41 protein-coding genes (1 of these 41 running past the window's edge) are annotated in these 57,671 nt (G+C 51.7%); 6 read left to right on the top strand and 35 right to left on the bottom strand.

Annotated features, from left to right (window positions below):
• The 3 genes in view from phnE to QWY20_RS03630 are tightly spaced (at most 11 nt apart) and all read right to left on the bottom strand, a layout consistent with a single transcriptional unit that may run on beyond the window.
• Positions 1-251 carry the 5' portion of a phosphonate ABC transporter, permease protein PhnE gene (gene phnE / locus QWY20_RS03640; RefSeq protein WP_245785775.1) on the bottom strand. It extends 811 nt beyond the left edge of the window, so 251 of the gene's 1,062 nt are visible here — the first part of the coding sequence; its start codon is at positions 249-251; the stop codon falls past the left edge of the window.
• Between the two features lie 11 nt (positions 252-262).
• Positions 263-1,027 carry a phosphonate ABC transporter ATP-binding protein gene (gene phnC, locus QWY20_RS03635; protein WP_330127679.1) on the bottom strand — a complete coding sequence of 255 codons (765 nt, stop codon included), beginning with the start codon at positions 1,025-1,027 and terminating at the stop codon, positions 263-265.
• Between the two features lie 9 nt (positions 1,028-1,036).
• A complete protein-coding gene (locus tag QWY20_RS03630; RefSeq protein WP_330127678.1) occupies positions 1,037-1,960 on the bottom strand; it encodes a phosphate/phosphite/phosphonate ABC transporter substrate-binding protein in 924 nt (307 codons plus the stop codon).
• A gap of 172 nt (positions 1,961-2,132) precedes the next feature.
• Between QWY20_RS03630 and QWY20_RS03625 the strand changes: the two genes are divergently transcribed.
• Both QWY20_RS03625 and QWY20_RS03620 read left to right on the top strand, forming a co-directional pair.
• The gene (locus QWY20_RS03625; RefSeq protein ID WP_330127677.1) at positions 2,133-3,422 is read left to right on the top strand and encodes an anti-phage deoxyguanosine triphosphatase; all 1,290 of its coding nucleotides are present in this window, start codon (positions 2,133-2,135) and stop codon (positions 3,420-3,422) included.
• A complete protein-coding gene (locus tag QWY20_RS03620) occupies positions 3,419-4,456 on the top strand; it encodes a patatin-like phospholipase family protein (protein ID WP_330127676.1) in 1,038 nt (345 codons plus the stop codon). Before QWY20_RS03625 ends, QWY20_RS03620 begins: the two co-directional genes overlap by 4 nt.
• A 72-nt stretch (positions 4,457-4,528) precedes the next feature.
• On the opposite strand, the gene QWY20_RS03615 is transcribed toward QWY20_RS03620, so the two are convergent.
• The 7 genes from QWY20_RS03615 to QWY20_RS03585 all read right to left on the bottom strand — a co-directional run bounded on the left by QWY20_RS03615 (position 4,529) and on the right by QWY20_RS03585 (position 11,157).
• Positions 4,529-5,821 carry a cyanophycinase gene (locus tag QWY20_RS03615; protein WP_330127675.1) on the bottom strand — a complete coding sequence of 431 codons (1,293 nt, stop codon included), beginning with the start codon at positions 5,819-5,821 and terminating at the stop codon, positions 4,529-4,531.
• A gap of 115 nt (positions 5,822-5,936) precedes the next feature.
• Positions 5,937-6,767 (bottom strand): cobalamin-binding protein, encoded by an 831-nt coding sequence (locus QWY20_RS03610; protein ID WP_330127674.1) that lies wholly within the window; start codon positions 6,765-6,767, stop codon positions 5,937-5,939.
• Entirely contained in the window at positions 6,764-7,366 is a 603-nt protein-coding gene (gene cobO, locus QWY20_RS03605) for a cob(I)yrinic acid a,c-diamide adenosyltransferase (RefSeq protein ID WP_330127673.1), read from the bottom strand. Before cobO ends, QWY20_RS03610 begins: the two co-directional genes overlap by 4 nt.
• Before the next feature lie 3 nt (positions 7,367-7,369).
• A complete protein-coding gene (locus QWY20_RS03600) occupies positions 7,370-8,359 on the bottom strand; it encodes a FecCD family ABC transporter permease (RefSeq protein ID WP_330127672.1) in 990 nt (329 codons plus the stop codon).
• Entirely contained in the window at positions 8,352-9,143 is a 792-nt protein-coding gene (locus tag QWY20_RS03595; RefSeq protein WP_330127671.1) for an ABC transporter ATP-binding protein, read from the bottom strand. Before QWY20_RS03595 ends, QWY20_RS03600 begins: the two co-directional genes overlap by 8 nt.
• Positions 9,144-9,265: 122 nt before the next feature.
• Positions 9,266-9,664: a hypothetical protein gene (locus QWY20_RS03590; protein WP_330127670.1), complete on the bottom strand. Its 399-nt coding sequence runs from the start codon at positions 9,662-9,664 to the stop codon at positions 9,266-9,268.
• A 110-nt stretch (positions 9,665-9,774) separates the two neighbouring features.
• Positions 9,775-11,157 carry an anti-phage deoxyguanosine triphosphatase gene (locus tag QWY20_RS03585; protein WP_330127669.1) on the bottom strand — a complete coding sequence of 461 codons (1,383 nt, stop codon included), beginning with the start codon at positions 11,155-11,157 and terminating at the stop codon, positions 9,775-9,777.
• Positions 11,158-11,274: 117 nt separating this feature from the next.
• On the opposite strand from QWY20_RS03585, the gene QWY20_RS03580 reads away from it, so the two are divergent.
• A complete protein-coding gene (locus QWY20_RS03580) occupies positions 11,275-13,419 on the top strand; it encodes a prolyl oligopeptidase family serine peptidase (protein WP_330127668.1) in 2,145 nt (714 codons plus the stop codon).
• Positions 13,420-13,464: 45 nt separating this feature from the next.
• Here the strand turns inward: QWY20_RS03580 and QWY20_RS03575 are convergent, their stop codons facing one another.
• Positions 13,465-14,247, bottom strand: coding sequence for a PhzF family phenazine biosynthesis protein (locus QWY20_RS03575; protein ID WP_330127667.1), 783 nt, complete (start codon positions 14,245-14,247; stop codon positions 13,465-13,467).
• 172 nt (positions 14,248-14,419) lie between these two features.
• Here QWY20_RS03575 and QWY20_RS03570 point away from each other — a divergent pair, with 172 nt between their 5' ends.
• Complete coding sequence (locus tag QWY20_RS03570) at positions 14,420-15,283, top strand: EamA family transporter (RefSeq protein ID WP_330127666.1); 864 nt, start codon at positions 14,420-14,422, stop codon at positions 15,281-15,283.
• Between the two features lie 176 nt (positions 15,284-15,459).
• Here QWY20_RS03570 and QWY20_RS03565 read toward each other — a convergent pair whose 3' ends face one another.
• Positions 15,460-18,645, bottom strand: coding sequence for a TonB-dependent receptor (locus tag QWY20_RS03565; protein WP_330127665.1), 3,186 nt, complete (start codon positions 18,643-18,645; stop codon positions 15,460-15,462).
• Positions 18,646-19,018: 373 nt separating this feature from the next.
• Here QWY20_RS03565 and QWY20_RS03560 point away from each other — a divergent pair, with 373 nt between their 5' ends.
• Complete coding sequence (locus tag QWY20_RS03560) at positions 19,019-22,090, top strand: family 20 glycosylhydrolase (protein WP_330127664.1); 3,072 nt, start codon at positions 19,019-19,021, stop codon at positions 22,088-22,090.
• Here QWY20_RS03560 and QWY20_RS03555 read toward each other — a convergent pair.
• Genes QWY20_RS03555 through QWY20_RS03540 form a run of 4 tightly spaced genes read right to left on the bottom strand, consistent with a single transcriptional unit; the run spans position 22,084 to position 26,417 of the window.
• Positions 22,084-23,571 carry a M81 family metallopeptidase gene (locus QWY20_RS03555; RefSeq protein WP_330127848.1) on the bottom strand — a complete coding sequence of 496 codons (1,488 nt, stop codon included), beginning with the start codon at positions 23,569-23,571 and terminating at the stop codon, positions 22,084-22,086. The genes QWY20_RS03560 and QWY20_RS03555 overlap by 7 nt on opposite strands.
• Entirely contained in the window at positions 23,571-25,106 is a 1,536-nt protein-coding gene (locus QWY20_RS03550; protein WP_330127663.1) for a sodium:solute symporter family protein, read from the bottom strand. The genes QWY20_RS03555 and QWY20_RS03550 overlap by 1 nt, the downstream gene beginning before the upstream one ends.
• A 33-nt stretch (positions 25,107-25,139) precedes the next feature.
• The gene (locus QWY20_RS03545) at positions 25,140-25,541 is read right to left on the bottom strand and encodes a RidA family protein (RefSeq protein WP_330127662.1); all 402 of its coding nucleotides are present in this window, start codon (positions 25,539-25,541) and stop codon (positions 25,140-25,142) included.
• Between the two features lie 12 nt (positions 25,542-25,553).
• Complete coding sequence (locus QWY20_RS03540; protein WP_330127661.1) at positions 25,554-26,417, bottom strand: SIS domain-containing protein; 864 nt, start codon at positions 26,415-26,417, stop codon at positions 25,554-25,556.
• 152 nt (positions 26,418-26,569) lie between these two features.
• On the opposite strand from QWY20_RS03540, the gene QWY20_RS03535 reads away from it, so the two are divergent.
• The gene (locus QWY20_RS03535; protein WP_330127660.1) at positions 26,570-27,766 is read left to right on the top strand and encodes an alanine racemase; all 1,197 of its coding nucleotides are present in this window, start codon (positions 26,570-26,572) and stop codon (positions 27,764-27,766) included.
• Between the two features lie 15 nt (positions 27,767-27,781).
• Here QWY20_RS03535 and cls read toward each other — a convergent pair whose 3' ends face one another.
• The 19 genes from cls to QWY20_RS03440 all read right to left on the bottom strand — a co-directional run bounded on the left by cls (position 27,782) and on the right by QWY20_RS03440 (position 57,573).
• Positions 27,782-29,173 (bottom strand): cardiolipin synthase, encoded by a 1,392-nt coding sequence (cls, locus tag QWY20_RS03530; protein ID WP_407935395.1) that lies wholly within the window; start codon positions 29,171-29,173, stop codon positions 27,782-27,784.
• Between the two features lie 200 nt (positions 29,174-29,373).
• Positions 29,374-29,892 carry a cell division protein ZapC domain-containing protein gene (locus QWY20_RS03525; protein WP_330127658.1) on the bottom strand — a complete coding sequence of 173 codons (519 nt, stop codon included), beginning with the start codon at positions 29,890-29,892 and terminating at the stop codon, positions 29,374-29,376.
• Between the two features lie 131 nt (positions 29,893-30,023).
• Positions 30,024-31,034 carry a quinone-dependent dihydroorotate dehydrogenase gene (gene pyrD / locus QWY20_RS03520; protein WP_330127657.1) on the bottom strand — a complete coding sequence of 337 codons (1,011 nt, stop codon included), beginning with the start codon at positions 31,032-31,034 and terminating at the stop codon, positions 30,024-30,026.
• Positions 31,035-31,146: 112 nt separating this feature from the next.
• Entirely contained in the window at positions 31,147-35,991 is a 4,845-nt protein-coding gene (locus QWY20_RS03515) for an NAD-glutamate dehydrogenase (RefSeq protein ID WP_330127656.1), read from the bottom strand.
• A gap of 234 nt (positions 35,992-36,225) precedes the next feature.
• On the bottom strand, positions 36,226-38,544 hold the full coding sequence (locus tag QWY20_RS03510; protein ID WP_330127655.1) for an efflux RND transporter permease subunit: 2,319 nt from the start codon (positions 38,542-38,544) through the stop codon (positions 36,226-36,228).
• 3 nt (positions 38,545-38,547) lie between these two features.
• Positions 38,548-39,579 (bottom strand): WD40/YVTN/BNR-like repeat-containing protein, encoded by a 1,032-nt coding sequence (locus tag QWY20_RS03505; RefSeq protein ID WP_330127654.1) that lies wholly within the window; start codon positions 39,577-39,579, stop codon positions 38,548-38,550.
• Positions 39,580-39,648: 69 nt separating this feature from the next.
• Positions 39,649-41,010: a DUF1329 domain-containing protein gene (locus QWY20_RS03500; RefSeq protein ID WP_330127653.1), complete on the bottom strand. Its 1,362-nt coding sequence runs from the start codon at positions 41,008-41,010 to the stop codon at positions 39,649-39,651.
• Positions 41,011-41,029: 19 nt separating this feature from the next.
• Positions 41,030-43,114: a DUF1302 domain-containing protein gene (locus QWY20_RS03495; RefSeq protein WP_330127652.1), complete on the bottom strand. Its 2,085-nt coding sequence runs from the start codon at positions 43,112-43,114 to the stop codon at positions 41,030-41,032.
• Between the two features lie 314 nt (positions 43,115-43,428).
• Positions 43,429-43,650: a DUF2835 family protein gene (locus tag QWY20_RS03490; RefSeq protein ID WP_330127651.1), complete on the bottom strand. Its 222-nt coding sequence runs from the start codon at positions 43,648-43,650 to the stop codon at positions 43,429-43,431.
• Between the two features lie 10 nt (positions 43,651-43,660).
• Positions 43,661-46,252, bottom strand: a complete 2,592-nt coding sequence (pepN, locus tag QWY20_RS03485) for an aminopeptidase N (RefSeq protein ID WP_407935393.1) — start codon at positions 46,250-46,252, stop codon at positions 43,661-43,663.
• Between the two features lie 76 nt (positions 46,253-46,328).
• Positions 46,329-47,804, bottom strand: coding sequence for a Na+/H+ antiporter NhaC (gene nhaC / locus QWY20_RS03480; RefSeq protein ID WP_330127650.1), 1,476 nt, complete (start codon positions 47,802-47,804; stop codon positions 46,329-46,331).
• An 8-nt stretch (positions 47,805-47,812) separates the two neighbouring features.
• On the bottom strand, positions 47,813-49,219 hold the full coding sequence (locus tag QWY20_RS03475; RefSeq protein WP_330127649.1) for a sodium-dependent transporter: 1,407 nt from the start codon (positions 49,217-49,219) through the stop codon (positions 47,813-47,815).
• 81 nt (positions 49,220-49,300) lie between these two features.
• Positions 49,301-51,328 (bottom strand): carboxy terminal-processing peptidase, encoded by a 2,028-nt coding sequence (gene prc / locus QWY20_RS03470; protein WP_330127648.1) that lies wholly within the window; start codon positions 51,326-51,328, stop codon positions 49,301-49,303.
• Between the two features lie 70 nt (positions 51,329-51,398).
• Positions 51,399-52,214, bottom strand: coding sequence for an RNA chaperone ProQ (gene proQ / locus QWY20_RS03465; protein ID WP_330127647.1), 816 nt, complete (start codon positions 52,212-52,214; stop codon positions 51,399-51,401).
• A 6-nt stretch (positions 52,215-52,220) separates the two neighbouring features.
• Positions 52,221-52,535 (bottom strand): hypothetical protein, encoded by a 315-nt coding sequence (locus QWY20_RS03460; RefSeq protein ID WP_330127646.1) that lies wholly within the window; start codon positions 52,533-52,535, stop codon positions 52,221-52,223.
• Positions 52,532-52,996, bottom strand: a complete 465-nt coding sequence (locus tag QWY20_RS03455) for a GAF domain-containing protein (RefSeq protein WP_330127645.1) — start codon at positions 52,994-52,996, stop codon at positions 52,532-52,534. The genes QWY20_RS03460 and QWY20_RS03455 overlap by 4 nt, the downstream gene beginning before the upstream one ends.
• 131 nt (positions 52,997-53,127) lie before the next feature.
• Entirely contained in the window at positions 53,128-54,960 is a 1,833-nt protein-coding gene (locus QWY20_RS03450; protein ID WP_330127846.1) for a protein kinase domain-containing protein, read from the bottom strand.
• 5 nt (positions 54,961-54,965) lie between these two features.
• Positions 54,966-56,426 carry an AAA family ATPase gene (locus QWY20_RS03445; protein ID WP_330127644.1) on the bottom strand — a complete coding sequence of 487 codons (1,461 nt, stop codon included), beginning with the start codon at positions 56,424-56,426 and terminating at the stop codon, positions 54,966-54,968.
• Between the two features lie 127 nt (positions 56,427-56,553).
• The gene (locus QWY20_RS03440) at positions 56,554-57,573 is read right to left on the bottom strand and encodes a DUF2804 domain-containing protein (protein ID WP_330127643.1); all 1,020 of its coding nucleotides are present in this window, start codon (positions 57,571-57,573) and stop codon (positions 56,554-56,556) included.
• Between the last annotated feature and the right edge of the window lie 98 nt (positions 57,574-57,671).

Here is a 57,671-nt window from a genome sequence, read left to right as displayed (position 1 = left end):
CAAGCCTTGCCGACAGAGGCTTTGGTATAGCTCAACACGCTGGCTATCAGACCACCCAATAAGAGTGAATACAGTGGCTCAGACCAGGAAAAGTCGATATGGCGCAAGTCAAGCCACCAACTTTGATAACCTAGTTTGTAAAGCACCAGGAAGCTGTAGCTCCATAACAGCACATCAATGCACCAGGCTTTAATGCTGGCCTGGTAACGTTTGACCGGCATGGTCTGGGCCAATTGTTGTTCAGTGCTCATTGTATTATCCATCAGTTGATACTCACTTCGACGGCTTCTTCGCCATAAATGGTTTTAAACCATTGCTCATCGATATCTTCCGGCGCGCCCTGATACACTATCTTGCCATCTTTGAGCGCCAGCACCCGGCTGGCATAGGTGCGAACCAGGGATAAAAAATGCAGATTGCAAATCACCGTGACACCAAGCTCTCGATTGATTTTTTGCAGGTACTTCATTACCGAGTGGGAGGTAGACGGATCCAGACTAGCCACCGGCTCATCGGCCAACAGAATTTTCGGATTCTGCATCAATGCTCTGGCGATAGCGACGCGCTGCTGCTGCCCACCCGATAAATTGTCTGCCCGCACATAGGCTTTATGCTCCAACCCGACAATACGTAAATAAGCCAGGGCTTGCTGCTGTTGCTTTTTGCTGTACAGCCCCAATAAGGACTTCCAAATGGGGGTGGAAGCCAGGGCTCCGGCCAACACATTGGTCAGTACGCTTTTACGAGGGATTAAATTAAACTGCTGAAAGATCATGCCTATGCGACTTCGCTGCTGACGTAAAGCCCGGCCATGCAACTGATCCAGGCGTTGTTGTTCGAAGTGAATGGCACCACTACTGATCGGATGCAGTTGATTAATGCAGCGCAGCAAGGTGGATTTTCCAGAGCCGGATAAGCCAATCACCACCAGAAACTCCCCTTCTTCGACACTGAAATTAATCTGACTCAGGGCCTGCGTGCCATTCGGATAGGTTTTGCAAAGATTTTCGCCACGAAGTAATGTCATGCCTGGCTCCTAAAGCAGTAGTCGGTTGGTATCAAGCTCAATGGCTCGGATCATCTCTCTGAGCGGATCGTAATCGGCATCCGAGGCATCCACTAAGCCCTCGACACTGTAGATATTGCGAAAGATGTCCTGCCCCTCGTCGCTGGCCAGAAACTTCTTAACTGCCGAAATAAAACGATCGCGGATCTCATCCGGTAAGTCTTTGCGAAAGACAAAGGGATCATTGGGGATTTTTTCAGTGACCGCTAAAATCCGTACCTGCTGCTCGACATCGGGAAATTGTGTCAGTACCCGCTGGCGTGCATCACGGATACTGCCATCAGCAGCCGGTGCCGAGTAATAGGCTGAGCCAGCATCTACCTGGCCCTGGTACACCATGGTAATTACGTTGTCGTGCTTCATGGCAAAAGTTTCATTGCCCAAACGGATGCCGGCATCACGCAGCATTTTTAATGGGAAGAAGTAGCCGGAGGTGGAAGCCGGGTCGGTGAAAGCAAAGCGTCTGCCCTCCAAATCGGCCAGCGTCTCAATGCCACTGTCGGCCCGCACCACAATTTGCCCCTGATAATAATCAACCCCATGGCGGATCATTTTCAAATGCGCTCTGGCACCATAGCGCTCATTAGCCATCAGGTAACCAAAGGAATTCATGGCACCGATATCAGCCCGGCCAGATCCAAATGCTTCCACCACAGCAATGTAGCTGGTTGGAATGCCTGTGACATAATAATCACCGGTTTCTTGCTCCAGAAAGCGGATAAACTCCCGTGAATTGCTGGCAATCGTATCCGCATCGACCGATGGGGTGAAATACAACCGAACCGGGTTATCCCGGCTGCCCAGCTCTCCCTTCGGCTGGCAGCCTGCCAGCAGCAGCATGGTACTTAACCAGAACAATGAAGATACCATCCTGACTTTGAGCCCAGATCTCATTCAATTCATCCCTTATTTATCCGTTTCGGGCACTGTTGTAACAAGCGAATATGACCTGAAGATGACAATACCGTCATCCTTTTGTCTTAATTGGCGTGAAAAATGGCCATAGCTTGCTCGATCCAAAGTAGGCTTTGACGTAAGATAATCGCCTCAACATAAGGAAGATGGCATGAGTACATCCTGGCTGGAGCGGCGCTCCGACCGCTCGCTGAACCGGCAAGACGATCAACGAACCCCCTGGCAGCGCGATCGCGCCCGTATTCTGCACTCAGCAGCTTTTCGCCGCTTGCAGGCCAAAACCCAGATCATGGGGGTGGGCCAGAATGACTTTTACCGTACCCGTTTAACCCATTCGCTGGAAGCGGCCCAGATTGGCACCGGCTTGGTGAATCAGCTGAAACGCCGCTATCAGCAACAGCCTGAACTGGCCAATCAGCTGCCGGAAGAAAGCCTGATGGAAGCTTTGTGCCTGGCTCACGATATCGGCCACCCGCCGTTTGGCCATGGCGGCGAAACAGCGCTGAACTACAAAATGCTGCATGCCGGGGGGTTTGAAGGCAATGGCCAGACCTTTCGTATTGTCAGCAAACTTGAGCCCTACACCGAACACCATGGCATGGATCTAACCCGACGTACTCTGTTGGGTTTACTGAAATACCCGGTACTGCCGCCTGAGCAGCTGGGGGATAACAGCGAACCGTCACCGCTGAGCCTGACCCCATGGAAAGCGGTGAAATCGGTATTCCATGAAGATGCCGATGTGCTGGATTGGGTGCTGGCTCCGCTGAGTGCCACCGATCGCGCTTTGTTTCAGCAGCTGGAACGGCTTGGGCAAAGCCCCTGGCAAAAGTCGTGCTATAAATCGCTGGATGCCTCCATTATGGAGCTGGCCGATGACATTGCCTACGGTGTGCATGATTTGGAAGATGCCATCGTCACCGGCTATGCCACTGAAGAGCAATGGCGCGCTCAGATCCCGGCCGCGGTTGCTGCCTTACCACAAGCCATGCAGCAACTGATGCAACCGGTCACGGATGCGCTGTTTCGGCCTGAGCATCATCTGCGTAAAAATGCCATCGGCGCTTTGGTCAATGCCTTTATTACCTCGGCAGAGTTGTATGAATGCCTTCCGGATGCGAGCGAACCCCTGATCCGTTTTAATGCCAGGCTGCCAGCACCACAGCAACAACTGCTGGAACTGCTGAAAGGTTTCGTGTTTCGCAATGTCATCAGCCAACCCGATATTCAACAAGCCCGCTTTCGTTGCCAGAACATGCTGCTAAAGATGTTTGACGCCTTTGCCTCGGATCCGAGCCGTTTGCTGCCACAAAATACCCAGCAACGCTGGCAACAGGCACAAAAGGATGGCCTTGGTTTGCGGGTGATCTGCGATTATTTGTCGGGTATGACCGATGAATACGCCGAAACCATGTACCAGAAGTTGTTTGGCGCTTTATGAGGTTACGTGTTTTAGCCGGGCCCACTGCTCTGGCCCATATTCAGCAGCATGGCTTGAATGCCAACGACATCACAACCTTGGTTGGTGCCAGTGGCGGCCCCAAATGGTTTAGTTTATTTGGGCTGGATCAGTATCTGACCGGTGAGTTTTTCAAAGGCCGCCAGCAACCACTGCAGCTGCTGGGCAGTTCGGCCGGTGCCTGGCGCTTTGCTTGTTATGCTCAACAAGACCCGGTGGCAGCCAGCCAACGCTTTTGCGATGCCTACTCTACCTTGTGTTACCCGGCCAAAGCCAGCAGCAAGGAAATTACCGATATTTCGATGACGGTGATTGATCGGGTGTTTCCGGATGCCGGCAGCATCCAACAGGTGATCAGCAATCCCATCTTTAAATTGAACTTTACCGTTGCCAGGGCCCGGGCTCTGACCCGCTCGCGCCATAAAATCGGTCAGCTTGCAGGTTTAAGTCTGACAGCCGCTGCGAACCTGGCCAACCGTCGCCATCTGCGGTTTTTCTTTGAGCGCTGTGTGTTTCATGCACCCGACAGTCAGCTGGTTCACACTCCCTTAGCCGATCTGCCAAGTCGCTGCATTGAACTGACCGAAGCTAACCTGCGTCCAGCCTTGCAAGCCAGTGGTTCGATCCCACTGGTCCTGGATGCGGTGCAGGACATTCCCGGTGCTGGTAAAGGGGTGTTTTACGATGGCGGTGTCACCGATTATCACTTTGACTGGCCATTTAGTCAGCAAGGCCTGGTGTTGTACCCGCATTTCTATCCGTACATTGCCCCTGGCTGGTTCGATAAATCACTGCCATGGCGGCGCAAATTTTCCAGGCATTACCACAATGTAGTGCTGCTGTGCCCGTCGCAAAGTTGGATCCATTCACTGCCACAACACAAGATCCCGGATAGGAGAGACTTCAAACAACCGGATGCAATTCGCATTCGCCACTGGCAGGAGGTCATTGGCCGCTCTGTCGAGCTGGCTGATGATTTTAAAGCTGGTCATTATCAGTTGGAGCCACTGTACTGATGCTTTCACCGCTGTTGCAGCGGAACTTGCACGGTGGCTCCAAGCCGTTGTATTGATGAGATTGCTGAGCGGTTAAGGGCTATCCGGACTCAGCTCGGTTATGCTAAAGCGGCTTGGTACCACATCCAGCAACACAAAAGCCGCGCTGCTGTTGTCTTTCATGCCATCGAGGTACTGCCAATAGCCCTGGGTTTTGTCATCCTGGCGAAAGCGTAAGGTAAAACCCAACCCTTCGCCCTGATGAAAGTAGCTGACTACTTCACTGGCCGCTTTGTTATCCACCAGATCAAAGCCTATCAAGTCTTTCAACCGGCTGTTGCGGCTAAACACGCCCGATACCACTACGGGCTCAGCAATGTTCAGATACTCCTGACCAATGGTGGCCGATTTTGCCGGATGGGGTGTAAAACGATGCTCAGTCACATGGTACCGATCACCGCCCTGAATAAAGCTGATACGGACATTTTCAATGTGAAAGCCATGTGGATTGGCGATTTTACGGGCATCGCGCACATCCAGAATGGTCACGCCACCATAGCCCAGCGCTTCGATTTCCTGACGCTGTGGGTAAAATACCAGCGCGGCGTCTTCATCAATGCCATAACCTACCGGGAATTGCTGGCGATTCAGTTGCAGCGCCACCAACAAGCGACCGAAGCGTGATTTACGGTCAAAGTGTTGATCAATAATGCCGAACTGAAAGAAACCAAGACCTGGTCGTACAATTAACGGACCGGCCTCCTGATCCTGCATGCCATCGTAACGATCACTGGGAGCGGACGTCAGCGCATGCCAGGAGTCGCCACCGGCAATCATCAGCTCGCTCATCATGGCCGCGCCAGCGCTGGTACCGGCGACCACCCCGCCCCGCTGATACAAAGCACGGACTGCGGTTAACACCGGGGTCGGCTTATTATCGGGCAACAGGGTTTTGGTGATGTTGGTCTGATCGCCGCCCAAAAACCAAACCGCGGTGTATTGATCCAATGTCTGAGCCAATTGCTCATCATGGCCGCCCATGGCCCAGGTGCTTTCATCCACGTCCGGGGTGCTGCGGTCGTCTTTGACGGCAATCGGCAACAAGGTAACCTGATCTTTGGTCAGACCATAGTGCACCATGTCGTCGCGAAACTGCTCAAAGTAACGCACCGGCTGACCACTGGCAGCTGGGATCACAGCGATGCGCGCCTGGATAGGCCCACCGGCCAGCTCAATAAAGCGTTGGTACACTGCTGCGTTGGAGGTACTAAGCGAACCACCGACCATCACCAGAGCCCCTTTCTCATTGCTGCGGGGTTCGGGATCTTTTTTAGAACAACCAGCCACTGCCAGACAAGCAGCCAGTATCAGGATTGAATACTTCACGTTTTTTGCTCCATTGTTATCTTTATCATGAACTACCCTATTGCTTTTATTGGTAGGTAGCAGGCGATTAGCCAGCGAAAATCTTAGCAAAAAAACCGTGCTACTTGCAGCAAAATCAGCGCTCTGTTTGTTGACGGATCTGATCAATGCCTTCGCACAGTGCTCTGGCGCCCAGCAAACTGCGCCGGCTAAAGCGGTACATGAAATCGGCATCGACTGCCAGAAACTGCTGTTTACGCACCGCATCAAGGCTGGAAAACTGCTGCCATTGTTCACGGCGAATGGGTTGAGCTCCTTTGCTGGGTTGAATAATTAGCTCCGGATTGGCCAATAGCAATTGTTCAGGTCCAAGCTGCGGATAATCATTGCGGTTATTAGCAAATGGATTCTCTGCGCCACAAAGCTCCAGCATCAACTGAGGCCAGGCCTGATTGGCGATGGTTGAAAGTGGCTGCTGCGACATGGCAAAAAATACCCGGACCGGCGCTTTGTGCTGATACTGCTTACGAAGTGCTGCCAGCTCTTGCTCGTAAGCCTGTGCCCGCTGTTCGGCTTGCTCTGCATGGCCGGTTAAAGCCCCCAGCATGCGCAGCTCTGTCGCAATATCCTCTAATTGCAACGGATCCGAGTACGCCACCTGAATGCCCAACTGCTCTAAACGCTGCAGATCCGGCTGCGGGTTGCCGGTACGCCAGGCTACTACCAGATCGGGTTGTAACGCCAGAACGGCTTCCAGTTGAATATGGGCATAATTGGCGACACTGGGCAGTGCACGGGCGCCTTCGGGGTAATCACTGAAATCACTCACCGCCACCAGTTGCTCACCAGCCCCGATATCAAACAACAACTCGGTAATGTGGGGTGCCAGTGCAATGACTCGTTCCGGTTTGGCCTGTGCCGTTGTTGCCAGCAGTACGAACAACAAAGTGAAAACAAAGCGTATCACCAATCAATCCCCTGCTGTGCCCGAATGCCGGCTTCAAAGGCATGTTTGACCACCTGAATGTCACTGACGGTATCGGCCATCTCCAGCAAACGGCGATGGCAATTGCGGCCAGTCACCACCACATGCTGCCCTGCGGGCCGCTGACGGATGCACGCAAGCACCTCGTCCAGATCTAAATAATGATAACTGAGCATGTAGGTCAACTCATCGAGCAATACCAGATCAATGCGCTCATCGGCCAAAAAAACCTTCGCCTGTTGCCAGACGCTTTGTGCTGCCGCCATATCGGCAGCTTTATCCTGGGTATCCCAGGTGAAACCGGTCGCCATCACCACAAAAGGCACCCCATGCTGCTGCAGTAAGTTGCGCTCACCACAGGCCCAATCCCCTTTGATAAACTGTACCACAGCAGCCTGATAGCCATGCCCGACGGCACGGGTCACCGTACCAAAGCCAGCAGTAGATTTTCCTTTACCATTGCCGGTCAGTATCAGCAACAAGCCTTTATCCTGATCAGCTTTGGCCACCGCCTGATCGACCTGCTGTTTTAATTGCTGTTGGCGCTGTTGATGGCGCTTTGCTTTGTAATCGTCTGTCATGATTTACCCTGGTTGTTGGCGTTTAAGCAACAATAAGAAAAACACACTGCCCAGCATGGAGGTGATCACACCCAGCGGAATTTCCTGTTGCATCAGCAAACTACGGGCGAAGTTATCCACCCAGATTAAAAAGATGCCACCAACCAACGCCGAACCCAGCAACAAAGGCAGCATGGTCACGCCAAACCATTGCCGCACCAGGTGTGGGATCATCAGGCCGACAAAAGCAATGCCGCCACACTGCGCGACAATAAACGCCGTCACTGCCGAGGTGCAGAGCAAAAACAGCAACCGGATGCGGTCCACTGACACGCCTAAAGTGCGGGCGCTTTCATCATGCAGCAGCATGGCATCCAACTGACGACGGAATGCCAATGCCAGCAGCAGCAAAGCCAGCACTGCCGGAGCCACGATGGCAACCCCTTGCCAATCGCTGCGACTTAAGCTGCCCATCAACCAGAAAATGACCCGGTTGGCGGCAAAAGGCTCGGCAAAATACAAAATAAAACTGCTGATGGCGCTCAGCATAAAAGACACGGCCACCCCGGCCAGCAACATCACCTGCAACTGCTGCCAGCCATGCCGGATACACACCAGCACCACCAGCGTAACCGCCAGGCTGGCACCGGCAAAGGCCGACAAGGCAAGCGGCAACTGCTGCTCGGGAAAAACAATCATGGCCAAACTGGCCCCCAGGCCGGCACCGGCGGTCAGCCCGAATAAGTAAGGATCAGCCAGCGGATTGCGGCTCAGGTTTTGCAGCAAGGCACCACAAACTGCCAGGCCCGCTCCGGCAAAAAAGGCCATGGCGATGCGTGGTAAGCGGATTTGCCAGACAATCGCATCAAACGTAGGATTAGCAGCAGGCCCGGTCAGCAGCTGCCACAGTTGACTATAAGAAATAGCGGCACTCCCCAGCCGAATACTCATAACGAGCGTCACCAACAAGAGCAGCAAGGCCAGCAACCAGCGCCAGGGACCATGCTTACTCATGCCGGGCTTCCCGTTGCTGTTGGTAGAAATGAATGACCGGCCGCGCTAATTTTGCATGGGGTACCATCAAACAAGGCTGTTGAAAAACCTGAGCCAGGCGCTCTGCAGTCAGTACCTGTTCAGCCGGGCCAAAGGCCTGCACCCGGCCCTGATCCAGCAGCAAAATATCATCGCAATAGCTGGCCGCCAGGTTGAGATCGTGCAAGCAACAGACAATGGTCAGATTAAGCTGGCGGATCAGTTGCAAAATCTGGTGCTGATAATGCACATCCAAATGATTGGTGGGTTCATCCAACAGCAGCACCTTGGCGTTTTGCACCAAAGCCCGGGCAATAAAAGCCCGCTGCAGCTCCCCGCCCGACAGCTCAGCCAGTGGTTTGCTGCGCAGCTCCAGCAGACCGGTTTTCTCCAATGCCAGTTGCAACTGCTGCTGATCTTCACTGGTGGTTGGGTCAAACCAGCGTTTGTGCGGTACCAGCCCAAGCAACACCATCTGCTCGGTGGTTAAGCTAAACACCGGCACCGGGCTTTGCATCACCACGGCCATCTGACGTGCCAGCTCGGCGCGCCGATAACTGCTGATGCTTTTGTTGTGAAACAGCACCTGACCCTGACTGGCCGCAAGCTCACCGTACAGTAAGCGCAATAACGAGCTTTTGCCTGCCCCATTAGGGCCGACCACCCCCAGTACCCTACCGGCAGTGACACGGCAAGTCACCTGGTCGAGCACAGTACGCTGCCCCAGCTGCAAGGATACATTGTGCAATTGCAATACTGCCGCCACATCGGGTTCCATCATTGTGTTAAGTTGAAGGATTGTAACAGAAATAAGCCTCTACTGGGCCTGGTTTTCTGGTACAAAAAAACCAGCCGCAGCTGGTTTTTGGTGTAGAACAAAGACTGCAGTTAATTCAATACCGACAACAGGGTTTCATCCAACCCTTCGGTACTGAGAATCTGCACAATCGCCTGGCAATGATCGATGGTAAAATCATTGTCTTCGATTTGCTCATTCAACATGGCACGGCGGCGCAGCACGATACCGGCCAACATGGCTGAGTCAAAATCATTGGATGCATCAATACGGGTCTGGAGTTTATCCAGCCAGGGGTAAAGCTGTGCTTCAGCCTGGTAAGCCGATTGCCGCACGGCCGGGTGAAAGTCCTGGCAAGCATTTAAATTCAACAAATAAAAATTAAGATACCCAGCCACTGTGAGCAACCGGTAATCCTTTGTCGAAGCCTGAAGCTGCCAGCTGCTTGCCGCCATGGTGCCAAACAGGATTGCTATCAACCATTTTTTCATCGTACGTCATCCCTTGCTTAGTGCTGTAGATTCAATCTAAACAGAAATCCGCACTTTTTCAATGTTGCTGACTAAATAAGCGCGATTTTTTAAGTCAGAATGCTTCGTCATTACAACCGGTCAAACACCGAACCCATATCCGGGCTAAATACCTTGTGGTAGAGCTTAATGGCATAGCTATCGGTCATGCCGGAAACGTAATCACAAATTACCCGCTCTTTGTTCTCAGACTGCTGATAGCGCTTGAGCACCGCCGGGGGCAATAAACGCTCCGGATTATCCCGCAGCACCGCAAAGAGCTTTAGCACCAGTTGCTGCCCTTTGTACTCCAGGGTCTGCACTTCTGGCCGTCGGATCACATGCTTGTACACAAAGTCTTTTAGAATTTGCAGGGTGCTTTGCGCTTCTGCAGATAATTGCACCTGCAAGTCTAGCAACGGGGTTTCAAACCGCTGCTGCGTGACAATGGAGATTTGCGGCAGGAAATAGCGAATGAGCTTGCTGATGGCATGTTTGCGTTCGGTACTGGACTCAGAAAACAAGGTTCGGTTGTAAAAATCAAGTTCACGGGAAATCACATCATCGCCACTGAGCTGGCTCACTACATCGTCTTGCCAGGCCCGCTCTGTCACCAACCGTAGTGCCAGCACATCTTCTAAGTCATGCACCCCATACGAGATATCATCAGCCAGTTCCATAATGGCGGTGTCAAAGCCTTTAAAGGCGGCCTTGCGTTTATCGCCTTGCTGCCGGGTGCTGCGGAACAAGCGAATATCATCGGCCGGCAAGCCCTCCAGGATCCAGGCCAGCACTGTTTCATCCTCGTCATGAATGCACTTAGGTGGTTTGTAACTATCGATATTGCTGGTCGTTTCCGCCAGCTCAACCGGATAACTGGCTACTTCCCGGTGCAACACCGGATATTTCAGTACCCCCAGCATGGTACGCCGGGTTAGATCCAGCCCATGCCGGGGCGAGTACTCACCCAAATGTGCCATAATACGCAAGGTCTGGCCATTACCTTCAAAGCCACCTTGCGACTGCATGTAGTAATTCAGTGCCACTTCGCCGCCGTGGCCAAAAGGTGGATGGCCAATATCGTGCGCCAGACAAATTGCTTCAATCTGGCTCATGCTGGGCAGCCAGTGCAGATAGTCGCTGTTGTCGGCATGGCGTTCTCGCAACTGTTCACAAATGCCGGAGCCGATTTGCGCCACTTCCAGCGAATGCGTTAAGCGGGTACGGTAGAAGTCGTGCTCACCAATCCCAAGTACCTGAGTTTTTGCCTGCAGGCGGCGAAAAGCCTCACAATGAATAATACGGGCCCTGTCACGCTGCGCTGCGCTGTCACTGGCACCGGACTGAAACTGACTGAGCTCATTGCCGTCGGGCTGACTTCGTCTGGCCGTCCACATAGTATCTCCATCCTGTTTTTTTAAGCCATTTCCAGCCTGACACAGCCGCCCCCCTTTGGCAACAGCGGTCCTTTTCATCAAAGCCACCAGCCGCTGTTTTTTTGCGGCCAGTAGCTGCTTGAAGCGTAGGCTTTACCTGGCCAGTTTGTTAACCTAACAAAAACAATGACAACATCCACTGGAGTCCATTCCCTCATGAAGTATGCCGTGCCGTTTATAACCGTTGCATTACTCACCGCATGCGGTGGCCAACCCAGCCCTACCGAGCAAGCCAAACAAACACACAACTTGATTTACCCGGAGACCGTTCGTGGCTCGGTGGTAGATACTTACTTTGGCCGGCAAATTGCTGACCCGTACCGCTGGCTGGAAGATGATCGCAGCAGCGAAACCGAAGCCTGGGTCAAAGCACAAAATGAACTGACCTTCTCGTATCTGGAGCAAATCCCCTATCGCAGCACTATCCGGCAACGCCTGCAGGACTCCTGGAATTTCGAGCGGCTGGGTGCTCCTTTTCAAGAAGGTGAGTACACCTACTTTTACCGCAACGATGGCTTGCAAAACCAGTTTGTGCTGTACCGGCAAAAAGATGGCGGCGAACCGGAGGTGTTTCTCGACCCCAACACCTTCAGTGCCGACGGCACCACCTCGATGGCGACCATCCGATTCTCACGCGATGGTAGCTTAGCAGCCTACGCTATCTCCGAAGGTGGCAGCGACTGGCGCAAAATCATTGTGATCGATACTAACACTGGCGAGCAAATCGGTGATGTACTGGTCGATATCAAGTTTAGTGGCATCAGTTGGTTCGGCAATGAAGGCTTCTACTACTCCAGTTACGACAAGCCGGATGGCAGTGAGTTGTCGGCCATGACCGATCAGCACAAGCTGTATTACCACAAGCTCGGCACACCGCAATCGGAAGACCAGGTGATTTTCGGTGCAGCTGAGGGTGAACAACACCGCTACGTTGGAGCCACCGTCACTGAAGACGACCGTTACCTGCTGGTCTCGGCCGCGGTATCTACCTCAGGCAATAAACTGTTTATCAAAGATCTGACCAAACCGGACGCTGGTTTCACCACCATCGTGGATACCACCGCAAACGATGTGAACTTCCTGACCTCCAAAGGTGATCAACTGTTTCTGCTCACCAACCGCGATGCCCCCAATCGTCGGGTAGTGGTGGCCAATGCCGCCCAGCCACAGCCGGAGCACTGGCAGGAGCTGATCCCACAAACCGAGCATGTACTGCGTGCCAGTACCGGGGCTGGCTTTATCTTTGCCAATTACATTGTCGATGCGGTTGCCAAAGTAAAGCAGTTTGATTACCAGGGTAAGCTGGTGCGTCAAATCGATTTACCAGGGGTTGGCAGTGCCGGTGGTTTTGGCGGCAAAACCGATGCCGACACCTTGTATTTTAGTTTCACCAACTACATCAGCCCGGGCAGCATTTTTCAGCTGGATCCGCACAGCGGTGAGAGCGAGTTGTACAATCGTCCTGAAACCGGTTTTGATCCGGCCAACTACACCTCAGAGCAAGTGTTCTACACCTCGAAAGATGGTACCCGCATTCCGATGATCATCAGCTACCGCAGCGATCTTAAGCGTGATGGCAGCAATCCAACCATTCTGTACGGCTACGGTGGTTTTAATGTCAGCCTGACGCCATCGTTCAGCGTTTCCAATGCGGTCTGGATGGATATGGGCGGCATTTATGCTGTGGCCAATATCCGTGGTGGCGGTGAGTACGGCAAAGCCTGGCACGATGCCGGCCGCCAGATGAACCGGCAAAATGTGTTCGACGACTTTATTGCTGCCGCCGAGTACCTGATTGACAGCAACTACACCAGTGCCGAAAAGCTGGCCATTCGTGGCGGCTCCAACGGTGGCTTGCTGGTGGCGGCTGCCTCTACCCAGCGCCCTGAGCTGTTCCAGGTTGCCATTCCGGCGGTAGGGGTGTTGGATATGCTGCGCTATCACACCTTCACCGCCGGCGCGGGCTGGGCTTACGATTACGGTACCGCTGATCAGAGCGAAGCCATGTTTGAGTACCTGCTTGGTTACTCGCCGGTACACAATGTGCGTGAAGGGGTGAATCACCCGGCCACCATGGTCACCACAGCCGATCACGATGATCGGGTGGTACCGGCTCACTCCTTTAAGTACGTAGCCGAACTGCAAGCCAAAGATGGTGGCAAGCATCCTCAACTGATTCGGGTGGATGTCAATGCCGGCCATGGTGCCGGCATGCCGGTATCGATGATCATCGATCAGGCAGCCGATGTGTTTTCTTTTATTCTGTACAACATGGGTTACGATGAGCTGCCAAGGCAGTAACAACCACCCCCTCCACTCAACAACGGCGCCAAATGGCGCCGTTTTTTATGTCAGCAACAATTGCCCCTGCAAATAAGTCCGTGCCTGACCGGATAACAGTACCCGCGGCCCTTGCAGCGAGCAACGCACCTCACCCCCTCGCTTAGAGAGCTGCCTTGCTATTAATTGCTGCTTTTGCAATCGCTCAGCCCAGTAAGGGGCCAGTTGACAGTGGGCCGAGCCGGTGACCGGATCTTCGTTCACGCCAAGCTTCGGCACAAAAAAGCGGCTGACAAAATCCACACCATCACTACCTGGTGCCGTTACGATCACACCACGCTTCTGCAAACGGGCCAGCAGCGCATAATCCGGTGTCAATGCCATCAGAGCAGCCGCATCCGGGTACAGCACCAGATAATCCTCTGCGGCCAGCACCGCTTCAGGCGCTTTGCCCAAGGCTTCGGCCAGGTTCGGCGGCAGGTCGCACGGCTGTGGCATGCTGGCGGGAAAATCCATCTGCAACCAGTCGCCATCCTTTTGCACCCGAAGCTCACCACTGCGGGTATGAAAAACAATCTGTGCACCGGGGTAACCAAGGTGACTAAATAACACATGCGCACTGGCCAAGGTGGCATGGCCGCACAAGTCGACTTCTGCGGTCGGAGTAAACCAGCGCAGCTGATAGCCATGCGGCCCTGCGACGAAGAAGGCGGTTTCCGATAAATTATTTTGGGCCGCTATCTGTTGCAGCAACGCATCGTCCAGCCAGTGCTTGAGCGGACAGACTGCCGCCGGATTGCCCGTAAAAAGTCCGGTGGCAAACGCATCGACGATAAATTGAGGTTGCATCTGATGTCCTGATTGGTTTTACCTGAAGCTACCATACGAAGCCTGACGCAACAGCGCAAGCCCGGAACGCCAGCCTGCCGGCAATGGCAGTTTAACGGCGGTTGCAGTGGATCTCCAACTGGCTTTACGGCATGCTAGCGGCCGTGAACAATCAGGATAACGGAACACCTGCATGCTGTACTTATGGGCCATCACTTTACTTTGGGCTTTTTCTTTTTCGCTGATTGGTGTCTACCTGGCTGGTCAGGTGGACACTTATTTTGCGGTGCTAAGCCGGGTGGTGCTGGCCACGGTGGTGTTTTTGCCCTGGTTGCTGCGGCATCAAGTCGCCCCCAAGATAGCCGCTCAACTGATGGGCATAGGTGCCATTCAGCTCGGGCTGATGTATTTGTTCTACTATCAGTCGTTCTTGCTGCTGTCGGTACCGGAAGTGCTGATTTTTACCATTTTCACTCCGGTGTATATCACCCTGTTGCATGATCTGCTGGAGGGCCGCTTTCATCGTCGCTATTTGCTCAGTGCCTTGCTGGCCATAGCCGGTGCCGCCGTGATGCGCTGGAACAACCTGAATGACGATTTCTGGCTGGGCTTTCTGGTGGTGCAAGGAGCAAATCTTTGCTTTGCCAGTGGCCAGGTGCTGTACAAATACCGGCTGGCGCACTGGCCGGCGGCAACACAGCCAGCGCAACATACCATTTTTGGTTGGTTTTATGTTGGCGCCCTGCTGATTGTACTGCCCGCCTGGCTACTGCTGGGACAACCTCAGTACCCCACTACGGAGCTGCAATGGGGGATCCTGCTCTGGTTAGGCATCGTCGCTTCAGGCCTTGGCTATTTCTTATGGAACCTGGGGGCAACCAAAGTCAACAGTGGCCAGCTGGCCACCATGAACAATGCGCTGATCCCGGCAGGCTTGTTGGTGAATCTGCTACTGTGGAACCGCGATACCGATGTACTACGGCTATCAATAGGTGCCGGTATACTGCTGCTTGCGCTTTGGCTGGTGAGTTCGAACAAAAAACCGTATCAGCGGTGAGAATTCAAGAAAGTGCCGCTTCATATTGCTGCACTACCAAAACCAACAAACCGGCAATTGCCGGCTTATTAACACATCTTTGCCTTTGGGCTTGCCCCAAAGGCGGGTGATTGCTGCCAGAGGTAGATGCAGGATCAGCTGTCATCCGGGAGGGCAGCAGCAACCACCCTTACTCATCAGAACACTGCGCGCACGCTAAGCGCATACCGGCGATCGGTGGTAAAACTCAGTGCATCGGTTCTTACCCCTTCCTGGTTCATTTGATACTGGGTGCGGATCTCGCTGCGCAGCAGGTTGCTGCCTTCGATACCGACTTTCCAGTTGTCATTGATGCTGTAGTACAAGCTGGCATCCATCATGCCGGTCGACTTGGCATAAGCCGGCACATACTCTTCCGACTCACGCAGTGTCAGCAGGTACTCCGAGCGCCAGGTGTAAGCCAGACGAAAGGATACTTTTTCAAACTCATACATACCCACAATGTTCAGGTTCTTATCGGAGTATCCCTGCAATGGCAGTCCACTGAACACCCGGAAAGTATTGCGGTTATCGGCAATGCGGTTACCAGCTTCGTCAAAGCCCAGGGTACCGTCCGAGATTTCGTTCGGATCTTCCAGCCCACTCTGATCAATGTAGGTAAAGTTGAGCTGCAAGCCCAGACCACTCCAAGCCCCAGGCAACATGTCGTAAAACTGCGAATACGACAGTTCAACCCCGCGAATGGTACCAGATCCGGTATTGGCTGGACCGTAAGCCGATACATTGTAGCTTTCACCTTCAAACTCCAAAGGGAGCTCGAATGAGCGGCTACGAATGATGTTATCCAGCCGTTTATGGAACAGGGCTACCGCCATAAAACCAGCCGGTGCAAAGTACCATTCGGTTGATAAATCCAGATTGATGGAGCTCTCTGGTTTCAGATAGGGGTTACCGGCAAGCGCAGTAACCGAAATGTTATCCAGCCCCACTACCGGGTTGTTTTCTTCATCGTAATCCATGCCTGGCGTTTGCAAACGACGGTCGTAATCCAAATCCAGCAAGCTGATGTTGCGGGTATCCATCAGGCTAGGGTAATACAGACCTTTGGACGCACCAAAGCGCACCACTACATCGTCGGTCACCCCAACGTTAAAGTTCAGGCTGGGTAAAATGGTGGTGTAATCAGTGCCTTTGACGGTACTTAACTGCGACTGGCCACCAGCCAGATTAAAGTAGCGCTGGTATTGCGGTTGCTGCATCACGTTGTACAGCGAGGTGCCGGCCTCACCGCGCCGTGCCTCAATCGGCTGCACAAAGGCACCGGTGGACTGCAGCTTGTAGTTCACATAACGCAGGCCTAAATTGCCTTTTACCGGCATTGGCAAATCAATGAAGTCGAAATCACCGCGCACATATAATTCGGTACGTTTTTCATTGGACGAGCTGATATTGTGCGCAGCAAATGGTCCCTCTACCCGGTTTGGTTTGTCTTCGTAGGGCACATAGGTGCCGGTACAAACACCATTGTTGGCTGCACTTAAGGTGGCATTGTGCCAGCCATCCTGACAGCCCTGACGCAGCGAATCGGCATAATTACGTACTAAATCCATGCGTGGAAACAAGAAGTTATTTACATCCCCCAACAATACCTTGCCATGATAGAAGTTGCCGAAATCGACCCGCTCAAACAGCTCTGGGCGATTGACTGCAGCTGCAGCATTGCGATCAGCCTGGATCCAGGGCGTACCGATCGCCGACCAGCCTTCGTAGGCCGTATCCCGTACCGTCAGATCTTTATCCGAGTAGTAAAAACCCGTTCTGACTGCAGTGAACAGGCCATCCAGCTCATAGGTCAGATCAAATTTAAAGCTATCTGCTCTGGCACTGTTGTGCTCTTCTTGCTCCATGCCGCTTCCCAGAAACACATTCGGTACCGGGCCATCCCAATCCTGATTTGGCGACCAGCCAGCGGTCAGGATATTATCGCTTAAAAACTCCACTGTGGGGCGTGTACCGCGCATATCCAGAAAATACGGTGACACCACATGCACATGGTTGCCACGGGTTTGGCCAGACATGCTGTAGTTATGCACCACTTTCTCTGAGTCGATGTGCTGATAATCAAACACCATGCTCAAGCGATCGGTGGGCCGGTACACCAGATTGAATGAGGTATCCTGCACGGTATTTTCGTTGTAGTTCCAGCGACTACGATAAAAGAACGGTGTTTCCGGACTGACACCCAGCGCAATCCCCGAGGTAACAAAACCGCCACTGGTGGTTAAAGGGTAGCCATTGGCGGCATCGTCCCGCCAGTTTTGCGATGAGCCCATAAAGCTGCGAAAGCCTTGCGCCGCCTGACCAATTTGCCGCTCATTCCACTCCAGTGAAGCTCGTGAGTTGATGTGTTCCAAGGTAGCGACCAGTGTATTGTCGGTATTGGCCCACTGCAACGACGAGGTAAAGCCGGTACGCTTACGATCGTTGTCGGCTGTGCTCATATGAATCGCCACAGGCACATGCCAGACACTACCGGCAGGCTGTCCAGGTAAAGCCGGACCGTCTACGGGTGAGTCTGGGTCTACCCCGGTAATACCGCCCCATTCATCCAATGTAGGAATGAATGAGTCACCACGGGAGTGAAAGTTACCCAAGCCAATGCCATCACCACGGGTTTTAAATTCAGACTGCGAAGCGGCAATCAGAAAACCAAAACGGCCAGCATTAGTTTCCCAGCTATCCGAGAACAGAGCCGAAACTGAAGGCGTCCAGGCTTTGCGGTAATCGCCGTAGTTGGCTTTGACATTAAAAGCCAGCACCCGCTCATCGCTATCAAAAGGCTTACGGGTTACCAAATTGACCGTACCAGCAATGCCGCCGGAAATTAAATCGGCGGTCTGATTTTTAACCACCTCGACCGAGCCGAGCAACTCGGCCGGAAAGTCTTCGTAACTTAAGCCACCCCATGGATTGGCGCTGAACGCATCCCGGCCATTAACTTCGGATCGAACCCGGTCCAAACCACGGACTAAGACGCCGGTGCCTTCGTCGGCATAATGCTTGGGATCATCCGACGAGGCAAAGCGCTCTATGGTCACACCCGGGACCCGCTGCAAGGCTTCGGTCACAGATTTATCCGGCAATGCTCCAATGTCGGATGCCGTAATCACATCTTTCACCGTATCGGCAAAACGTTTCAGGTTCTGCGCACTGAGCAAGCTTCCCCGGATGCCCCGGACTTCAATGACTTCAACCTGTTCGTCTGCTGCCCCATCAATGACATCGCTGTCATTTTCAGCCAGGGCAATGACTGGCTGAAGCCCAAAAAGGGCAGCCGAAACGGCTAACGTTAACTTATTACCAGTAAATTTTGTTCCAGGCATGGCGTTACTCTCTTCTCGTTATGGTCTCGTTGTCTGCATCAGGTTCAGGCCGACACAGGCCGTCCGATGTTCTGTACTGATTGCGTTGATCAGCCCTGCTTGATAACTGCTTTATACCCAAGCTCATTGTTACTTTGTACCAGAAAGAGCAAAAAGTAAACAGTTATTTTTGCTTTTTTATGCTATAAATTCTGCGACCTTTATATAAACCACTTGTAAGACAGTGTTTTTGATGTTACCAAGTAACAATCATGATTCAAAAAAGAGATCCGTAATGCCACTTAAAAATCCTGGACTGATAATCCTACTGATGGTGCTGTTCATCCCTGCTCCCGCCCTGTCCTCGCAACCATGTCAGCAAAAAGCTTGCCTGATGCCATTTCCTCAGCAGTTGGAATGGTTAGACAGTGCCCCCCTGCACTTACCTGAGGCCATCAACTGGCACTTTCCCGAGCAGCATACCACCATACTTCTACCGGCTTTAGAGCGTATGCTGAAACGTCTGCAACAGAACAAGCCACAACTTCGCTTTGCCGCAGATGCCCCAGAACTGCTGCGTATCACCATCGCTGACGAGCAGCCTTTTCTCTGGCCACAGCTGAAGCAGGATGAGTCTTACCAGCTAAAGGTTGATGTCAGTGGCATCCAGCTGAGTGCACATACCCACCTTGGCGTATTGCATGGCCTGGAAACCCTGCTGCAACTGGCCGGCACCGGCAGCCAACTGCCAGCAGTTCTGATCAAGGATAGCCCCCGCTTTGCCTGGCGTGGATTGTTGCTGGATCCGGCCCGCCACTTTTTACCGGTCGAAACCATTAAACGCCAGCTGGACGCCATGGCCGCGGCAAAACTGAATGTGCTGCACTGGCATCTAACCGATGATCAGGGCTGGCGCATAGAGTCAAAGCGCTTTCCTAAATTGCATCAGATAGGTGGCACAGACGGCTACTACAGCCAGGATGACATCCGTTCTGTTGTGCGTTACGCGGCCAAACGCGGCATACGGGTCGTACCGGAAATTGATGTGCCAGGTCATACTACTGCACTCGGTGCAGCTTACCCCGAGTTGATGTCGATGCCTGGCCCAACACAACCGGAAACACACTGGGGCATACATCCGGCGGTACTGGACCCAACCAATGAGCAGGTGTTTGTGTTTCTGCAGCAATTACTCGAAGAAGTCACCAGCCTGTTCCCGGATGCCTATCTTCATATTGGTGGTGATGAAGTCTTGCCCGATCATTGGCAGCAAAACCCAGCGATACAGGTATTCAAACAGCAACACGGTCTGGCGGATCATCTGGCGCTGCAAACCTGGTTTAATCAACGCTTACTTTCTATCTTGACCAGATTGGATCGCCGCATGATTGGCTGGGATGAGATTTTAACTCCCGACTTGCCAGCTTCCAGCCTGGTGCAATCCTGGCGTGGGCTTGACTCTGTGGTCGAAGCCGCCAAAGCCGGGCATGATGTGATCCTCTCCACCGGCTACTACCTGGATCAGCCCCAATTTGCCAGCTATCACTACCGTATAGACCCCTTACCCACACCAAGCCCTAAGCACCCCGACCACTATCAGGCCTGGTCGGGCTGGCAGTTTGATATACCTCGGTTACGCGGCGCTCCGATTCGTGGTGAGCTCTACCTGGTGTTTCTGGACAACCATGAAGTCCAGGGTTTTATCGACTTTGCTGGTCGCAGCAGACAGCAGCTGCAGCACCTGGAACTGGAAGCTAATCGTTTGCGCTTTCAACTGGATAGCTGGATGGGGCCACTGCAGGCTGAATGGTCGCTCGGCGAAGAGCTCAGCGGTGAGCTGGTGGTTGGCAATGCCCCTTACAGGGTGCATGGCAGTCAATTGGCCTGGTACAATAGCAGCCAGCCGTTACCAGCAGGGGTGGCAAGGCCAGCGCTAAGCAAGCAAGAAGCCACCAGAGTGCTGGGGGGTGAAATCGCGCTTTGGGGCGAGCTGGTCAATGCCGAGGTGATTGATCGCCGGCTATGGCCACAAGCCCTGGTGGTAGCAGAGCGGCTCTGGTCCTCTGCGGAGCTGACCGATGAGGACTTCCTTTATCAGCGCCTGGCAAAGCTGGACCCCTGGCTGGAACATTCGCTGGGTTTGCAGCATCGACAACAACAACACAGTGGACTGACCAGACTGGTGCATGCAGAAGGCATGGCCGCCATGCAACAATTGCTGATTGGCCTGGAGCCAGCCCATTACTACCACCGGCTGCATGAGCGCTCTGTGCGCCGGCAGTATCATAATCAGGCCCCACTGGATCGGCTGGTGGACTTTTTACCGGCCGAAAACGAGCAGTTGCGACAGCTCGAACGATTGCTCAGCCGCTGGCAGCATGACCATACCATTAGCCTTGCGCCATTGCAGCAGCAACTGGAGCACTGGCAGCAACTGCCAGATACTTTGCTGCCTTATTTAACTGACTCTGACAAGGCGCAAGAATTAAAGCCCATTATTCTCCAATTAAGCAAACTGGCCAGCTTAGGGCTTGAGCTGATGCAACAGCCTGCAACCAATCCAAAGCAGCTAGCAGCAGCCCGCCAGCTCTGGCAGGAAAGTCGTGTTATTCAGGCAGAGCTGGTACTGGCCGCTCACCGGTTGATCCAACCTTTGCTCACACAGCCCATCAGCACGGTATGGGTACCTGCAGGCACCTTTACCGCTGGTATTGAAGGACCAGCCTTCGGACCGGATCAGTACTTGTATCTGGTCAATTATCAGCAGCAGGGCAGCATTGGCCGCGTTGATCCACAAGGCCAGACCAGCTTAGTGCTCAATTTACCAGAAGGTAGTATTGGCAATGGTATTCGTTTTAGCTCGGATGGTGATCGGATGTTTATCGCGGACTATAGCCGCAACCGGATCTGGCAATACCAAATGGACAGCCAGCAACTGACAGAACTGCTGCACCAACCAGCCATGCATCAGCCGAATGATCTTGCGTTACTACCACCGGACACCCTCTTTGCCAGCGATCCGGACTGGTCGACCGGCAACGGGCAATTGTGGCGCATCACAGCCGATGGCCACAGCCAGTTGCTGGAGGCTGGCATGGGTACCACCAATGGCATTGAGGTGTCTGACGATCAGCAGTATTTGTTTGTTAACGAAAGTGTGCAGCGCCGTATCTGGCGCTATCGTATTGAGCAACAGCAGCTGACAGACAAAACGCTGATAGCCGCCTTTTCATCCGCAGGACTGGATGGCATGCGCATGGTGCAGCCAGGGACACTGGCAGTAACGCGTTACGGAAATGGCAGTGTTGTACTGCTGACTACCGATGGCAAATTGTTGGCGGAGCTTCCACTTAAGCACCAAAAGCCAACCAATCTGGCCGCCCAGTTGTGTCAGCTTTACATCACGCTACAAGATTGTGGCTGCATCGAGCGGCTCACCTTACCAAGCCAGGAGCCCCCTCACTGAGTGCAAACGGGCTTTCTCTTATCTGCTGTTTGATGAGGTTGCTCCACAATAGGCCAGATAGCCCGTGACAGCTTTTGGTAGTTGTTCTGTTTGGGATCGCTTGGATACGGCGCTTTTGCGTCCAAATACAACACCTTGGCAGCAATGGCTGCAAAGCCCTGATAGAAATGGTTGGTGGATTTAACCACCAGCCCATGACACTGCTCTGGCACTATCCCCACCGCACTGAACAGGCTGGGATCAAACGACTGACAGCGATTCGAATTTAAAATCACATCAATGCCATCAAACCGGATCCAGGCACAGGCCCCCATCGGTACCTTGCTACCAGCAAATTCTTGCCAGGCTGAAGCTCGCAGTGCTTTGACTTCAATTATTTTATCCACCGGATCACCGGCAGTGGCACAGCTTTTGCCACCAAAACGCAGTGGGATTACAGCCCCTTCTCCTGCCGCAAAACACAACTGTACCGCCATTGGATCCCAGATGGTACCAAAGGCCACCCCGGTCAGCTGCTGCCGAATCACTTCATGCAGGATCAGCGTGCCATCACCCGCGACACCACCGCCCGGGTTATCCCAGACATCTGCTAATACCACGGGGCCCTGACGGTTTAACCTCAACTGATCGACCCCCTCTTCGACTGTCAGCATGGCTGGCATGCTTTGCCCACGCAGGGCAAACAGTTCCATACCAAGCTGCGAAGCCAGCTGCTTGCTCAACTCCGGTTGGTTGTCGGTGATCACCAGCAGTTGAGTGCCCATCTCCGGCACATCGCCTGCCATAAAACCATGGATCACGGAAATAGAGAGTACCCCCGGCTGCTGTTCCAGTTGGCGGATCCTGCTAAGAAATGATTTCATTGGCTCGTTACTGGTTGGCAGCACATCAATCATTCGGCAATCGAAGCTGGCCATACATGGGATGATTTCACCACGAACCGTTGCCAGTGTCAGTTGAACCAGCTCGCGGGCCCGATCCATAAAATCCAGGTGAGGAAACTCTTTAAATGCAATGAGCAAATCAGCCATGGCAACCCGTTGCCCGGTCAGATGGCTGTGAGGGTCCAGCTCAGCAGCGATCACAGTATCAGGCCCGGTTAGAGCGCGGATCCGGCTTAGCAAGTCCCCCTCACAATCATCGTAGCCTTGTGCCACCATAGCCCCGTGCAGGCCAAGCACCACAGCATCCACCGGCAGGGCTGCTGTCAGCTGCAGTAAGATTTCATCACGCAGAAATTCGTAGGTTGCACGATTGACCAGCCCACCGGGTTCTGCCCAGCTACAGCTGCCTTCAATAAGGGTAAAACCTTCAGTAAGAGCCCGCTCACGGCAGGCGATCAATGGAGCGCTGCATAGGGTCGGTGTATCCGGGTGTTCACCAGGCGCTGCATAAAAACTATTTTTAAAGCTGGTTAGATCGGTGAACATCGGTGAGAAGGTGTTGGTTTCAGTCGCAAGCGAAGCAGTAAAAATACGCATCATACGGAGGTCTCTCCCCGGCAGTCGGCAGCTGATAAGCCGCTGTTCTTACCATCTGACTCAGCAGGTTTTGCCAGCACGTTGCTCTGCTGCAAAAAACGCTGGCGCTCTTGCCGTAACCGGCGCATGCTGGTCAAAGGCGTGATCCTTTGCTGTTGGTAGCACAAACTTATCAGCACCCCTGCAACCATGGCGCAAGTAAAAGCCGGAAGCACCGGATTGCCCCAAAACTGCAACCAATCCGGTTGCAGCAAAATACTTAACGACGTAGTCATAGCCAGTGTCACCGCTGCTAAGGCTCCCTGCCAGCGGAATCCGCGCCAGAACCGTCCCAGCAATGCAGTCACGGCCAGACCAGACATCACAGTTGCAATTAAAGAGGTGATGTAGCGAATGATATCATTGGACATCAATGCCATAGCCAATGCCAACAGTGCAACCATCACCAGGGACAGCCGGCTTAGCAACAACAAGCGCTGCTGGCTGAAACCTGCCGGGTAACACTGCTGCACCATATCACGGATAAAAATACTGACGGCAGCGATTGCATCTGAGCTGGCAGAGGATAAGGTGGCAGATACCCCGGCCAACAGAACCACCATCGCAAGCACTGCGGGCAAGACGCTGACGGCGACGGTGGCAAAGGCAAATTGGTGATCGGCCAAATCCGGTGCCGTCTGCCTCGCGGCAATGCCAATCATGGCTGGCAAGGCAGCAAACGCCAGATAAAGCAAACCGGCCAGGGTGAACGCCCGCCGTACTGTGCGGACAGAGCGGGCCGAATAAATGCGCTGTCGAAAAGAAGGCGTTGCTAAAACCCCTAGCGCAATCACCGCTGCCAGCGAGACGGCTGGGATCAGGCCAATATGGCTCAGCGCCTGCCAGCCCGACTGCGCGGCCGGAACTTGCTGTGTGAGTGCAAGCACCCCTCCGGCTTGTACACTAATGAGAACCGCCATCAATACAAAGCCGATAAACAAAATAATGGCCATGATCGAGTCCGTCCATACCACAGCCGTATAACCACCAATCACAATGTAGACGGTAAAAGCAGCGGCAATCACCAGCTTCGCGACATCTAAATCCAGACCCGTCGCCCAGGATAAATACAAAGCACCACCAATCAGGTGGGCACCTAACCAACCGAGCGAGGCAATAAAAATAAGTAAAGCAAACAGCAAACGCATCTGTGGCTGAGCACCAACATAAAAAGATAACTCTTCACTCATGGTCATAAAGCCATAACGACGCACCGGCGCGAATAACCAGGCTGCCAACAGAATTCCGCAGGCACCGCCTATGCCATACAACATCCCTGCCCAACTGTTGGTGTAGGCAAAGCCTACGGCCCCCATGCTGGTGCCTGTGCCTATCATGGTAGCCACCGTCGTTCCTAGGCTTAGCCGGGTGGAGACATTGCGACCGGCCAGCAAGAAATCCTCCCCACTTTTCTGGTGGCGACTTAACCAGAGACTCAGAGCAATCAAGGCAATGATATAGAGGCTAAAAAGCAAGTAGAATGCGGTAATGTTCATTTGGCTCCCTCGCGCCGTTAAATGACATCGCTGTCATCTATTGGCTGTTTTTTCAGGGTAAAAGCAGGTCAGGTCAACCTCCACCTTGCAATCAACCACTAAGTCAGTAACCGCGCAGATCCGTGCCGGTGGCGCATCGGCAAAGTATTCGGCAAAGACCTTATTAAACGAACTAAAGTAGCGCGCATCGGTTAAGAACACTTTCACATGCACAATATGCTCTTTGCGAAAGCCCGCCTGGTGCATGATGGTGAGACAATTCTCTATCGCCAGTCTGGACTGCTCGACAATACCGCCCTCAACCACTTCACCATCTCGCATCGGTGTCTGGCCGGAAATATACAGCCAGCCACCGGCCTCAACCGCTTTGGCAAAGGGTAATGACTGGCCACCCGTACCGGTATTGCCTTCGGTACCATAACGAATAATCGTCATCTCGTTCTCCTGTTAATCCCCAAGTGGTTGGCGTTCATCACCACCGCGATGGCTATCGAGTGATAGCTTTACCCGCCGTAACTTATCGCGCGAACGACGTTTATTGTGCTTCGCCAACTCAGTTGCCAACACATCAATCACCGCCAGCATGGCATACCGCGATGCGGATGGCTTGTAGATAAAATCCGTTTCCGGTGCCTGTATCGCCAGCAACAAGTCAGCCTCGGCAGCCAACAGCGAGTCCGGTTTGGTAATGGCAATCACTTTCGCATCGTACTGACGGGCAATGGCAGCAGCATCAATAATCTCCGGCGTATTGCCAGTCAGTGAAATCACCACCACCACATCATTGGGTTCAACTGCTGCGGCCACCATCCGACAAAGCAAGCCATCCTGATAACTGCTCACCGGCACACCAAAGCGGAACAACCGATTCTGCATCTCCAGTGAGCCAATGGATGACCCGCCCCCCATGCCCAGACAAAGGACCATTCTGGCTTGCAACAGCCATTGCACCGCCTGGTGAACATCCGCTTCCTTCAGCAATTTGCGGCTCAGATCCAGGGTATTTTTGATCGCTTCGTACACACCGTGAATGCCATCCAGATCCGGAGTTTCTTCGATAAAGCGCTGGCCTACGGCCAGAGACTGAGCTAACTTCACTTTTAACTGCCGAACATCTTTGCAGTCCACACTGCGGGCAAAACGGGTTACCGTCGCCTGGCTAACCCCAGCCTCGCGGGCCAAGGCAGCAATATTCAGCTCAGTCGCAGCCCGTACATCGGCCAGAATCAATTGGGCTACTTTTTGTTCAGAATCACTCAGTTCTACAAAACGCTCTGAAATGCGTGATAAAATATCAATCTCAAAAGTCATACAGTGAAAAACCCAATAAGAATAACCATTAAATCTACGTATTTCATAGATATTTGACTAGATACTTTGTACCATTGCATTGCAAAAGTAAACAGCGAAGTCACAGAAATTTGCCAGGATCCGGCTGGGTTCGGCATAAACCCGGAGTTGTTATGAAACACAAAGCAGATTTTGCCACCAGCAAGCCAACCCAGCTGTCCCTGCTGGATGAAGCGGTCCCCTTGCCTGCAGCGGTGATTAAAGCAGCTGCTCTGGCGAACAATATCCACTGGATGCAAAATTTCGCCAATGCCGCCGGAGTTGGCCTGGCGCCGCATGGCAAGACCAGCATGACCCCGGCTATTTTCCAGCAGCAACTCGCGGCCGGCGCCTGGGGGCTGACCGTGGCAACCCCTTATCAGGCATTGATTGCGGCTCAGGCTGGAGCTAAACGCATCATTCTGGCCAATCAGCTGGTTGGAAAAGCCAATATGGCAGTCGTAGCCGGACTACTGCAGCAAGGCGTGCAGCTGTTTGTCTGTGTTGATAACAGCAACAATGCCTGGCAGTTATCCGCTTATTTCAGCGAACTCAATTTGCGGCTGCCCTGCCTGGTTGAGCTGGGTACTCTGGCTGGTCGCTGCGGTTCACGTGATATCGATAGCAGCCTGCAACTGGCCGATACGATCCATCAGTTGGATGGGCTTGCTTTGGCTGGGGTAGAGTTTTATGAAGGGATCGCTCAGGATGAAGCCAGTGTCCGGCAATGGATCCAGCAGGCAGCCAGACTATGCCATCAGTTGCAACAACGTTATCTGGTCGGGCAAACAGCCATTTTGACCGGTGCTGGTTCGGTTTGGTACGACGTAGTTGCTGCAGAGTTGCAGAGCTTAAACACAAACAGCAGCATCGAGGTGGTCCTTCGGCCTGGCTGCTATATCACCCATGATCATCAGCTCTATGCCTGCGCACAGCAACAGGTGCAACAGCGAAGCACCCTGGCGCAGCAAGTACCGGGTGATTTGCAGCCAGCGCTGGAAGTAGCCGCTTATGTACAATCGTTGCCAGAGCCCGGCCTGGCAGTGCTGGGACTGGGTAAACGTGATATTGCTTTTGATGCAGGCATGCCCAAAGTGCTGTGCATCTATCGGGACGGCAAGGCTCTATCCCTTGATTTAACCGGCTGTGAAAGCAGAAAAATCATGGACCAGCATACCTTCTGGCATTACCCGCCAGAGCTGGCCTTGCAAATTGGAGATATCGCTATGCTGGGAAGCTCGCATCCTTGCCTCACCTTTGATAAATGGCGCTGTATCTGGCTGGTGGACGATGATTATCGGTTGTTAGCAGCAATGGACACCTGCTTTTAAGTCAACTGCAGCCAGCTACAAAACAGGTGCCATCAGATAAGCGGCCCGCGACAATGCCCGGAAGAACAGGGATTTGTTCTCGATCTCTTCCACTGTCATAATGCGGGAGCGGTCAAAATCCTGCTGGAAAATCTGCTCCAGACGCTGATTTGGCTCTTCGCCGCCAATCAATGCAGTGATTTCAAAGTTTAACCGGAAAGAGCGATTGTCCAGATTGACTGTGCCCACACTGCTGATCAGCTGGTCTACCAGAAAGCTTTTGGAGTGCAGCACGCCATCCTGATAACGATGAATTTCAATCCCAAGTTCAATCAACGGGGCGACAAATGCATAAGCAGCCAGATAGACCAGGTAGTTGTCGGTACGCTCCGGGATCAGAATACGCACATCCACGCCACGCAGTGCGGCCAATTTTAGTGCTGACAACACGCCTTCATCCGGTACAAAGTACGGGCTGGAAATCCAGAAGCGCTCTACTGCGCTATGGATCATATGCTGCATCATCAGGCTGGCGGTTTCGTGCCGATCGGCCGGGCCGGAAGGCAAGATCAGAATGGGCAAGTCAGCCCGCTCGGCAACCACAGGCTCCCAGTTGAGCTCCGGGATCATGTCACTGGACCAGTACCAATCCTCGACAAAAGACAGCTGCACACTCATCACGGCCGGCCCGGTAATTTTTAAATGGGTGTCGCGCCAATTGCCATAACGCAGGCTTTGCCCAAGGTACTCATCGCCAATATTGGCACCACCCAACCAGGCATGCTTACCATCGGTTATCACCAGTTTGCGGTGATTGCGAAAATTGAGCTGGAAGCGATTGCCGGGCCCTTTGGTGGAATGAAAGGGTCGCACCTTCACTCCGGCCTGTTCCAGCTGACGTAAATAAGGGCGGCCAAGCCGGTAACTGCCAATTTCATCGTACAATAAATAAACCGGCACCCCTTGGCGGGCTTTATCTATCAGAGCTTGCTGAAATTGCTGTCCTATATCGTCGTTACGAATGATGTAATACTGCGCCAACACATAGTCTTCAGCTTCTCGAATGCCGGCGAAAATACTGTCAAACTTTTGCTGCCCATCAACCAGATACTCGATGTCGTTGCCGGTTAAAAATGGCATCTTGGCCAAATACTCGACCGCCTGCATATTGCCGCGGATCCGGCTGTTGTGCAGTTGAAAACGATCGACACTCGACATTTTCAACTGATGTTTTAACCAGAGATCTGAGTCGGTCTCACGACGCGAAATCACATATCCCTGGAACTTGGGCCGGCCAAAAATCCAGTACACCGGTACGGTGACATAAGGAAAGGTATTGAGTGAAATAATCCAGGCAATACTGCCCTGGGAAGTACGGGAGGACATCAGCGCATCGAGCGAGGATAAAGCGCCCAGCAGGTGAAACATCAAAAGAATAGCGACTGCAGCACGACGACGTTTGCTCAGCACCGGTACACCTGGAATGGCAGGTAATGGCTTTCCCGCCACCTGGCGGATCAGAGCAGAGATTTTTTTATACATAACTGCGTATCAAGAGTCCTGCTGGATGCTGACGAAGCGCTACTATAGCAGCAAGCCAAGCTTAGCAGCAAGGCAAGCTGTTGCTGCTAAGCAGATTTACGCAGCACAGGCTGAATGCTGGGGCGCAGACGTGAAGTGAGCAAACGTAATACGGTGCCAGCAGCAAGCTGTTTCCCGGTAAGGGTGGTCACCTCAGAGAGTAACAGGCACTCAGCACAGTCATTATCGGTTTGTAAAATCAACACCTGCACCAATTGTTGACCGACCAGCTCGGCGGTTTGCCATGCCTGTAGCGGCTTGCTGTTGGCAATATCAGCAAAATACCAGCTCTTATGACCCTGAGGACGCATAAAGTTGACTGCAGCCACCGCAGTCAGAGCAAAGTACAACTGCAGTTCCTGGCTCAAGCCAGCATCCGCTAAGCTTTCCAGTGCCAGCCAGTAATGCTCGGCATCTTGCATAGTGAAGGCCTGAGCCAGCCTGGGCAGATGAAGCTGATGGCTGGCAAAAGGCGCTGGAAATGCCAGTTCGGCATTGATATCCAGCACCAGTTGATTGCGCTCCGTGCAGTGGTACCAGCTCCAGCGTTCAGTTGGTGACAACATGGTGCATCCCTAAGCTGTTAGAATTATTGATCATTTGGTGCAAGTATAACAACTTATGATCAAAGTGAAATTCGAATTTCTTCTAACAAAAAAGGATCCGATCAGGATCCTTATAAGGAGTGCAGGATCCATCACAAGCTGTCGATGATCTCAGCCAGCAAGCGAGGCCCACGGTAGATAAACCCCGTATAACACTGCAGTAAGTCCGCACCGGCAGCCAACTTAGCTTGTGCAGAGTCAGCATCGACAATACCCCCTACCCCAATCAACGGAAAATCGGCGCCAACGGCCTGTCGCAGTTGTTGCAACACTTGAGTGCTTTTTTGCTGCACCGGCAAACCACTGAGCCCCCCCGCTTCATCAGCGTATTTTAGCCCCTGAACCAGACTACGATCCAGCGTAGTATTGGTGGCGATAGCCCCATCCATTTTATTGCGCAGCAGTGCCAGGGCCACTTGCTGTACCTCAGTTTCATCCATATCCGGTGCAATTTTAACGAAGATGGGCACGTATTTATCAAACTGAGCTTGCAGGTCCAATTGCTCATTCCGCACCGTTTGCAATAAATCATCCAGTGCTTCACCATACTGCAGCTCACGCAAGCCGGGCGTATTAGGCGAAGAGATATTGACGGTAATGTAACTGGCGTGGGCATAGACTTTGCGCATGCAATGCACGTAATCGTCTTTGCCCTGCTCATTGGGGGTGTCTTTATTCTTGCCAATATTGATACCCAGCACGCCCTGGTATTGGGCTTTTTTTACATTCTCGACCAGATAATCCACGCCTTTGTTGTTAAAACCCATACGATTGATAATCGCCTGAGCTTGCGGCAAGCGAAAGATACGTGGTTTTTCATTACCGGCCTGAGGCCTTGGTGTGACGGTACCCACTTCAATAAAACCGAATCCCATTTGCCCAAAGGCATCGATGCAGTCAGCATTTTTATCCAGCCCAGCTGCCAGGCCAATAGGGTTATCAAAGGCAATGCCAGCCACAGTAACAGGTTTGGCTGGTAATTGCTGGCGCCAGGCCATTGCCAACGGGGTATGTGCCAACCGCTTCAGACTGCCCAGAGCAAAGTTATGCGACCATTCGGCATCGCAGGCAAACATCAGACTTCTGGCAAAAGGATAAAACATGGCAAGGGCTCCGCGTAAAATATCAGCAAAAGAAACCCCGGTTTCCTTGGTAAACTTACCAGGAGCACCGGGGTTATCTGGGTTAACCTGTGGGTTATTTTACCCTGTTGGCTCAGGATTTAACAGGTTCGCAGTGATGGCTTAGCAACATCAACTCACGCAAAGCCACTGAGAATTTAGCAAACTCATGGCTCTTAGTAGTTTTAAATTCTGCCAACATCATGCGCCAGCGCTCCAGCAAGGCATCGTGCTCATGCAACCAGCTTTCAATCACCGACTCGGCATCACAAGATCCGCCGCAACTACGAACCACCACAGCGGCCAGTGAGCGTTGCTGCCAATCCAGCTCTTCACGGTAACTGGCACGCGCCAGTGCCTGCCAATGATTGGCGACCGGCTGCTGCGTGATTTGTTCCAGGAACCAGTGCAGATCCAAACTGTCGCCCAACTTGAAGTAAATCTCTGCTGTCAGCGGCACTGAGGTTTGCTCTGAGTCGGCGACCTGGGCAATGTCCATCACCGAGTACACGGTGCTCAGATACGCCAGGTAGCGGGCCGTTTCTGTCGGGATCCCTTTGTCCTGATAGGCTTTGAACTGTTTATCCAGCTCGGCCATCTCCTTTTCTGCCATAAAGCGTGGCAGGTTCTCCGATACCTCTTTAAAGGCAGGTTTAAAGAACGCCAGCGTTTGCTGAATATCCAGCGCTTTATTGCGATGCCGCAGGAACCAGCGGGTGGCACGGCGCATGGTGCGACGCAGTTGGTGCAACAGCTTGGTCTGCAGACTGGCGGGAATTTTATTGTCCAATGCACGTAACGCATCCCAGTGGGTGGATATATCCAGCAAGTCGCGGGCCATGGCATAGCAAAGCATCAGTTCAGCAATACCACTACCGGTTTCTTCACGCATGCGCTGAGCGAAATTCGGGCCCATCTCATTGACCAGTTGGTTCGCCAGCTTGGTGGCAATGATTTCACCTTTTAGCGGATGCTGCTCCATCTCGGCGCTGTACTTCTTCTGCAGCACTAGTGGGAAAGCAGCAAACAACTCTTGCTTAAAGTATGGGTTTTCATAAATTTCCGGCAGTACCAGTTGCTCTTTCAGCACCATCTTGCCGTAAGCTGTCAGGATCGCAAGCTCAGGCCGGGTTAACCCCATACCACGTGCCATGCGATCGGATAACTCGTCATCCGATGGCAGGAACTCCAGCTCGCGGTTCAGCTTGCCTTCTTTTTCCAGCGTGTGGATAAAGCGGGTGTACTCTTTTAATTGATCGGCTCCCAGCAAGCCAGAGATCGAGATACTCTCCGTTTGCTGGTAACAATCTTCAATCACCAGACGGGCTACATCATCGGTCATATCGACCAACAATTTATTGCGTTGTTTTAAGGTCAGGTCACCTGCTGCCACCAGCGAGTTCAACAGGATCTTAATGTTGACTTCGTTGTCCGAGCAATCCACCCCACCAACGTTGTCAATGAAGTCGGTATTAATACGACCACCATGGGCGGCAAATTCGATGCGGCCGCGCTGGGTTGCTCCCAGGTTACCGCCCTCGCCAAAGATTTTGGCTTTAAACTCATTGCCATTTAAGCGCAACGCTTCGGTGCCGCGATCACCTACTTCAGCATGGCTTTCATTGCTGGCTTTCATGTAGGTACCAATACCACCGTTCCAGATCAGATCAACTGGCATCGCCAGACAAGCCCGGATCAGTTCGGTTGGTGTCATGGTGGCTTTGCTGGTACCCAGCATTTTCTTCATTTGTGGCGACAACTTGATGGATTTGGCGCTGCGCAGGAAGACACCACCGCCTTCAGAAATCAGCGATTTATCGTAGTCATCCCAGGTTGAAGACGGCAGTTTAAACATACGATCACGCTCTTTGTACGAGCTGGCCGCATCCGGAGTTGGGTCAATAAAGATATGCATATGGTTAAACGCCGCTTGCAAGCGAATGTGCTTGGACAGCAGCATACCGTTACCAAACACATCGCCAGCCATATCACCAATGGCCACACAGGTAAAATCGGTGGTTTGGCAATCAATGCCAATCTCACGGAAGTGCCGTTTAACCGACTCCCAGGCACCACGCGCGGTAATTCCCATGCCTTTGTGATCGTAGCCATTGGAACCACCAGAGGCGAAGGCATCGCCCATCCAGAAGCTGTACTCTTGCGATATGCCATTGGAGATATCGGAGAAGGTGGCAGTCCCTTTGTCGGCCGCAACGACCAGATAAGGATCATCTTCGTCCAAACGCACCACATCCATCGGCGGCACGATTTCGCCCTTCACAATGTTGTCGGTGACATCCAACAGGCCACGGATAAAGGTACGGTAACAGGCCTTGCCTTCATTGATAAAGGCTTCACGACCACCGGTCTCTGGCAATTGCTTACATACGAAGCCACCTTTAGCACCAACAGGGACAATCACGGTATTCTTCACTTGCTGCGCCTTCACCAGGCCGAGCACTTCGGTGCGGAAGTCTTCACGACGATCCGACCAGCGCAAGCCACCGCGGGCAACCTTGCCAAAGCGCAGGTGCACACCTTCTACCCTGGGCGAGTAGACAAAAATCTCAAAAGCCGGCACCGGTAACGGGATTTCCGGGATCAGATCCGGCTTGATCTTCATTGAGATGTAAGGTTTCTCATTGCCAAGCGCATCCGGTTGGAAGTAGTTGGTGCGTAGCACTGCATGCACAATGTCGACAAAACGGCGAATGATACGATCGTCATCCAGGTTGGCGACATGCTCCAGCTGATCAGTAATTTGCAATTCCAGCTTTTCAATCGCTTTTGCTGTGACCTTGGTCGCTGGCGAAAACTTGCCATTAAACAACTCAACAATCAGCCGCGCCAGTTCCGGATAGCGGCTAAAAGTACTTTCAATGTAGCTTTGGCTAAAGGTGCCGCCAATTTGACGCTTGTACTTCGCAATAGCCCGCAACAATGCGGCTTCACGGCCAGACAAGCCAGCTGCCAGGATCAGGCGGTTAAAGCCATCATCTTCCAGCTCGCCAGCCCAGACTTTAGCAAAAGAGCTTTGGAAATCCTGCTGAGCTTGCTCAAACTCATTTAACAGCTCACAGTTGAGCTCCATGGTAAAATTCAGGATCCAACTGACCGAACCATCCGGTGTGCGCACCGGGTATGGCGTTTCGCCAATCACCCGCAAACCAAAGTTTTCCAACATCGGCAGCACATCAGACAAATGAATAGGTTTGTCTTTGTGGAACAGGTTTAACCGCACCGCCTTGCTGTTGGTCTTTTCTTCCTGCGGCTGATAGAACAACATCTCTAAAGTATGTTCTTCGTTCAGTGCCTCCAGTTTACCAATATCCACCAGAGCATCGTTTGGCAGCATTTCTTCTTTATAACCGCGCGGGAAAGCGTTGACGTATTTGCGTGCCAGCTCACGACCTTTGGCTTCGCCATAGACGCCGACCAGGGCCGATTCCAGCTTGTCTTCCCAGGTGCGGGCCGCTTCAATCAGATTGCGTTCGATTTCTTTCACATTCAACTCGACATGACTATCGTGGATACGAATAATGTAATGGGTACGAGCCAGCACCGACTCCGAGAAGAAGGTGGTGAACTCAACCGGCTCATCGGTTTTCAGGAACTGCTGGAAGATTTGTTGTGTTTCTTTACGCAGTTGAGTGTTGTAACGCTCCCGCGGGACATACACCATGGCTGAGACAAAGCGGCCAAAGGTATCCTTGCGCATAAAGACCCGGGTCATATCGCGCTCTTGCATTTGCAGGACACCGGTAGCTACATCCAGCAAATCGGCAGGGTTGGCCTGGATCAACTCATCGCGTGGGTAGGTTTCCAGAATATTCAGCATGGCTTTGTAAGCATGGGTCCCCGGCGTGAACTCGGACATCGCCATCACCTGGGCCAGTTTCGACTTCAGCAGTGGAATATCACCAGCACTGTTGTTGTACAAGGTGGCTGAATACAAACCGATAAAGCGATGCTCACCAGTCACTTCACCTTTGTCGTTAAACTGCTTCACACCCACATAGTCGATGTAGGCTGGACGGTGTACCCGTGACTTATGGTTGGTTTTGGTCAGGATAAGCAAGGAGTCGTCCAACGCCTGGTGACGGGCATTTTCCGGCAACTCGGATAACATCAAATCTTTTGCATCAGCGCGACGCATTAAACCCAGCGCCGTATTGGCCACGCCTTCAATGCGGTAATCCCCTTTCACTGGTTTGATTTTGTACTCGCGGTAACCAAGGAAAGTAAAGTTGTCTTTCACCAACCAGTTCAGGAATTCGATGTGGTCCTTGCGCTCTTTGCTTTGCTCCTTACCTGCATCCATTGCCGGCAAATCGCTGATCACACTTTTAAGTTTTTCACGAACAACCTGCCAATCCTGCACCGATAAAGTGACATCTTCCATCACTGAGTGCAGCTCTGCAGTCAGGTTATCAATGGCAACCGGATCGGACTGACGATCAATTTCGATATGAAAGACGGTCTGGCGGGTATCGGCTTTGCTTTTGGCACCTAGTTTATCAAAGTCTTCGATGACACCCTGCTCTGTACGTTTCGCTTGCAACGGCATATGGACAAAGAAATGCGCAGAAATAGTCTGCCGGGTTAACGCCATCCGCACGGAGTCCACCAAAAATGGCATATCATGCACCACGATTTCAACAATGGTGTGCTTGGACTCCCAGCCATGACGGCTGATTTCCGGGTTAAATACCCGTATGACAGCACCATCCTGGTGGTGATTATTAAAAGTTTTCCACAGACTTAAAGCAGCGCCATACAGGTCGCTGTCATTACGACCAATCAGGTCTTCAGCAGCAATGCTACCATACAGAATGGAAGCAAATTTTTCGACCAGCGCAGGCTGCTCTTTCACTTTTTGTTGAATGAGTTTTTTTACGTTTTGTAGTAGTACAGAGGGTTGACCATCTATCAGTGCCATTTTCATATCCTTTATTTACGTCATGACGCCAAGGGCATGATTCAACTTCGCACGATTGTACGAGTTAGCTGCGAAGTGTAGTCACTATTGTAGCCATTTTCGAGCTTTATTTCAGTGTTTTAGACTGGTGCAACCAGTGCTCATCGGTACTGATGACAACTTATGCAGTTCCCCTAAATAGAAAATGGCCTTTCGGCCATTTTCTTGTTTAGTCATGCATAAAGTTTTTTTGCATTATTTATTCTTTGGCCAGAAAAATGCGGCCAGTGCCGGCAGGACCAAAATAGCACCGAGCATATTCACCAGGAACATAAAGGTCAGCAGGATCCCCATATCGACCTGGAACTTCAGTGCCGAGAACACCCAGGTACTGACCCCTATGGCTAAGGTAATCCCAGTAAACAGCACCGCACTGCCCCGCTCTTTCAGCGCTTCATAATACGCATCCCGCATAGGCACCCGGTCTTTCAGCATCTGGCTCATACTGGAGACAATATAAATCCCGTAATCCACCCCGATACCAACCCCCAGCGCAATTACCGGTAAGGTCGATACCGTTAAGCCTATTTGCAGCAAAGTCATCAATGCCATTGCCATGGTCGATACCACAAACAGGGGCACCACCACAGCCGCAGTCGCCCGGGCAGAGCGGAAGCTCAATAAACACAGAATAATAACTGCACCATAAACATAGAGCATCATCGGGCGCTGGGCAGCGGAGACCGCTTCGTTGGTAGCGGCCATCACACCAGCCGGGCCGGATGCCAGCAAGAAGCGGGTATCCTCATCACCCAGCTCCGAGCCATAATCCTTAGCCGCTTGTACTACCCGTGCCAAGGTCTCGGCTTTGTGATCTTCCAAAAATAAGATCACCGGCATCACCGAACAATCCCGGTTCAGTAACCCACTGGCGGTTTCAACCTGTGCCGATGCTTGAACCAGACTTTGCGTAGTGCGTGGCAGCACCCGCCATTTGACGTTCCCTTCGTTAAAGCCAGCATTGATGGTTTTTGCCACCGAAGACAAGGAAACCGCCGATTGCACGCCTGGCACATTGAGCATCAGCCACTGGAAGTGGTCTATCCGCTCCATAATATCGTGATGGGTACAAGCATTGGGGATGGTTTCTACCATTACATTGATGTAGTCCACCGAGATGGCAAAGCGATCGGTAATCAGGAAGGTATCCTGATTGTAACGCGAATGCTCATGCAAGGCTGGTGCACCGGCATGCAAGTCACCAATCTTTAAATGCTGGCTTTGAATCATGGCGGCGATAAACAACAGAGCAGTAATGAGCAGTACTACAGCCGCTACCGGCTTGGTAGCTACCGCAGAGAGCTTGTACCAGATGCGATCGGCCGTTGGGTTCCCCTGTGCTGCCCGCTGTTGATAGGCCTTGCTAAAACGGACATACGACATCAGCACCGGCAACAAAATAAGGTTGGTCAGAATAATCACTGCCACACCCAAACTGGCGGTAATGGCCAATTCACGGATCACGCCAATCTCAATGATCAGTAAGGTTAAAAAGCCTACCGTATCGGACAACAGCGCGACGCCACCCGGCACCAGCAATTTTCGGAAACTGGCTTGAGCTGCGGTTTTCGCATCCAGCCCGGATGCCACCCGTTTGCCGGTGGAGTTGATCATCTGCACGCCATGACTAACCCCAATGGCAAATACCAAAAACGGTACCAAAATGGACATCGGATCGATGCCAAAGCCAATCACCGACAACAGACCCATTTGCCAAATCACCGCAATCAAAGAGCAAGCAATCGGCAGTACGGTCAGCATAAGTGAACGAGAGAAGAAGAAGACCATCAATGAGGTAATAGCAATGGCGATGGCAAAGAACACCAACACGCCTTTGGCGCCATCAGCAACATCTCCCACCATTTTGGCAAAACCAATGATGTGCACACTAATCTCATCACTTTCAAACTGGCCGCGAATTTGCTCCTCCAAAGTAGACGCAAAAGCAATGGTATCCAAACGTTCGTTGGTGGATGGATCAATTTCCAGTAGCTGGGCGTTGATCATGGCGCAGCTGTAGTCATCTGCCACCATACGACCGACGATACCGGCTTTTTCAACATTTTCCCGCACCCGGGCCAGGCCGCGCTGATCGGGCACAAAATCAGCAGGAATCACCGGGCCACCGGCAAAGCCATCTTCAACTACCTCGACAAAGCGGGTACTTGGGCTAAATAATGAACGCACCTGGACCCGGTTCACTCCCGGAATGTAATACAGCTGGTCGTGAGCTTGGCGTAAGGTTTCAAAAAAACCGGCATTAAAAATATTGCCGCTGGCATCACACATTGAGACCAGAATGTTATTGGCGCCACCAAAATCCTGCTCATGCTGCATGTAGGTTTTCATGTATTCATGTTTGAGCGGTATATTCTTACTAAAACCTGCATCCAGCTGGATTTGAGTGGCTTTAAACAGCAAGAAACAGGTTGCCAATGCAAACACTGCCAATACCACCAGGCGGTGACGAAACAGGGCGTACTCAAATTTATTAACGAATCGATTTAAACTCATGGCTTATTCTGACTTCTGTTGCACTAACTGACGGATCCCAAGCTCAGTAGCCAGAATCATCTGCTGCTGATAAGGGACGGCATTGACAATGGCTCTGCCATCGGCTTCAGTACTAAAAGTGAAGTTTTGTCCCTGGTCGTAGCTGACCGCCCAAAGGCCAGCATTGCCGGTTAAGTAAATCGCTTCAGGGCGGACAATCACACTGTTGATGGTAGCCTGAGACTCCAATACCATTTCCTGCCAGCTTTCGCCCTCATCTTCGGACAAAAACACATGGCCACGCAGCCCAACAGCCAACCAATGACCGGTCTCAGTGACCGCAACATCGAATAAGGAGCCGTGATAGAAAGGTTCTAATAACTCCCAATGCTGGCCAAAATCATCGCTAATGGCAAAAAAACCAGCCTCTCCCACCATCATCAATTGCTCACCTGCCACATAAACCCGGTTAAAGTGTGGCAAGATCGCTGTCAGCTCAATGGCATAGAGATCGGGGTCATCTTCTTTTAATTCCAACAGGTAATCCTGTTCTTCTTCGTCCAACAACTCCAGATGAAATTCAGCTTGCCATGTCACACCGCCATCACGGGTGCGATACAGCATGCCATACGCACCTACCGCAATACCATGCTCAGCGTCTTCAAACACCACATCCAATAGTGGCTTATCCAGCTCAGGCAGAAACTGCTGCAATTGCCAACTGATGCCACCGTCTTGGCTGTGCAAAATACTGGCATCATGCCCTACGGCCCAGCCGTTTTCAGCATCGACAAAATAAACAGCATTTAGGTTAGCGCGAACAGGCACTTCGGCTTGTTGCCACTGATAACCATTGTCACTCCAAAGAATATGACCACGTTCGCCAACAGCTATCAGGCGATTGGACGGCAGCACGGTAATATCAGTAAGCAAAGACTGGGCGGCTAAAGGCGCAATCACGGCTGGTTGTGGCTCTGGCGGTTGCAATGCCGAAGCAGCCGGTGTGGCGAGCAATAAAATGCCAATCAAGCTGGGGATACTGCAGGCAAATTTCATCTGAATTCGTCTCGGTTAGATTGCAAAACGGCTGAGAGACTCAGCCGTTTTGATTCGCTTGGTCCGGGCTTAACGAACGCCTTCGCGTCGCAGTGCTGCCGGGGTAAAATCATTGTCATTCAAGGTAACGGAGAAGTCGTACATCACGTCTTCGTTATCCAAACCCAGCGCAATGTAACGGCGTGAATTCAGATCGTGATAGACTTCCAGCGTACTCCAGTGGGTTGGCACTTCGTAGTAGTTCAGACCATGAGCCATGGCAACACGGTACAAATCACCACGGTTATCGTACAAGTCTGCCACATGGATCTGCCAGCTGTCCTCATCAATGTAGAACACCCGTTTGCCATAGACATGACGCATTCCATCTTTCAACGTAGCTTCTACCACCCAGACCCGATGCAACTCGTAACGGGTATGCTCAGGATTAATATGACCAGGCATCAGAATGTCACTGTACTTCAGCTCGTTGCTGTGCAACTTGTAGCTGTTGTACGGAATGTACATTTCTTTTTTGCCTTTCAGCTCCCAGTTGTAACGATCCGGCGAGCCGTTGAACATATCAAAGTCATCGGTCGTACGCAGACCATCCGACGCAGTACCTGGTGCATCATAGGCCACGTTTGGTGCACGACGCACACGACGCTGCCCAGTGTTGTAAGTCCAGGCCTGACGAGGGGTAGCAATTTGATCCATGGTTTCATGAACCAGCAAGGCAGTACCGGCCAGACGAGCTGGTGACGTAACGCTCTGCTTAAACTTAAACAAAATGTTTTCAGCCATCAGGTTCTCTGGCGTCGCATCCGGATGCGAGTACTTGAACATGATTTGCTCGTCGAAACCAATAAAGGTGTAAGCACCGGAAGCGGTAGGTGCAGCCTGGCCGCCGTTACGGGTTGCAGATACACCACGATACCGCACAATGTGGTTCCAGATTGCCTCTAAACCATTGCTTGGAATTGGGAATGGGATACCAATAGCAGCATTGGCCAGACCGTTACCGCCTTCAATCAGCTCGGCTTTGGTGGCAATTTCTTTGGTTGCATCGTAAAAGTACTGTGGAAACGAAGCAGAGCGGCGCGTTGGGTAGACCGGCATCTTGAACGTATCCGGATACAACTCAAACAAAGCGATTTGACCAGGGCTGAGTTTATCCCGATGTTGGTTCAGATTGCTGCTATCAATCACAAACTTTACTTGATCATCAGCAAAAGGATCCGGGTGGTGATCGCCCGGTTTGTAGCCAGCAGGAGGTGTCAAAATGCCCCCAGTCCACTCAGGGATAGTCCCTGCCGCATTGCCAGCACGTTCAGCACCGATAGGCGTCAGATCCTGACCAAGACGAGCAGCTTGCTCCGGCGTAATTTTTGCCAGTGCACTGCAGCTTACAACCATGGCTATTGCGCTAGCCAGGAGGGTGAGTTTTTTCATAATCGTTCTCGTCCCTTACTTAAATGGAATACTTAATGTTAAATGACACGAAATCACGGTCTGCCAGGTTATTGGTGGTGCCTACACCGCCCCAGAACCAGTTGTAAGACAACTCTGCGGACCAACGATTCAAATAATCAAAGCCAAGGGTATAACCAAGCGACTTGCGCCCCTTCACAAACATAAAGAGTGGATCCGGGGTAATGCCATTTACATCATGAGCAAAGTTCACCCGATGCGTCATGTTGGTACCAGCAAATACGTTGTTGTACTGAGCCTGAGCAAACACGCGGTAACCCCAGGCTGAAGCCGTTGGAAACGGGTTTGGCTCAGGGCCGTCTGATAATGCGGTGTGCAAACCTTCGGATGGGCCATTCGCACCAATCAATGGGGCACCGCTTCGGTCGGTGTTAGGACCATTTAAGCGCAACACTTCATGATCTGGCATGCTGTGGATTTTAATACCACCCACTTCAGCCAACATAGTGAAGTTGTCAGTACCAAGTACCGGACCAAACAAATGGGTGAACGTCATTTGTGCTTGGGTGGTATCACGCTCGATATAACCTTTGGCCATTGCGCCTGGTTGTACCTTATTGCCATCAAAGCGGCCAATCTGTGAGATCCCGGCCAACTCAGGGCGCCCCCAAGCTCCATCTGAATTTGCCAGTTGCTCAGGCATTCCAGCGTACAAAATTTCGACATCATCGATTTGTAGTGGTTCACCGCGACGATGCGCGATTTCACCAGCAACGGACGTGGTACCCACTGTGGTGTTGAAGCTAAAGCCGTACAACTTGATGTCTTCCGGATACTCCAGTAAACCATGAGCAAAAGCTTGCAAGTTCAGAATAGTGTCTTTATCAATCTGACCGGCATTTTGAGCAAGATATCCAATATCCTGCATAATTGCTGCCTGATTGAAATTGGAGGCCCGGCCCGAAATCAATGGGACCCGGCTATGGTAGTTCATGTAGTAAACAGCAAACTCAGTATCATTCAACTCAGGTGAAAAATATTCAAATTTCACACCATACTGACCACCATTTTTTGGCTTTAATTCGCCGTTGTTACCATGTGGACGAAGTGCAACCTTGGTAGGATACTGCAAGTACATACCGACAGCTGTCTGTGCATTTATTGCACCAGAGGCAAGCATAGTACTGATATTATTAAGGTTTGCTAGAACATGGTATAAGTCAATATCGGGATTTCCGGCAAAACCGAGCTGAATATTCTGATTATGACCACCGGCACCAGCAAAGTCATTGGTGGAGAAGTAAGTACCAGGCGCTGGTAAGTAACTGTTCTCCCAATCGTATTGATAGAACACTTCAGCCGATAAGTTATCAGTGATACCCAAGGCCATGGTCAGCATGCCAACCGGAATAAAGGCTTCTTTTAAGTCCGAACCAGGAGCACGTAAAATACCGACATCCACCGGGGTAATGTTGATACCGTGAGGAATAAAGGTACTTTCACCCCAGCTGAGTACTTGCTGGCCCAAGCGCACAGTAAGCGGGTTCATGCCATCATTCAGCGCAAAGTTGCCGTAGATGTAGGCATCCAGCAGCCGGAAGTCACGGCAGCTCAGCTCGCGGGCACGTTTATCGTTACAAGGATTGACCTGCTGCTCAGAAAGTGGATTGGTATAGGCATAATTGCTGCCGCGCTGGGCAAAGTCGTAAAAATACATAAAACGGCCAAAGAAGCCGATGTTGTCTTTACGAATGGATAAGTCGTGGGTGCCTTTCAGCATGTTGCTGAACATATCGCCACGATCAAAGTTCAGATTACCCGCATCACCGTTGCTGGAATAAGCGCCCGGCTGAGCCCAGATATCCTGAGGCGTGTAGAGAATGTTGTTGGTGCCGGCATTGTAGCCAGCCCAATCAAAACGCGGATGGTTTACTTTACTGATCGAGTCCCAGTCACGCTCTGATGTCCGCCAGCTGGCACCGTAGGAAAACGTTGAATCGAACTGAATATCAACATCCCCAAGCCGCCAGCTAGCTGCCTGGGAGCTGGCCGACATTGCCAGCAAAGCAGCCGCTACACCCAGCGCTAAAGGCTTTTTATGGAAAAGAATTGGCCTTTTATTCATTTCAGTTTCTCCCCCCCTGTCCCTGCAGGTCATTGTTATTTTTGTATCGACACACTGGCCACTCATCGGAGCTCAGCGCACATGAATAAAATAATTACATCATTTCGGTAGCTTCGCAAGGCTTCTCGCCAGCTAAATCTGTTGATTTGTATTTGTTTTTTGCATCACAAAATAATTTTCATACACAAAGATACCTTATTAGTTTAATCAGCTTTTGAAAAAACCCAAATTATGGAACTAAGATAATGATAATTCAGTTGAAATAACCCGGTGGTAAGAACAGCTGTTTCAAGTCAGCGTTTAAAGCAATAGCTCTAACTATTTTTTATTAAATTTATCAGCTTACCTTTTTCATCCAGCAAAATAGTAAAGAGACCATGAATGCCGTCTTTCTGAATGAAGCGATGAAAGTGCTTTGCCGGGATCTGAATACGCTCGCCGGTCCGAGCCGTAACAATCAGATTGCGGTAATGTCCCTGATAATAACCGAGGCACTCCTCTGCGGATAAATGCAGCGAGAACTGATAGCAAGCCACCTTGGGATCCTCACTCGTTGGCTAAGGCCTTACTTACTTTTTCATACAGATCATCACTGATCCCAGGCTGAGCAGAAAGCCGGTGTAAAGCAGCTTTCATTAAAGCCTGTCGCTCCAAGTCAAAGCGTTGCCAGGATAATAAAGGAGTGACCAGCCGTGCAGACACCTGAGGATTGATTGGGTCGAGTTTCAGCAGGGTATCGGTCAGCAGCTGGTAGCCACGGCCATCCATGCGATGAAACTGCCCGGGGTTTTGCATAGCAAAAGCATGAAACACCGCCCGTACCCGGTTGGGATTTTGCCAGCTGAACTTTGGGTGCTGACAAAGCAAGGTGATTTGTTCGAATACCTGAGCACTGGGTTGAGCTGCATGTAAACTAAACCACTTATCCAACACCAATACATCGTGCTGCCATTCAGTGGCAAATTGCTGCATCAGCCCAAAAAAGGCGGGATGAGCGCTGTGCAGACAAGCGCTGAGCACAGCCAGCTTATCGGTCATGTTGCTGGCAGAGTTGTATTGCTGCAACAACAAGGTTTCCGCAGGCTGCCCATGCAATGCCAAATAATCCAGGCAACGGTTTTTAAGTGCTCGTATGCCGACATTCATTTCATTGTATTCAACGGCAACTACCGAGTGTTGCTGATAACACGCCTTGAGCTCGGGCGCTAAACGTTGGCTAATTTGCTGACGAAAGCTATGGATGGCGCTTAAAATGGCATCTACCGGTATCTGCTGAAAGTTCTCGGCAAACACATGATACTCCGGTACCTTCAGCAATTCGGCTGTTAGTGCTTTGTCATCGAGCGGCAGCTTTAATAGTTGCTGATACAGCTCAAAGAATGCATCAGGTAATCTGAAATCATTGTTTTGATGCATCGCTTGATCTAACCAGAGCATCCAGCAAGACTGCAACGCATCCCAGCGGGCAAAGCCATTACTGGCCTCCATCGCAATACGCAACAGCTCCTGCTCGCTGTAATCATGCTTCAAACGCACCGGCGCAGAAAAGTCTTCCAGCATTACGGGTAAAGCTTGCGCCGAGACGCCATCAAACACCAGGGTTTCGTTATGCTCCTGCATCACGAAGAGCCCTGATTTATTACCTGACTCGTCCAGCAACTGGTAGCGAACCGGCAACACCAAAGCTGCTTTATCGGGCTGATCGGCCGTGGCAGCAGTGCGCTGGTTTAAACGAAGCGTCAGTCGTTGCTGCTGCGGCTCATAATGCCGCTGCATCGTCAGCTCCGGAGTACCGGACTGCTGATACCAGAGGCGAAATGCACTCAGATCGTAGTGGTTGGCATCCTGCATCGCTTGCACAAAGTCATCACAGGTCACGGCCTGGCCGTCATGACGCTCGAAGTACAAACGCATACCCGCCTGAAAGCCAGCCTCACCAAGCAAAGTATGCAGCATGCGGATGACTTCCGCACCTTTATCATACACTGTGACGGTGTAAAAATTGTTCATTTCCATCACCTGCTGCGGCCGGATCGGGTGTGCCATCGGGCTGGCATCTTCGGCAAACTGAGCGGTACGGATCACCTGAACGGCATGGATACGATTGACCGTGGCAGAACCCATATCACGACTAAACTCCTGATCGCGAAACACCGTCAGGCCTTCTTTTAAACTGAGCTGAAACCAATCACGGCAGGTCACCCGGTTGCCGGTCCAATTGTGGAAATATTCATGGCCAATAATGGACTCGACATTAAAGAAATCGGTATCGGTCGCGGTATCCTCACTGACCAGCACATACTTGCTGTTAAAGACGTTCAGGCCTTTGTTTTCCATGGCGCCCATATTGAAGAAATCAACCGCCACCACCATGTAGGTATCCAGGTCGTACTCCAGCCCAAATCGTTGCTCATCCCAGCGCATCGAGCGCTTGAGAGCGTCAAGGGCAAATGCGGCTTTACCTCCCTGCCCTTTCTCTACGAAGAAATCCAGGGCTACCATGCGGCCGGAACGGGTTTGGTAATCTCCCCTGAGCAAATCAAAATCACCTGCAACCAGAGCAAATAAGTAACTTGGTTTTGGAAATGGATCCTGCCAACAAACCAAGGTCTGCCCATTATCCAGCTTACGCTGTTCAACCTTGTTGCCATTGGAAAGTAAATAAGGGTAATGCGCTGTATCAGCGATGATGGTGGTGCGAAATACCGACAACACATCCGGCCGGTCCAGGTAATAAGTAATGCGCCGAAAGCCTTCGGCTTCGCACTGACTGCAAAAGCTGCCATTGGCATAATACAACCCTTCCAGAGCCGTATTGGCCAGAGGGTTGATCTGTGTTCTGATGGTCAGTCGAAAGGTGTCTTCGGTTACCTTCAGCCGCAATTGCTGACTGGTACAGTCAAACTCATTGGCAGCCAGAAGCTTATCGTTGTAATGCAATGATAACAGCTGCAATTGCTGCCCATCCAGGCTCAACTCCGTAAGCTGTGGATCCAACCGCCGAAGCTCGAGCACAGCAGTCACTACCGTATGAGTTGCATCGAGCTCAAAAGTTAAGTCTGTACTGTCAATGGTAAAACCCGGTGGCTGATAATCAGACAGGCGTTTCACCGAACGGCTCATGGTTTCTGCAGACATAACTACTCCGATGGCAACAACAGCTTTTGATTAGTATAACGTGGAACAGCCTGAGCGGTGGGGCTCAGGCTGCATTTTAAGGCTTCAGGTGCAGCTCTTGCTGAACACTGTCCGGCGGTGTCAGCTTGAGGATTTTGATCCCGCAGTAAGCATAAATAACGGCCAAAACCGGATTGATCAGGTTAAAGAATGCATAGATAAAGTAATCAAGTGGATTAACATTCAACACACCATGCATATAAGCACCACAAGTATTCCAGGGGATCAGCGGGCTGGTGATGGTACCGCCATCCTCCAGGGTACGTGACAGGTTCACTGGTGCCAGCCCGCGACGTTCGTACTCTTCTTTATACATCCGCCCGGGCATCACAATCGCCATGTACTGATCTGCAGTCAGAATATTGGTGGCAATACAAGTGGCAATGGTGCTGGTGATCAGGGAACCAGTGCTGTGGGCGGCTTTTAAAATCGACTGAACAAATTTGCGCAGCAGGCCAATTTTTTCAATCACCGCCCCAAACATCATGGCAGAAAAAATCAACCAGACGGTATTGAGCATATCGGACATGCCGCCGCCGCTAAGCAGACTGTTTAAATCGTCTGAGCCGGTTTCGACCGCAAAGCCATCAAACAATGTAGACCACACCAATTTAAAACTGCCGATAGCAGTACCTAAATCTTGCTCCATCAGTGTTTGCATCAGATCGCGTTGGAACAACAGTGCCCACACCCCACCCAGCAAAGCACCAATAAAGACCGTTGGGAAAGCAGGCACTTTTTTAATCGCCATAGCCAGTAACACAAACAGCGGGACCAAGGTCCAGAAGCTAATGGCAAAATGCTCATGCAGCGTACTGCTGATTAAATCAATATGCACCGCATCGGCGGTAGAGGAGCTGTTCAGGCCAATAATCGTAAAAAGTAACAGGGCCAACAGAATGCTTGGCACTGTAGTCCAAAGCATGTGACGAATATGGGCGAACAACTCTGCACCTGCTACTGCAGGCGCCAGGTTGGTCGTTTCACTTAATGGCGAAATTTTATCACCGAAGTAGGCACCGGAAATAATGGCTCCGGCCGTAATGGCTGGCGATAGCCCCAAGCCAGCGGCCACCCCGATTAAAGCGACACCGATCGTGGCCGCTGTGGTCCAGGAGCTACCAATACTCATGGCAACAATACCGCACAAAATACAGCTGGCTGCATAGAACCAGCTTGGGCTCAGCAACTGCATACCATAGTAGATGAGTGTCGGAACAGTGCCTGCCAACAGCCAGGTACCAATTAAAGCGCCTACTGCCAATAAGATAAGCACAGCGCCAAGCGATAACGAAATGCCCTTGATCATCGCCTGCTCAATATCAGCCCAGCGATAACCGTTTTTAATGCCAATGACCACAGCGACCGCTGCGGCTATAAACAAGGCAATTTGATTCGGTCCGTATGAAGAGTCATTTCCAAACAGAACAACGGAACTAGAAAGCAGTGTAATCAGAACTAGAATCGGCAACACCGCATCCAGAAAACTAGGCTCTTTTATTGTTGTTGTCATGCGAATTCCTATATCCCAAGCAAGCGTAGCAACCGGTCAAGCACCCCTATCAGATGCAAAAACACAATAGCGACAGCGACCGGCGTGAACCAACGAATGGCAAAACGCCAGATACCATACATTAAAGCTGAGGTTTGCAGCTCTTCCTGGGTAATTTTCTTCTTCATCACCCAGCCGGTAAAGACGGCAATCACCAGCCCCCCCAGCGGCAACATAATGGCAGAAGTCAGGTAATCCACCACTTCAAAGAAACTGCTGATGGACTTGCCAAACACACTGAGCTCGAATGTGGCCCAGGATGCACCAGAGAATGAGAACACGGTCAGTAAGCCCAGCAACCACAAGGAGCCGCCGGTGGCCACTGTCGCTGTAAAGCGGCTCAAACCTTTGCGCTCAACCAACCAGGCAACGGTGGATTCAATCATGGCAATCGCCGACGTAAAGGCCGCAAACACCAGCATCACAAAAAATAAGGTACCAAAGAAAGTACCAAAAGGCATGGAGCCAAAAGCAATTGGCAAGGTCACAAAAATCAGTCCCGGGCCTTCTGCAGGTGTCAGACCGTATTGGAAAACCAAAGGATAAATTGCCAGGCCAGCCAGCATCGCAACGGCCGTGTCTACCAGAGCTATCAACATGGAAGTTTTCGCAATGGACACATTGGATGGCAGATAAGCGCCATAAATGATCATGGCTCCAGAGGCCAAGCTCAAAGTAAAGAACGCATGGCCCAGAGCCAGCAACACACCATTAATAGTGAGCTTGGAAAAATCCGGCGTAAACATAAAGGCTACTGCCTCGCCGAAAGCACCATTGCTGGCTGAGTAAATGGCCATCACGCCAAGCAATACGAATAAACTTGGCATCAAAAAATTGACCGCTTTCTCCAGCCCTTTATGCACACCTCGTCCCACCACATACACAGTGACAAATAAGATAACAGCGGACCAGGCCATAAGTACCCAGGGGTTGGCGAGGTGAGCACCAAATTGAGCACCGATGGCTTCTGCCCCAACGCCCTGAAAGTCACCTCGAGCAGTTTTAATGACATAGGCCAGTGCCCAACCGGCAACCACAGCATAAAAGGATAAAATAAGATAACTGGCAACCAAACCACTCCAGCCGGCGATTTGCCAACGAGTGCTGGCACTTGCCTCCTGCGCCAGAGTTTTCACCGACAAGCCTGGGCTTTGGCGACCACGTCGACCAATCAGTACCTCGGACATCATCACCGGTATACCAATCAGCACAATGCACAGCAGATAGACCAGCACGAAGGCACCGCCACCGTTCTCGCCCATGATGTATGGAAACTTCCAGATATTGCCTAAGCCAACAGCTGCTCCAGTCGCTGCGAGAATAAACGCAAACCGACCGGACCACATGCCATGAACGGACTCACGTGCTCCCGACATAAAACCAACCCTATTATTATTTATTGTAATCGTTATATAGAAAAAGCTGGCGATTACCATCGCCAGCCTGATACACCCTGGTTATTTTTTCGCGTAACGCCCCAGCTGTAGGAAGTCAGCCGTAATCAGTACCGTCTCTTCGAGCAAAGGATCCAACTCACTGAGAATTTCAGGCAAATCTTCAGCATCCTCTACCGGCTCTTTACCCAGTAAGGCCAGTCGTGCATTGGCTCGAGCCAACTGCCGTTGTTCACGCTCTTCCCGCTGTTGTACCCGCTCAGCTTTCACCAGTGAGACAAACTTTTCATCACGCTGGCGACGGTACTCTTCAATATCATCCAATAGGTAGGTGAACTCAGGATTTTCAGCCACACGACTTTGATGACGCTGCAACAACAAGGGTAAATGTGGCTCCAGACTATCCAGGCGCTGATAAGCCGCTGCTGGAATAGAATCCCATGGCAAAGCATTCTCTTCGCGGCTTTCGCCCCAGTCTTCCGGATCAATCGGTGATGGGAAGGAGATATCCGGGATCACCCCACGGTGCTGCGTACTGCCACCATCAATGCGATAGAACTTAGCAATGGTGTACTGCACACTGCCCAAACTATTTTCAAACATATCGTAAATACGACCCAGCCCGCGATGTTGCTGGACCGTGCCTTTACCAAAGGTTTGCTCACCCACCACCAAAGCCCGACCATAATCCTGCATCGCTGCTGCAAATATCTCAGAGGCTGACGCACTGAAGCGGTCTACCAGTACCGTCAAAGGACCATCGTAATAGCTGACACCATCCCGATCCTGACTGACCGAAATACGGCCTGAGCCCTCACGTATCTGCACAACAGGACCTCGGTCGATGAAGAGACCAGTTAGTAACGTGGCTTCCTGCAGTGAACCGCCGCCATTACCACGTAAATCAATGATAATCGCATCCACTTTTTCTTCCTGCAGTTTGGCAAGCTCTTTTTTCACATCATCCGACAGATTGTTGTAAAAGCCCGGGATGGTAATCACCCCAATGCGTTTATCCAGCTCGGATAGCATGGGCTCAAACACCTCTCCCTTGGCGGCACGATCTTCAAGGCGGATCTTGTCGCGTACAATGGATACCACGTTGGTGGTGCCGGATACCATTGAGCCGCCACTTTGCACCTGCAAGCGCACAGTGCTGCCCTTGGGACCTTTAATCAACTCAACCACATCGTCCAGCCGCCAGCCTACTACATCAACAAATTCTTCATCGTCCTGGGCCACGCCTATCACCCGGTCTTTTGGCTTGAGTTGTTGGGTTAAGTCTGCCGGCCCACCGGGAACCAGGCTCTGAATCACCGTGTAGTCGTCTTCAGCACGAAGCACTGCGCCTATGCCTTCCAGCGATAGGTTCATATCTTGCTGGAAGCGCTCAGCATTGCGCGGTGATAAATAAGACGTGTGAGCTTCAATGCTACGACCATAAGCATTCATGATCAGCTGAAACACATCTTCGTTGTTGGTTTGCTTCAGCCGGTTGCGGGCATTGCTGTATCGTCGTTGCAGCAACTCTTTGGCTTCTTCCTGAGTCTTACCGGTCAGTTTCAGGTTCAAGGTATCAAACTTAACCCGCTGGCGCCAAAGCTCATCCAGCTCAGCCTGACTAGTCGCCCAATCCGCTTCTTCGCGATCGTAGTAATACTGATCGTCTTGTTCAAAATCAAACTCTGTTTCCAGCAACTCCAAGGCAAAACCAAAACGCTCGTAGCGACGTTGCAAACTGGTATTGAACATATCAAAAGCAAAGGCCAGGTTTCCGCGATTCAGGGCATCACTGAACTGATGACGATGGCGGGCAAACTGATCCACATCGGATTGCAGCAAGATGGTTTTATTGAAGTCCAGGCTTTTCAGGAAGCGTTCAAAAACCCGCTCAGAAAAAGCCTGGTCTAGTTGTACCGGCGCATAGTGACCGCGGGTAAACAGAGCAGAGATGCGTTTACTGGCAGTCGCATGTTGAGACTCCTGTGTAAGCACAGGCAGCTCAACAGGCTCGCTTGAGCTTTTCTCATCGGCCCATAGCGGACTGCATGAAAGGGTGAATGCCAACAAGAACGCAACGGATTGTTTCATAATACTCTCATCTGCTAAGCCGTGGTCGCCAACAACGTTTGATCGCTAACAACTTTTCATCACGAACAACCTAAGCCTGTTGAAACAGACTATCACGACTGGTTTTAATCACCATACCGGATTGAAGCTGCACAGTGACGTCGTTACGAGCAACTTCAACTACGGTGGCGGACATCGGTGCCTGACCAAGTCGAACCAATACACTACTGCCAACTTTTAATCCGGTATCAGACACAGGGGTCAGAGACGCTTGCTCTTTGTTTTTTACCGCAGCGGTTGGCTTTTGGTTTACTTTAGATTTTAGAACCTGAGGATTAGAACGGCCAGAGGGCTTTTTGTTCATAACCTTTTTATTTGGGGCATTCGTCGCCTTTTGCCCTTCTTTGTGGGCTTCTTTAGCCGGCTGTGCAGCTTTAGCCCGCTGCTTGCGCAGCTCAGCAGCCTTGGCTTTACTCTCAGCGAGCGTTTGGGCTGCATGGTCCGCTTGCTGCTGATCGATTTTCTCAACCTCAGTGCCGGTTAAATCAACACGCACAGCATCCGATTGAATCGACTGTAAATAGCGCCAACTGGATGTATAAACCCGCAGTGCCTGCCTTAGTTGAGTTTTACTAATTGGGCTTTGCTCAGTAAGGGCGGCAGCCAAATCCTGAAAAATGCCAATTTTCAATGGCTTGGCAGCGCCAGTAATTGAAAAACAGTCAGGATACTCAGTCGCCAGATAAGCAATGACCTCTTTCACCGAGGTGAGTTTACTCGCAGCCAGTACCTCGCTGTTACTCTCAGCCACTTGCTCATGGCTGCGCTCTGATGTCCTATCCGTGCTGGTAGTTGGTTCACCAGTTGCGGGCGTGTTTTCAGCTACATCTGTATTCGGGGTTGTCATGCACAATTACTCTTCAAATTCGTCATCATCTTCATCCAGCGGCTCAGGTTCAGCTGCCAGTTGATTTTCTACAAAGGCTATAGACCAGTCAATCAGCTCTTCCTCGCTGGCTTCCAGTACTAGCGTGTCAGCCGATAACTGTTGCCACAGCTGAGTTAACAGTAATTCCACCTCGCTGGTGGCTGTATCGTCCGGTATTACCGACCAAACCGCATGATAAATAGCGTTCATCTGATCAGCGACCTGTTCTTCCTCACCATCCCAATCGCCCACATCGTGCGGACTAAACAAATAATCCTGCACCTCCATCATGGCTTTCATACCAGGCTTTGCTCCAGTAACCGAACCAACTGCTCCAAGGCAGACTGATCTGCTGCACCGAAGCGATTAAGTATCGGACTATCGATATCCAAAACAGCAATAATCTGATCACCGGCCCTGACCGGGATCACCAGCTCGGACTCACTGGCAGCATCGCAGGCAATATGACCAGGAAACGCATGCACATCGGCAATGCGCTGGGGCTCACCTGTTGCCACCGCTGTGCCGCATACTCCCTTACCTACCGGGATCCGGACGCAGGCGACTTTTCCCTGAAAAGGCCCAAGTACCAGCTCGCCTTCCCGCATGATATAAAAGCCAGCCCAGTTAAGCTCAGGCAGACTGTGGTAAATCAAAGCGCTCAGATTTGCCATCTTGGCAATTAAATCAGGTTCATCTTGGACAAGGGCAGCGGCCTGCTGCAACAGCAGTGGGTAAAGATCGGTATCGGTTGAACTCATGCTTCGTTTCTAAGAGGCTGCAAAGCCCTAACATTACTTGGTTTGGCCGAAAAATTAAACCATTTCTTTACCAAAAGCCTGAATTGCGAGCTCCGCTGCAGAGAAAATAACCAGCACCCCCGTAAATCCGCTCAGTGATGACTTTGCCACTGCCTTGGATTGGCCGGGTAGTAAAACGTTGGCTGGATGGTTTGATGTTTAAAAAAGCGGGTATCTTTGTGCGGCAACTTCATAAACCCACCCACGCCTTCCCCGGTGATTTCTGGCACCTTGCGTAAAATACTGGCCAGCAGATCAGCAAACTCTTGTTCTTTGGTCACATCCAACAGGCGATAGTAACTGTGAATTTTCATATAAAGCGGTGTCACCTCAAAAATCAAACAGCCGGTATGACGAATAAGGTTCAGACGGCCAATATCATCCATAATGCTATCCGGTAGGATCAGCTGCTCGTCCGGGTCTTTACCATCTTCAAAGTAAGAATGTTGCTTGCTCGAAGCATCGCTGCTAAGCACCGGAGCAATTCGATACGGGATCTCAGCACCTTGCGGCGGCACAAAAGGCTGTTCCTGACTGTCCCGGCTGATATGAATGGTATTACGGGCATTAAACAAACATGCCTTGAAAATACCCACCCTACCAATGGCCTGAGCCAGCTGAACGACATTGTTTACCGCCAGGGCAAAGGAGCGGATCAGGCTATCGTCGTAGAGGTTCAGACTGGAGTCGATATACACCCCCTTGGGCTGCCAATGGATCGCAAGGCCGCCCACCACCGGGTAACGCGCCAGGCGGCTCACTGCAGCGATAAAGGCTTTTTCAGTATCGCCCATGCCTTCTAAATAGTTTTTGTAGTAACGCTCCAGCTGGGCATCATCGACAAAGCCAATGCCATCTTCAACGCTGTGCTCCCGTAAAAAGGACTTGCGCGATGAGTAAACCACTGTATCCAAATCATGACGCACCGGGCTTACCCAAACCGGCAGCAGTGACTGATCATCAAACAGTGGCAGCTCCGGCAACACCAGTTGCTTTAATCGTGGCATCTGTTGCAAAAAGTAATCTCCTGCCTGCCGGCGCAAGACTGCATCGTCAGAAAGCAAGGCGTCCAGCATGGTGGCAAAAGCTTGCGGCAAACCAAGGCTTCGTGCCGGTATGGCTTTGTAGCCAAAGCGACAGGACTGACCCGAGGCCAGGGCATACAGGGTGCTGGCCACACCCTGCTCGTCAAAACGCGGACTGGATAAAGCACCACTGCGCTGTTCCGGGCCAATAAAGTAGACATCCCCCAAACGGGCATTGGAGTGCTGCAAATCAGCCGACATCAAGCCCATCACATCGTTGCTGATGAACTGGCCCTGCTCGTCGGTTTGCGCAAACACCGATGAGCCCCAATCGACCAGGCTAATCTGCTCGGTTTCGCTATCAAACACCAGATTCGAAGGCTTGATATCACCATGCACAATGGGTGCTGGCACCCCCTCTTTCTTGTGCTGTCGCAACAGCTGCAGCAACTCGGCCAATTGCCCTGCCAACTTAATCAGCAAGCGGGCTGACAAACGGCCATACTGCAGACTGTACTGTTCCAGGTCTATGCCCCTGGCACGGCCCATCATTAAAATGCCTTGTTTCTTAATCAGCTGATAGGTGATGTAACGCGGCACAGCCGGGTGCTGCACCTGCGATAACATATAGGCCTCATCGGCTAACCGCTCCTGGATATGCAAGGGTAGTGTAATGCGGGAAAATTTAAACACGCATTGTTCCCCTTGCAGGCTGACCCCGGCAAAAGCAAAACCATAAGCCCCCTTACCTATCAGCTCAATCTGCTGATAACCCAGTTTTTCCAGTTCTGAAATACAAAGCGCTACCCACTCCTTTAACTTGCGGGCATCGTTGGCATTGAGCAAGTAAAACGACTGCTCTTCCGGGATGTAAAAATTGCGTAGTTGGTGTTTATACATCACGATTAAGCACGCACGCAGCGCGAGCTGGCCCAATGACGCAGTGCCTCGACCGACTCTGCCATCACCACAGAAATCGGTTGGGTCTGGCCAAGCTCCTGCTCTAAATGATGTGGGCCGAGCACAGTGGCATCACTTTGCGCACGGAAGCTGGCACCCACTACAGCCTGCTCCAGCTCCGCGCCGGAAAATCCACTTGTGAGCGGCAGCAGCTTTGTGAGCGCCTCAGTATCCAGCACCAAACCCCTACGCTGTAAATGTAATTGCAACAACGCCAGACGCTCGTCTGCTTCAGGTAAATCGACAAAGAACAACTCATCAAAGCGTCCCTTACGCAGCAATTCGGGCGCCAATTCATGGATGTTGTTGGCGGTGGCCACCAAAAATACTGCTGCTTTGCGCTCCGCCATCCAGGTAAGCAGGGTACCAAGCAATCGCCGGCCTACCCCCTGATCGCCCTGGCCGGAACTGATGCCTTTCTCAATTTCATCAATCCACAGCACGCATGGTGCCATGGCATCGGCCAGCTGCAGCGCCTGACGCAGATTTTTCTCGGTTTCACCAATGTACTTGTTGTACAAACTGGCCATGTCCAGCAACAGCAGTGGCACGCCAAAAGCACCGGCAATGGCTTTGGCAGCCAGGCTTTTGCCCGTACCCTGCACCCCGGTCAGCAAGACGCCTTTTGGGGTATCGCGTTGCTGCTGCACAAAGGCAGTTCGGCGCTGCAGCAGCCAGCTTTTCAGGTTCTCTAGCCCCACCACATCGTCCAGCGCCTTGGTGTCATATACCTGGCTCAGCACCCCTTCGGTTTGCAGCAGGCGAAATTTTGCCTGATTGACCCGGCTAACATCTGCCGCGCTAATGGCACCATCGTTGGCAATGGCTTTGTAGGCCAGCCGTTTTACTTCCTCGAAGGTCAGGCCTCGTAAGTTTTGCACCAGTTGCTGCACTGCATCTGGCTGCAAGTCGGCCAGCTCACCGGTTCGTTGCTGATACAACTCGGCCGCTTCCAACACCAGTTGGCGTACCTGCTGATCGCTGGGCAAATGCAGTTCGAAGCGGTAACACAGACGGGCTAATTCAGCTGGAATGCTAAGCGAGTGACTAAGCAGTACCACAGTATGCCCCACCGTATCGTGTAGCAAGGCAATTTCTTTCAGAAACCGAATATGGCGTGGCTCAGTTAAAAACGGGTGAAAATCGCACAGCACATAGATACCCGGGTTTTTGGTACCTTTGATTTGAGCCAACACTTGCTGTGGCTCGGTATTAAACGTTTGTGCATCGGATGGTACATCCAGGCGGCGCAAGCCCTCGGTACAGCTCCACTGAAACAGTGGTCGAAATAAATTCACCGCCAACCGGCGGATCAATTGCAAGGCCCGTAGCTCTTCATAGCTTTCAATCACAATCAACGGGCTTCGCGCCTGCAACAGGATTTTTAAATCATCAAATTCGTGCATCGATAACTCAAGTAGAACGCTTTGAGCTTATAGTGCCGCAGTAGTCTAATCTTGCCAAGAAGAACAGCGGCCTTTCTTATGCCTGCATCCAGTTCAGACAACATCATCTCCAGAGCCGCTTAACCGCCTACCACTTCGCGTAGTGATCTTCACTAAAGCCCCATGCGCCTTCTAACTGAATAACTTCGTCTGGCAAATGAATCTCACCAAAATAGCGGCCAAAATGTTGAGTGAAGTTAGAGGCAATCAAGCCTGCGTTGATTTTTTCCTGACGCAAGCCCTTTGGCTCAAACTGCAGCCGGATAATGCCGTCGCTTGATACCATCGACCAGAGTGTGTCGGGCTGATAACGGTTAAACTGAAAATCAACCATAGCAATCTTGATGAAGCGACCATCCAACCAAAGCGCATTTTCAGTAAAGCCCGTCTCATTGACTCCTGCGGCTAAATTAAAACCAAGGCGGCGACCATCGGGCAAAAAGCACGACAAACTGCCCCAATTCCAGAAAGTTTCACGCCGCATATAGCCAGCCGTCCAGTCGACACAAGCAAGGGTGTTCAGGGCTTGCAAATCATAGTGACGGTTTTGCCACTTCAACTGACCGCTGCAGGGTAAGGCGGTGGCTTTTTGGGTAAATACCCAGCCCTGATAGCCGGCACGGGTACAAACTGCCAAAGGCTGATAAGCGGTGGTCTCATCAATGCTGGCGGTTAACCGCAGCTGCTTTAATTGCACTTCAACAAGGCGCCTGCCTGGCTGCGACGTAGCATCCATGCTCAGATAGTTAGCGCCTTTACGGAACAAGGCTTTGCCCTGACCGGGCTGCGTCTCTATCCGGGTGTTACGCGCCAATGGCTGCAGAAAGCTGAACTCTTCGAACTGCTGTGTTTGCACATCGTAGCAATAGACAAAAGCGTTGCTGACCCATTTCAAATCCACAATAGCCACACCGATCAGCAAGTTCTGGCTGCTAAAACCGATGAATTGAAACTGATTAAATTTGAAGTGCTTGGCGAAAGCGCCCAAGCGCTTATCCATGGCACTGCGTAAATCATAATCAAGGTAATTAATGGTCTCAACACCATCCGGGAAATAGCCAAATTCAGGCTGGCCAGTTGTGCTGATTAGTTGCGCTTTTCGTGCCATGCAGGCTCCTATCGATAGGCTTACTCGGGTTCATCATAATATCGATGACATCAGTTGTGATAACCAGCTCACACTAACTTATACAGAATAGAGCACAG

The sequence above is a fragment of the Alkalimonas cellulosilytica genome, from assembly GCF_036325985.1.
Lineage (GTDB): Bacteria > Pseudomonadota > Gammaproteobacteria > Enterobacterales > Alteromonadaceae > Alkalimonas > Alkalimonas cellulosilytica.
The sequence above is the reverse complement of the archived record's forward strand: the minus strand, read 5'-3'. Positions and strand labels throughout refer to the sequence as shown.

Coding starts and splice junctions, on each gene's coding strand:
- phnC (WP_330127679.1), bottom strand. CDS start 1,027: ATGACATTACTTCGTGGCGAAAATCTTTGCAAAACCTATCCGAATGGC.
- QWY20_RS03630 (WP_330127678.1), bottom strand. CDS start 1,960: ATGAGATCTGGGCTCAAAGTCAGGATGGTATCTTCATTGTTCTGGTTA.
- QWY20_RS03625 (WP_330127677.1), top strand. CDS start 2,133: ATGAGTACATCCTGGCTGGAGCGGCGCTCCGACCGCTCGCTGAACCGG.
- QWY20_RS03620 (WP_330127676.1), top strand. CDS start 3,419: ATGAGGTTACGTGTTTTAGCCGGGCCCACTGCTCTGGCCCATATTCAG.
- cobO (WP_330127673.1), bottom strand. CDS start 7,366: ATGACAGACGATTACAAAGCAAAGCGCCATCAACAGCGCCAACAGCAA.
- QWY20_RS03600 (WP_330127672.1), bottom strand. CDS start 8,359: ATGAGTAAGCATGGTCCCTGGCGCTGGTTGCTGGCCTTGCTGCTCTTG.
- QWY20_RS03590 (WP_330127670.1), bottom strand. CDS start 9,664: ATGAAAAAATGGTTGATAGCAATCCTGTTTGGCACCATGGCGGCAAGC.
- QWY20_RS03585 (WP_330127669.1), bottom strand. CDS start 11,157: ATGAAAAGGACCGCTGTTGCCAAAGGGGGGCGGCTGTGTCAGGCTGGA.
- QWY20_RS03580 (WP_330127668.1), top strand. CDS start 11,275: ATGAAGTATGCCGTGCCGTTTATAACCGTTGCATTACTCACCGCATGC.
- QWY20_RS03575 (WP_330127667.1), bottom strand. CDS start 14,247: ATGCAACCTCAATTTATCGTCGATGCGTTTGCCACCGGACTTTTTACG.
- QWY20_RS03570 (WP_330127666.1), top strand. CDS start 14,420: ATGCTGTACTTATGGGCCATCACTTTACTTTGGGCTTTTTCTTTTTCG.
- QWY20_RS03565 (WP_330127665.1), bottom strand. CDS start 18,645: ATGCCTGGAACAAAATTTACTGGTAATAAGTTAACGTTAGCCGTTTCG.
- QWY20_RS03560 (WP_330127664.1), top strand. CDS start 19,019: ATGCCATTTCCTCAGCAGTTGGAATGGTTAGACAGTGCCCCCCTGCAC.
- QWY20_RS03555 (WP_330127848.1), bottom strand. CDS start 23,571: ATGCGTATTTTTACTGCTTCGCTTGCGACTGAAACCAACACCTTCTCA.
- QWY20_RS03550 (WP_330127663.1), bottom strand. CDS start 25,106: ATGAACATTACCGCATTCTACTTGCTTTTTAGCCTCTATATCATTGCC.
- QWY20_RS03545 (WP_330127662.1), bottom strand. CDS start 25,541: ATGACGATTATTCGTTATGGTACCGAAGGCAATACCGGTACGGGTGGC.
- QWY20_RS03540 (WP_330127661.1), bottom strand. CDS start 26,417: ATGACTTTTGAGATTGATATTTTATCACGCATTTCAGAGCGTTTTGTA.
- QWY20_RS03535 (WP_330127660.1), top strand. CDS start 26,570: ATGAAACACAAAGCAGATTTTGCCACCAGCAAGCCAACCCAGCTGTCC.
- cls (WP_407935395.1), bottom strand. CDS start 29,173: ATGTTTCACCTGCTGGGCGCTTTATCCTCGCTCGATGCGCTGATGTCC.
- QWY20_RS03525 (WP_330127658.1), bottom strand. CDS start 29,892: ATGTTGTCACCAACTGAACGCTGGAGCTGGTACCACTGCACGGAGCGC.
- pyrD (WP_330127657.1), bottom strand. CDS start 31,034: ATGTTTTATCCTTTTGCCAGAAGTCTGATGTTTGCCTGCGATGCCGAA.
- QWY20_RS03515 (WP_330127656.1), bottom strand. CDS start 35,991: ATGGCACTGATAGATGGTCAACCCTCTGTACTACTACAAAACGTAAAA.
- QWY20_RS03510 (WP_330127655.1), bottom strand. CDS start 38,544: ATGAGTTTAAATCGATTCGTTAATAAATTTGAGTACGCCCTGTTTCGT.
- QWY20_RS03505 (WP_330127654.1), bottom strand. CDS start 39,579: ATGAAATTTGCCTGCAGTATCCCCAGCTTGATTGGCATTTTATTGCTC.
- QWY20_RS03500 (WP_330127653.1), bottom strand. CDS start 41,010: ATGAAAAAACTCACCCTCCTGGCTAGCGCAATAGCCATGGTTGTAAGC.
- QWY20_RS03495 (WP_330127652.1), bottom strand. CDS start 43,114: ATGAATAAAAGGCCAATTCTTTTCCATAAAAAGCCTTTAGCGCTGGGT.
- pepN (WP_407935393.1), bottom strand. CDS start 46,252: ATGTCTGCAGAAACCATGAGCCGTTCGGTGAAACGCCTGTCTGATTAT.
- nhaC (WP_330127650.1), bottom strand. CDS start 47,804: ATGACAACAACAATAAAAGAGCCTAGTTTTCTGGATGCGGTGTTGCCG.
- QWY20_RS03475 (WP_330127649.1), bottom strand. CDS start 49,219: ATGTCGGGAGCACGTGAGTCCGTTCATGGCATGTGGTCCGGTCGGTTT.
- prc (WP_330127648.1), bottom strand. CDS start 51,328: ATGAAACAATCCGTTGCGTTCTTGTTGGCATTCACCCTTTCATGCAGT.
- proQ (WP_330127647.1), bottom strand. CDS start 52,214: ATGACAACCCCGAATACAGATGTAGCTGAAAACACGCCCGCAACTGGT.
- QWY20_RS03460 (WP_330127646.1), bottom strand. CDS start 52,535: ATGAAAGCCATGATGGAGGTGCAGGATTATTTGTTTAGTCCGCACGAT.
- QWY20_RS03455 (WP_330127645.1), bottom strand. CDS start 52,996: ATGAGTTCAACCGATACCGATCTTTACCCACTGCTGTTGCAGCAGGCC.
- QWY20_RS03450 (WP_330127846.1), bottom strand. CDS start 54,960: ATGTATAAACACCAACTACGCAATTTTTACATCCCGGAAGAGCAGTCG.
- QWY20_RS03445 (WP_330127644.1), bottom strand. CDS start 56,426: ATGCACGAATTTGATGATTTAAAAATCCTGTTGCAGGCGCGAAGCCCG.
- QWY20_RS03440 (WP_330127643.1), bottom strand. CDS start 57,573: ATGGCACGAAAAGCGCAACTAATCAGCACAACTGGCCAGCCTGAATTT.